At 44.2% G+C, this 57,671-nt stretch carries 52 protein-coding genes (2 of these 52 cut by a window edge); 20 read left to right on the top strand and 32 right to left on the bottom strand.

Translation table 11 applies throughout. The features are described from left to right. Nucleotides 1–401 carry the start of a glucose-6-phosphate dehydrogenase gene (gene zwf / locus FGT79_RS01060; protein WP_138750942.1) on the bottom strand. Its footprint begins 1,129 nt before the window's first position, so 401 of the gene's 1,530 nt are visible here — the first part of the coding sequence; the start codon lies at nucleotides 399–401; the stop codon falls past the left edge of the window. Nucleotides 402–547: 146 nt separating this feature from the next. On the opposite strand from zwf, the gene FGT79_RS01055 reads away from it, so the two are divergent. Further along, nucleotides 548–1,429 carry a LysR family transcriptional regulator gene (locus FGT79_RS01055; RefSeq protein WP_138750941.1) on the top strand — a complete coding sequence of 294 codons (882 nt, stop codon included), beginning with the start codon at nucleotides 548–550 and terminating at the stop codon, nucleotides 1,427–1,429. A 98-nt stretch (nucleotides 1,430–1,527) separates the two neighbouring features. Then, nucleotides 1,528–2,139 carry a class I SAM-dependent methyltransferase gene (locus FGT79_RS01050; protein WP_138750940.1) on the top strand — a complete coding sequence of 204 codons (612 nt, stop codon included), beginning with the start codon at nucleotides 1,528–1,530 and terminating at the stop codon, nucleotides 2,137–2,139. A 66-nt stretch (nucleotides 2,140–2,205) separates the two neighbouring features. Here the strand turns inward: FGT79_RS01050 and FGT79_RS01045 are convergent, their stop codons facing one another. The 3 genes from FGT79_RS01045 to FGT79_RS01035 all read right to left on the bottom strand — a co-directional run bounded on the left by FGT79_RS01045 (nucleotide 2,206) and on the right by FGT79_RS01035 (nucleotide 5,541). After that, nucleotides 2,206–3,675 carry a protein adenylyltransferase SelO gene (locus FGT79_RS01045; protein ID WP_138750939.1) on the bottom strand — a complete coding sequence of 490 codons (1,470 nt, stop codon included), beginning with the start codon at nucleotides 3,673–3,675 and terminating at the stop codon, nucleotides 2,206–2,208. A gap of 196 nt (nucleotides 3,676–3,871) precedes the next feature. Next, a complete protein-coding gene (locus FGT79_RS01040) occupies nucleotides 3,872–4,870 on the bottom strand; it encodes a DMT family transporter (protein WP_246096075.1) in 999 nt (332 codons plus the stop codon). 83 nt (nucleotides 4,871–4,953) lie between these two features. Next, nucleotides 4,954–5,541 (bottom strand): TetR/AcrR family transcriptional regulator, encoded by a 588-nt coding sequence (locus FGT79_RS01035; RefSeq protein ID WP_138750938.1) that lies wholly within the window; start codon nucleotides 5,539–5,541, stop codon nucleotides 4,954–4,956. A 188-nt stretch (nucleotides 5,542–5,729) separates the two neighbouring features. On the opposite strand from FGT79_RS01035, the gene FGT79_RS01030 reads away from it, so the two are divergent. Then, nucleotides 5,730–6,713 carry an HD-GYP domain-containing protein gene (locus FGT79_RS01030; protein WP_138750937.1) on the top strand — a complete coding sequence of 328 codons (984 nt, stop codon included), beginning with the start codon at nucleotides 5,730–5,732 and terminating at the stop codon, nucleotides 6,711–6,713. A gap of 70 nt (nucleotides 6,714–6,783) precedes the next feature. Here the strand turns inward: FGT79_RS01030 and FGT79_RS01025 are convergent, their stop codons facing one another. The 3 genes from FGT79_RS01025 to FGT79_RS01015 are packed head-to-tail and all read right to left on the bottom strand — an operon-like array spanning nucleotide 6,784 to nucleotide 8,634. Then, nucleotides 6,784–7,086: a putative quinol monooxygenase gene (locus FGT79_RS01025; RefSeq protein WP_138750936.1), complete on the bottom strand. Its 303-nt coding sequence runs from the start codon at nucleotides 7,084–7,086 to the stop codon at nucleotides 6,784–6,786. Beyond that, nucleotides 7,079–8,080, bottom strand: a complete 1,002-nt coding sequence (locus FGT79_RS01020) for a helix-turn-helix transcriptional regulator (RefSeq protein WP_138750935.1) — start codon at nucleotides 8,078–8,080, stop codon at nucleotides 7,079–7,081. The genes FGT79_RS01025 and FGT79_RS01020 overlap by 8 nt, the downstream gene beginning before the upstream one ends. A gap of 50 nt (nucleotides 8,081–8,130) precedes the next feature. Beyond that, nucleotides 8,131–8,634, bottom strand: coding sequence for a DinB family protein (locus FGT79_RS01015; protein WP_342778450.1), 504 nt, complete (start codon nucleotides 8,632–8,634; stop codon nucleotides 8,131–8,133). Between the two features lie 174 nt (nucleotides 8,635–8,808). On the opposite strand from FGT79_RS01015, the gene FGT79_RS01010 reads away from it, so the two are divergent. From FGT79_RS01010 to FGT79_RS00985, 6 genes are all read left to right on the top strand, one after another. After that, entirely contained in the window at nucleotides 8,809–9,468 is a 660-nt protein-coding gene (locus tag FGT79_RS01010; protein WP_138750934.1) for a hypothetical protein, read from the top strand. Beyond that, nucleotides 9,461–11,188: a GMC family oxidoreductase N-terminal domain-containing protein gene (locus FGT79_RS01005; protein ID WP_138750933.1), complete on the top strand. Its 1,728-nt coding sequence runs from the start codon at nucleotides 9,461–9,463 to the stop codon at nucleotides 11,186–11,188. Before FGT79_RS01010 ends, FGT79_RS01005 begins: the two co-directional genes overlap by 8 nt. Before the next feature lie 235 nt (nucleotides 11,189–11,423). Beyond that, the gene (locus FGT79_RS01000; protein WP_138750932.1) at nucleotides 11,424–12,953 is read left to right on the top strand and encodes a spore germination protein; all 1,530 of its coding nucleotides are present in this window, start codon (nucleotides 11,424–11,426) and stop codon (nucleotides 12,951–12,953) included. Further along, entirely contained in the window at nucleotides 12,950–14,125 is a 1,176-nt protein-coding gene (locus tag FGT79_RS00995) for a Ger(x)C family spore germination protein (RefSeq protein WP_138750931.1), read from the top strand. The genes FGT79_RS01000 and FGT79_RS00995 overlap by 4 nt, the downstream gene beginning before the upstream one ends. A 23-nt stretch (nucleotides 14,126–14,148) precedes the next feature. Continuing rightward, the gene (locus FGT79_RS00990) at nucleotides 14,149–15,246 is read left to right on the top strand and encodes a GerAB/ArcD/ProY family transporter (RefSeq protein ID WP_246096073.1); all 1,098 of its coding nucleotides are present in this window, start codon (nucleotides 14,149–14,151) and stop codon (nucleotides 15,244–15,246) included. A gap of 118 nt (nucleotides 15,247–15,364) precedes the next feature. After that, on the top strand, nucleotides 15,365–17,347 hold the full coding sequence (locus tag FGT79_RS00985) for an AraC family transcriptional regulator (protein WP_138750929.1): 1,983 nt from the start codon (nucleotides 15,365–15,367) through the stop codon (nucleotides 17,345–17,347). A 507-nt stretch (nucleotides 17,348–17,854) separates the two neighbouring features. Here FGT79_RS00985 and FGT79_RS00980 read toward each other — a convergent pair. Next, nucleotides 17,855–18,739, bottom strand: a complete 885-nt coding sequence (locus FGT79_RS00980; RefSeq protein WP_171056032.1) for a TetR/AcrR family transcriptional regulator — start codon at nucleotides 18,737–18,739, stop codon at nucleotides 17,855–17,857. A gap of 187 nt (nucleotides 18,740–18,926) precedes the next feature. On the opposite strand from FGT79_RS00980, the gene FGT79_RS00975 reads away from it, so the two are divergent. Next, nucleotides 18,927–19,646, top strand: a complete 720-nt coding sequence (locus FGT79_RS00975) for an MBL fold metallo-hydrolase (RefSeq protein ID WP_246096071.1) — start codon at nucleotides 18,927–18,929, stop codon at nucleotides 19,644–19,646. Between the two features lie 103 nt (nucleotides 19,647–19,749). Here FGT79_RS00975 and FGT79_RS00970 read toward each other — a convergent pair whose 3' ends face one another. The 3 genes from FGT79_RS00970 to FGT79_RS00960 form a co-directional block, all read right to left on the bottom strand. Continuing rightward, entirely contained in the window at nucleotides 19,750–21,483 is a 1,734-nt protein-coding gene (locus FGT79_RS00970) for an ABC transporter ATP-binding protein (RefSeq protein ID WP_138752874.1), read from the bottom strand. A gap of 43 nt (nucleotides 21,484–21,526) precedes the next feature. After that, the gene (locus tag FGT79_RS00965; protein ID WP_138750927.1) at nucleotides 21,527–23,290 is read right to left on the bottom strand and encodes an ABC transporter ATP-binding protein; all 1,764 of its coding nucleotides are present in this window, start codon (nucleotides 23,288–23,290) and stop codon (nucleotides 21,527–21,529) included. A gap of 97 nt (nucleotides 23,291–23,387) precedes the next feature. Further along, a complete protein-coding gene (locus tag FGT79_RS00960) occupies nucleotides 23,388–23,825 on the bottom strand; it encodes a MarR family winged helix-turn-helix transcriptional regulator (RefSeq protein WP_138750926.1) in 438 nt (145 codons plus the stop codon). Nucleotides 23,826–24,143: 318 nt separating this feature from the next. Here FGT79_RS00960 and FGT79_RS00955 point away from each other — a divergent pair, with 318 nt between their 5' ends. Together FGT79_RS00955 and FGT79_RS00950 are read left to right on the top strand one after the other, a co-directional pair. Further along, nucleotides 24,144–24,761: a TetR/AcrR family transcriptional regulator gene (locus FGT79_RS00955; RefSeq protein ID WP_246096069.1), complete on the top strand. Its 618-nt coding sequence runs from the start codon at nucleotides 24,144–24,146 to the stop codon at nucleotides 24,759–24,761. A 40-nt stretch (nucleotides 24,762–24,801) separates the two neighbouring features. Further along, nucleotides 24,802–27,153 carry an MMPL family transporter gene (locus FGT79_RS00950; RefSeq protein ID WP_138750925.1) on the top strand — a complete coding sequence of 784 codons (2,352 nt, stop codon included), beginning with the start codon at nucleotides 24,802–24,804 and terminating at the stop codon, nucleotides 27,151–27,153. A gap of 267 nt (nucleotides 27,154–27,420) precedes the next feature. Here the strand turns inward: FGT79_RS00950 and FGT79_RS00945 are convergent, their stop codons facing one another. From FGT79_RS00945 to FGT79_RS00920, 6 genes are all read right to left on the bottom strand, one after another. Further along, nucleotides 27,421–28,110, bottom strand: coding sequence for a collagen-like protein (locus tag FGT79_RS00945; RefSeq protein ID WP_246096067.1), 690 nt, complete (start codon nucleotides 28,108–28,110; stop codon nucleotides 27,421–27,423). 417 nt (nucleotides 28,111–28,527) lie between these two features. Beyond that, entirely contained in the window at nucleotides 28,528–29,175 is a 648-nt protein-coding gene (locus tag FGT79_RS00940) for an ABC transporter ATP-binding protein (protein WP_138750923.1), read from the bottom strand. After that, nucleotides 29,172–30,827, bottom strand: a complete 1,656-nt coding sequence (locus FGT79_RS00935; protein WP_138750922.1) for an ABC transporter permease — start codon at nucleotides 30,825–30,827, stop codon at nucleotides 29,172–29,174. The genes FGT79_RS00940 and FGT79_RS00935 overlap by 4 nt, the downstream gene beginning before the upstream one ends. 2 nt (nucleotides 30,828–30,829) lie before the next feature. Further along, entirely contained in the window at nucleotides 30,830–31,969 is a 1,140-nt protein-coding gene (locus FGT79_RS00930) for a Fe(3+) ABC transporter substrate-binding protein (protein WP_138750921.1), read from the bottom strand. Between the two features lie 171 nt (nucleotides 31,970–32,140). Beyond that, nucleotides 32,141–33,571 carry a HAMP domain-containing histidine kinase gene (locus FGT79_RS00925; RefSeq protein ID WP_138750920.1) on the bottom strand — a complete coding sequence of 477 codons (1,431 nt, stop codon included), beginning with the start codon at nucleotides 33,569–33,571 and terminating at the stop codon, nucleotides 32,141–32,143. Beyond that, entirely contained in the window at nucleotides 33,568–34,245 is a 678-nt protein-coding gene (locus FGT79_RS00920) for a response regulator transcription factor (protein WP_138750919.1), read from the bottom strand. Before FGT79_RS00920 ends, FGT79_RS00925 begins: the two co-directional genes overlap by 4 nt. A 153-nt stretch (nucleotides 34,246–34,398) precedes the next feature. Here FGT79_RS00920 and FGT79_RS00915 point away from each other — a divergent pair, with 153 nt between their 5' ends. From FGT79_RS00915 to FGT79_RS00905, 3 genes are read left to right on the top strand one after another with little or no spacing between them, the layout of a single operon-like run. Then, nucleotides 34,399–35,838 (top strand): spore germination protein, encoded by a 1,440-nt coding sequence (locus tag FGT79_RS00915; protein WP_138750918.1) that lies wholly within the window; start codon nucleotides 34,399–34,401, stop codon nucleotides 35,836–35,838. 26 nt (nucleotides 35,839–35,864) lie between these two features. Next, entirely contained in the window at nucleotides 35,865–37,034 is a 1,170-nt protein-coding gene (locus tag FGT79_RS00910; RefSeq protein WP_171056031.1) for a Ger(x)C family spore germination protein, read from the top strand. Then, nucleotides 37,027–38,118 (top strand): GerAB/ArcD/ProY family transporter, encoded by a 1,092-nt coding sequence (locus tag FGT79_RS00905; protein ID WP_138750916.1) that lies wholly within the window; start codon nucleotides 37,027–37,029, stop codon nucleotides 38,116–38,118. Before FGT79_RS00910 ends, FGT79_RS00905 begins: the two co-directional genes overlap by 8 nt. A gap of 108 nt (nucleotides 38,119–38,226) precedes the next feature. Here FGT79_RS00905 and FGT79_RS00900 read toward each other — a convergent pair whose 3' ends face one another. The 4 genes from FGT79_RS00900 to FGT79_RS00885 all read right to left on the bottom strand — a co-directional run bounded on the left by FGT79_RS00900 (nucleotide 38,227) and on the right by FGT79_RS00885 (nucleotide 44,427). Next, entirely contained in the window at nucleotides 38,227–39,354 is a 1,128-nt protein-coding gene (locus tag FGT79_RS00900) for an NAD(P)/FAD-dependent oxidoreductase (protein WP_138750915.1), read from the bottom strand. A gap of 356 nt (nucleotides 39,355–39,710) precedes the next feature. Next, nucleotides 39,711–42,251: a winged helix-turn-helix domain-containing protein gene (locus FGT79_RS00895; RefSeq protein ID WP_138750914.1), complete on the bottom strand. Its 2,541-nt coding sequence runs from the start codon at nucleotides 42,249–42,251 to the stop codon at nucleotides 39,711–39,713. Between the two features lie 312 nt (nucleotides 42,252–42,563). After that, the gene (locus FGT79_RS00890; RefSeq protein WP_138750913.1) at nucleotides 42,564–43,697 is read right to left on the bottom strand and encodes an NADH-dependent flavin oxidoreductase; all 1,134 of its coding nucleotides are present in this window, start codon (nucleotides 43,695–43,697) and stop codon (nucleotides 42,564–42,566) included. Nucleotides 43,698–44,013: 316 nt separating this feature from the next. Further along, nucleotides 44,014–44,427 (bottom strand): TetR family transcriptional regulator C-terminal domain-containing protein, encoded by a 414-nt coding sequence (locus FGT79_RS00885; protein ID WP_246096290.1) that lies wholly within the window; start codon nucleotides 44,425–44,427, stop codon nucleotides 44,014–44,016. A 316-nt stretch (nucleotides 44,428–44,743) separates the two neighbouring features. Here FGT79_RS00885 and FGT79_RS00880 point away from each other — a divergent pair, with 316 nt between their 5' ends. From FGT79_RS00880 to FGT79_RS00870, 3 genes are all read left to right on the top strand, one after another. Further along, entirely contained in the window at nucleotides 44,744–45,661 is a 918-nt protein-coding gene (locus FGT79_RS00880) for a helix-turn-helix transcriptional regulator (protein WP_138750912.1), read from the top strand. Nucleotides 45,662–45,741: 80 nt separating this feature from the next. After that, a complete protein-coding gene (locus tag FGT79_RS00875) occupies nucleotides 45,742–46,245 on the top strand; it encodes a DinB family protein (RefSeq protein ID WP_138750911.1) in 504 nt (167 codons plus the stop codon). A gap of 129 nt (nucleotides 46,246–46,374) precedes the next feature. After that, on the top strand, nucleotides 46,375–46,944 hold the full coding sequence (locus tag FGT79_RS00870; RefSeq protein WP_138750910.1) for a YdeI/OmpD-associated family protein: 570 nt from the start codon (nucleotides 46,375–46,377) through the stop codon (nucleotides 46,942–46,944). Nucleotides 46,945–46,960: 16 nt separating this feature from the next. On the opposite strand, the gene FGT79_RS00865 is transcribed toward FGT79_RS00870, so the two are convergent. From FGT79_RS00865 to FGT79_RS00835, 7 genes are all read right to left on the bottom strand, one after another. Continuing rightward, nucleotides 46,961–48,151, bottom strand: a complete 1,191-nt coding sequence (locus FGT79_RS00865; protein ID WP_138750909.1) for a Ger(x)C family spore germination protein — start codon at nucleotides 48,149–48,151, stop codon at nucleotides 46,961–46,963. Further along, entirely contained in the window at nucleotides 48,144–49,247 is a 1,104-nt protein-coding gene (locus tag FGT79_RS00860; RefSeq protein ID WP_138750908.1) for a GerAB/ArcD/ProY family transporter, read from the bottom strand. The genes FGT79_RS00865 and FGT79_RS00860 overlap by 8 nt, the downstream gene beginning before the upstream one ends. Nucleotides 49,248–49,270: 23 nt before the next feature. Continuing rightward, nucleotides 49,271–50,914, bottom strand: a complete 1,644-nt coding sequence (locus FGT79_RS00855; protein ID WP_138750907.1) for a spore germination protein — start codon at nucleotides 50,912–50,914, stop codon at nucleotides 49,271–49,273. Between the two features lie 198 nt (nucleotides 50,915–51,112). Continuing rightward, on the bottom strand, nucleotides 51,113–51,886 hold the full coding sequence (locus FGT79_RS00850) for a TatD family hydrolase (protein ID WP_138750906.1): 774 nt from the start codon (nucleotides 51,884–51,886) through the stop codon (nucleotides 51,113–51,115). Between the two features lie 13 nt (nucleotides 51,887–51,899). Then, nucleotides 51,900–52,460, bottom strand: coding sequence for an RNA 2'-phosphotransferase (locus tag FGT79_RS00845; RefSeq protein ID WP_138752871.1), 561 nt, complete (start codon nucleotides 52,458–52,460; stop codon nucleotides 51,900–51,902). 38 nt (nucleotides 52,461–52,498) lie between these two features. Next, the gene (locus FGT79_RS32455; RefSeq protein WP_246096065.1) at nucleotides 52,499–52,627 is read right to left on the bottom strand and encodes a hypothetical protein; all 129 of its coding nucleotides are present in this window, start codon (nucleotides 52,625–52,627) and stop codon (nucleotides 52,499–52,501) included. Between the two features lie 165 nt (nucleotides 52,628–52,792). Next, on the bottom strand, nucleotides 52,793–53,347 hold the full coding sequence (locus tag FGT79_RS00835; RefSeq protein ID WP_171056030.1) for a TetR/AcrR family transcriptional regulator: 555 nt from the start codon (nucleotides 53,345–53,347) through the stop codon (nucleotides 52,793–52,795). Nucleotides 53,348–53,783: 436 nt separating this feature from the next. On the opposite strand from FGT79_RS00835, the gene FGT79_RS00830 reads away from it, so the two are divergent. Beyond that, nucleotides 53,784–54,005, top strand: a complete 222-nt coding sequence (locus FGT79_RS00830) for a helix-turn-helix domain-containing protein (protein WP_138750904.1) — start codon at nucleotides 53,784–53,786, stop codon at nucleotides 54,003–54,005. Further along, on the top strand, nucleotides 54,002–54,514 hold the full coding sequence (gene def / locus FGT79_RS00825; protein WP_138750903.1) for a peptide deformylase: 513 nt from the start codon (nucleotides 54,002–54,004) through the stop codon (nucleotides 54,512–54,514). The genes FGT79_RS00830 and def overlap by 4 nt, the downstream gene beginning before the upstream one ends. Nucleotides 54,515–54,585: 71 nt before the next feature. On the opposite strand, the gene FGT79_RS00820 is transcribed toward def, so the two are convergent. The 4 genes from FGT79_RS00820 to FGT79_RS00805 all read right to left on the bottom strand — a co-directional run. Then, nucleotides 54,586–55,911, bottom strand: a complete 1,326-nt coding sequence (locus FGT79_RS00820) for an LLM class flavin-dependent oxidoreductase (RefSeq protein WP_138750902.1) — start codon at nucleotides 55,909–55,911, stop codon at nucleotides 54,586–54,588. 64 nt (nucleotides 55,912–55,975) lie between these two features. Beyond that, a complete protein-coding gene (locus tag FGT79_RS00815; protein ID WP_138750901.1) occupies nucleotides 55,976–56,755 on the bottom strand; it encodes an amino acid ABC transporter ATP-binding protein in 780 nt (259 codons plus the stop codon). A 29-nt stretch (nucleotides 56,756–56,784) separates the two neighbouring features. Then, nucleotides 56,785–57,462 (bottom strand): amino acid ABC transporter permease, encoded by a 678-nt coding sequence (locus tag FGT79_RS00810; protein WP_138750900.1) that lies wholly within the window; start codon nucleotides 57,460–57,462, stop codon nucleotides 56,785–56,787. A 21-nt stretch (nucleotides 57,463–57,483) separates the two neighbouring features. Then, nucleotides 57,484–57,671, bottom strand: the final stretch of a protein-coding gene (locus FGT79_RS00805) for a transporter substrate-binding domain-containing protein (protein WP_138750899.1). Its footprint extends 643 nt past the window's final position; the window shows 188 of its 831 coding nt (coding positions 644–831); its start codon lies off the right edge, out of view — the gene reads right to left on this strand; the stop codon is at nucleotides 57,484–57,486.

Raw genomic sequence — 57,671 nt, 5'->3', positions numbered from 1 at the left:
TCTTTAATGTTGGTTGCAATCGTTTCGAAAAATTCAGGACCAACGGATAGATAGAACATCCGATTAGGTGCAAGGTTCAATGCGTTCTCACGCTGTTCAATAATGTCCAGCAGTTTCTTGTAATCCTCTTTATGTCCAACATCCAGTACGCTGTATTGGAATCCGCTTAAGAAGCTGTTCAATTGTTCTTCATTATTTATTTCACGTCTAGAGAAAGTTCGAAGTGAATGTTCAACACTTGATCGGAATGCTTCATCCGTTACTTCTCTTCTACCGAGCCCAATAACGGAAAATGATTGCGGCAGTTTTTGATCAATAAACAAATTATAAAGAGCAGGGTATATTTTCCTTTTAGCCAAATCCCCTGTCGCTCCAAACAAAACAAACGTGGTTGCCTCCATCTTCCTATCTCCCTCCAGTATGTCCCTATGCTTGCACCGTGAGCATTTCAATTTGTCAGAATGCTCTGGCTTCTTTTTCTTAGTTCCACTATAATACGAAATACAGCCATACAAGTAATTAATATATTTCACAGGAGCTATAGACCATGTCTATGAACAATTATGAATTATACAAAGTATTTTATTGGTCTGCGAAGACCGGAAGCTTAACGCAAGCCGCAAAAGCACTATATATTACACAGCCTAGCGTCAGTCACGCTATCAAGCAGCTGGAGGACAGCTTTGGTATTACTTTATTTTATAGAAACTCCAAAGGAGTCTCCTTAACGCAAGAGGGAACCATTCTCTACTCCTATATTGAACAGTCACAAATCTTGATTTCGCTTGCTGAAGAGAAGCTAGGCGCACTCAAAAACCTGGACAGCGGAGAGCTTAGAATCGGCGGAAGCGATTCCTTGTTTAAACATTACTTGCTTCCCTATATAGAAACCTTCCACCGCAACTATCCCGGCATTAAGCTCCAATTAATTCATGGCACGACTCCCGAAATTATTTCATTCCTGAAAGAAGGTCGGATTGATCTTGGTGTCGTCCGCATGCCAATTGTAGATCCCCAGCTTGAAGTAAGGCAAGGGATTCAACTTCAGGATTGTTTTGTCGCAGGAGCCCATTATGCGGATCTTAAGAATGAGGTCATTTCACTGGACAGGCTGCTCCAGCACCCGGTTATTCTATTCTCCCGGAATAGCCGGGCACGAATGGCCATTACAGAATTATTCCAGGACTATGGCTATGAGTTGAAACCTGAGATCGAGGTAGGCAGTGTAGGTCTACTCATTGAATTTGCACGAAAGGGACTTGGCATTTCTTATGTGACTAGGGAATTCGTCTCCAAGGAGCTTGAAGAAGGATCGCTCTTTGAGATTCAATTGGATGTGAAGCTGCCGCCTTCGCAAGTAGGTTTGATGATTATGCGGAATATGCCTCTATCCAGCGCGGCAAAACGGTTTATAGAGCTTATAAAATAGGCTTATCTGCCTCTTTATCTCTGGTTCTCGGCTTCGTTCAGCCTACATATAATGGGAGTTGACGAGGAAAGAAAACAGCAGAGAAGGCAGGCGACCAAATGTCTGAACATGTAACAACGCCTTTCGATTACAAGGCCTATTGGGAAAATAACTATGCGCAAGGCGGCACCTCAGGCAGCGGTTCATACGGCGTGCTAGCGGATTTCAAAGCAGAGGTCATTAATACATTTATGAAGGATAACAGCATTCAAAGCGTCATCGAATTCGGCTGCGGGGATGGGAATCAGCTTTCCCTAATGCATTACAAACAATATTTAGGGCTGGACGTTGCCAGTTCATCTATAGACCTGTGTGCACAACGATTTGAAACGGATCACACCAAAAGCTTTCTAACCTACAACCCGAGGCATTTTATGAATAAAGCCTTCTTTACTTCCGATCTAGTTGTGTGTCTGGACGTTCTTTATCATATTACAGACCCATATGACTTCCGCAAAACGTTAGACGATATTTTCTCCTGTAATGCCAAGTATGTCTTGCTCTATACACGTATTACCGGTTCTGACGAGCCGAGTATTGTGCCGACGATTCGCGACCGTGATATTTTGCAGCATCTGGAGGCATACCAAGCCTATCGCATCGTGCAGACGATCGAGCAGAAGCATAAGGAATTATCGTCTGCCAGCTTTATCATCTTGCAGAAGTTCTGAAGAAAATAGCGAGGAGCTTCCTTTCACACCAAAAAACCACCCATGGGTGGTTTTTTGGTGAAAGCATTAGGTACCGCAGTAGGTTTGATACGGCGTCTTATCAGGCACGACAGCGTATATCTCTTGTTCGACTGTGTAAGCAAACGGGTTCGCCAACGCGTCAAGAAGCTTATGCATGACCGCATAATCGTCATTTACCACTGCCGCTTGCAGCGCTTCTTCTACGCGGTGGTTGCGAGGAATAATAGCAGGATTGCTGCTGCGCATTAGCTGTTTGGAATCATCTAAAGACTGCTGCTGCCGATCCAGCCTCGCATGCCACCTCTCTTGCCACACTAGATATTGATCGGTACCAAATAATGCTATCCCATCCAGGTTATTTAATGTTAGTGCACGGAAACTATTCGTATAATCCGCTTGATGCTCTTTCATTAGTTGAAGCAAGTCATTAGCAAGACTCTCATCCTCTGCTTCCTCGTTAAAGATGCCCAGTTTCGCCCTCATTCCCGCCAGCCAATGGCTCTTGAATAATACGACAAATTCCTCTAATGTTTCTTCTGCCAATTGAACGGCTTCTTCCCCATCCTCATGCAGCAGCGGCAGCAGCGCTTCTGCAAATCTTGTAAGATTCCATCCGCCAATTTGTGGTTGATTCCCATAAGCGTAGCGCCCATTCACATCAATGGAGCTAAATACGGTTGCCGGATCATATTCATCCAGAAAAGCACATGGACCATAATCAATCGTTTCACCGCTAAGTACCATATTATCTGTGTTCATGACACCATGAATAAAACCAACGAGCTGCCATTTTGCAATGAGCGCAGCTTGCCGCTTAATAACTTCCTGAAGCAGTACGAGATAGCGATTAGTGTGACTCAATGCCTCTGGATAATGTCTTTGCAGCGTATAATCCGCAAGCAGTCTCAGCTCTTCCTTTGTTCCCCAATTCGCTGCGAATTGGAAGGTTCCAACACGGATGTGACTGGCTGCCACTCGGGTTAGAATGGCACCTGTCAGCTGTGTTTCACGGAAGATGGACTCCCCTGTTGTCACGACAGCTAAGCTGCGCGTCGTCGGAATGCCTAGTGCCTCCATTGCCTCGCTCATTATATACTCTCGAAGCATAGGACCAAGCGCAGCGCGGCCATCGCCTGATCTGGAATATGGCGTCCTGCCTGAGCCCTTATACTGAATATCAACACGTTCACCTTGTGGTGTTATTTGTTCGCCAAGCAATAATGCACGTCCATCTCCGAGACGGTTCAAATGTCCGAATTGATGTCCAGCATACGCTTGAGCAAGCGGCGCGGCACCCTCTGGGATCAAGTTCCCAGCTAGCATCGCAGCGCCTTCAGTGCTTCTAAGCTCCTCAGCATTCAGCCCTAATGAAGCAGCCAAACGGTCGTTTAACACGATGATCTTAGGTGAGCTTACAGGAGGTGGGGACATTCGCGTAAACAAGGTTTCTGGCAGCAGCGAATAGCTGTTGTCGAAATTCCAACCTGCATTAATGTTTGCTTTCTGCTCTGTCATAGGGCCTCCTTTTCTCGATAAAAGATTAATATTGCTGCTTCTTTAACGTATAGGAAAGTATATGAGTTTACTCATACTTTCTCTATACGTTTCGCAGAAACGATGGCGTCTATAGATAAGACGCCGTCAGGCGTTTCTTCTTATTATACCCTTTTCTTGGATAGTCGTCTCATTTTTAGATACACCATTCTATTCTTCACAAAGCTTCTGCATGGTTATAAGCATCTTTCTTCTGAGAGAATCGTCTCCTGCCAAGTACATTTGCACCGATTACCCCTGCAATAATGAGCAAGGAGCCCACAATATGATACCCATGCAGGTCTTCTCCCAATACGAAGGTTCCCCCAACAATAGAAACGACCGTCGACAGATTAATGAAGACAACAGCTTTTGATGATTCGATTCGGGAAAGCACATAATTACCCATTAATGCCGTACATAGCTGAATCACACCAAGACTAATCATAAGAATGACAAAGCTAAGGTTCGTAAGTGGTTCTGCGAGACTGTTCAGTGTCCCCACAGCCGCATGTGTGACGATTGAAATGAGCAAAGTTATCACGAATCCAGCTCCTACCATGAAAAAACTGATTTCCGACGTACTAAACTGCTTCGAGATGGAACGGACCATCACGCTATATCCAGCAAAAACCATGCTTGATGCTAGTAGAAGTACAACTCCTGTTAACTCAGAAACATCAAAGCTGCTTCCTTTCATCAGAAAAATAAATGCAACACCAGCTACGGATACAAGAGTAAAGCATTTCTGTATTAAAGTCGTTGCTTCTTTCAGAAAAACAGCTGCAAACAGCATCGTTATAACTGGCGTAATCGCATTTATTATTCCGCCTTCACCCGAAGTTGCATGCTCAAGCCCAGTCGTTTGGAACATAAAGAAGGCGATGGGATACATGCTCGCAAGCAGCAGCAATTTGTATATTGGCTTGCCTCGATAATTCACTTTGACTAACCTTAAGGATACCGGAATCAGAATGATTAAAAATGCAGCAGAAAACCGAAACATCAGCGTATCAAATGGATTGGCGTAGTCCAATGATTTTTTTGCAACTAAAAACGACACGCCGATTACAATGGCATTGATTACCGCAAGAAAATAAGCAAGTCTTATGCCCTGCTTCACTTTCTTCTCTTTCATCTCTATCGCTTTCGTTTGCTCGTTCTCTTCTATAGGCATCTTAATCATCTCCAAAGGATTATAGTAAATAAGTTCAATTCATCTGACTGTCAGTGCTTACTGACATTGCAATTATAAAAAAACTAGGGAGTCAGGGCCCTAGCGAACAACTTCACACTCTCTTGCATAAACGGCTCCAGTGAGATCTCTGGATAGTAATTCCCCGTTTCCAAATCATTAAGAAACGCTCCAAAATGCGCCATCATGAACGTAAATGCGTGCAGCTTTGGATTCGTACCAATCATCTTGCCTCTCTTGCTCATCTCTTCGAAATAGTTCGTCAATATTTCCAATAGCTGAAGCGGGTGCTGATGCGTACGCTCACGAAAGCCAGGCAGCTGCCCTTCGTCCTTAATGCTAATTTGAATCATTTTCCGATTGCGATTCATGATCTTATGATATGTCCGGCAAACTGTGAGCAAATCTTCCTCCAGCTCCCACACCAGCTTCTCATCGAATAGCTTTCGCATCTCCTCAGCGTAATGAAAGCGATCAAAGGCTGCTTCAAGCAGTCTCTGTTTACTCCCGAAATGCCTAAACAACGTTTTCTCACTTAAGCCGGCAGCTGTCGCAATCTCTTGTGTCGTTACTCCATTGTAACCTCTCTCTGAGATCAGATTAATAGCTGCTAACAATAATCTGTCACCGCTGCTCGCATGACCCAATTCCATAATCCACCACCTGTTTCCGTACACTGTATGTCAGTACTAACTGACATTATAATAGTACAACTTAAAATAACAGTCAAGGAAAGCGTGGAATTCGCTTGTTCCACACCCAACGCTGTGATACGATATGAATTAAAATAGATACATAATTTAGTAAATAAATCATTTATATTGTAGGAGTATTCGAACACATGAAAAAACACCTGGGCAATTACGCCGAAAGCATCATTAATAATCGATTATTAAACGGTTCCATCGTGTTATTGGCATTTCTAGCTGTTATTGTGACAGATATCTATATCGACAACTTCCCACTGTTTCAAATTGCGTATTTGATGCTTTCCCTTATGCTTGGACTCGCTTTTTGGAAGGAAACATGGATACGCAGCTTGTTAGTTGCCATCATGGTCTATTCCAAAATATCTTTGGAGCAAACCGAAGTTTTTCAAGTTCATGATATTCTATCGATTCGAATTATTACATTATTTATTTCTTATTTCCTAACCGCTTCCTCCATTTCGTTCATGATCTTGTCTTACATCAAACAGAAGAAGAACACCTTGCAGCTTACCTTCACTCTAGCAAAAGCACTAGATTCCAGGGATCATTATACGGCCGACCACTCTGATCATGTAGCCTATTACTCCAAGAAGATCGCGGAGGAAATGAATCTATCAAAAATGGCATGCGAGAGGATATTTATAGGCGGAATCCTGCATGACATTGGAAAAATCGGAGTACCTGAACATATATTGGGAAAACCGTCACGATTGACGGAAGAAGAGTTTAGCATTATTAAAGAGCATCCCATTACCGGCTACGATATGCTCAGTCATATTTCACATCTCAAACGTGCAGGCATACTCGATATGATTCTTCACCATCATGAACGATTCGATGGGCGCGGGTACCCTAGCGGTATAGCCGAAAAAAGAATTCCAGTCGCAGCCAGAATTATGGCAGTAGCGGACACCTTCGATGCGATGACTTCCAAACGAGTTTACCGAGGCGAATTAAATATTGATTTTGCTATAGAAGAAATTCAGAAAAATGCTGGAACGCAATTCGATCCTGAAGTAGTGAAAGCTTTCATGTCTATTTGGAATCGTGAAGGAGAAAAGCTGCTTCCCAAATACAGCCCCGTTGCCAAAACGAGCTCAAACGCCTTTTCTTAAGGGGTTTTGAGCTCGTTTTTAGTCTGATCGCTAACTCTTTAGCTGTAATGGAAAAATTCACTTGTTAACACTAAAACCCCTTTCCACCGATCGGTCGAACCTTCACCGCATCTCCGCCTGCGATCAAATGCTGACAACTCCCAATGAGTGCACGCACTTTTTCATTCTTCAACGAAGCAGCATGCGCCTCTTTACTCACCCACAGTTCTGTAATCCAAAGGACGTCAGGATCATCCTCCGCTTCATGCAGAATGTAATAAATGCAGCCCTCCATGCTGTTCAACGTCTCATTAGATGCCAGCATCTTATTCGCAAGCTCATCCCGCTTTCCTTCGTGTGCTGTCAATTTACCGAACATGGCGTATTTACTCATCGTGTTTCTCCCCTTCCCCTTTAAGATCCGTTAACATCGCTTCATAGTGAGCAAGCATACGAGAACTCGCCTTTATCATTTGTCGAATTAGCAATTCCGAATCCACTTGCAAACCCGTACTATATGGCATCAGAAAATAAGGAACATACGTCAGCAGCGTCGATTGCTTGAGCCGAAATACAGCCGAACCAGGTGCGCGTTCCATGAGTGCATGACCGAACAGCCAATGCTTGCAAAGCTCATCAAGCACCTGCTCCTTCCCCTTAATCGTAACCATCTCAAACTCCGTAGGTCCTTCAGGATCAGGAAGCAGATTTCGGAGCAGATGCTCCTTAGCAGAGAATGTCAGCGGACGCTCAAATCGTCTATCCGTCTGCGTCAAGCTCTGAATACGATCGACGCGAAAATTCCTCGTCTCACCACGATAACCGCAATACCCGACCGTATACCAACTCCCCTTCCAATAGACGATACCATAAGAGTCAAACAATCTAGAAGGTGACTGCTCGCCTTTGCCGCTATCATATACCATTTCGAGCGTCCGGCTTTGCCCAGCAGCCTCTTCAAGCATCTGTAAATATCCTTGATATGAACCGTCTGTGGGCGGATAGATGACCGATAAACCGCCGCTATGCCGTTCTAATTGATCAAGCTGCTTCTCATTTGCGTAACGCTTCAGCTTGTCCATCGCTCTTGCCAATGCATGAGAGTATGGATACCCTGCTTCTCTCGCAAATATCGATGCGTGGATGAGTCCCTTCTGTTCTTCTGCATCAAAAACGAGCGGAGAATCGGCGAAATGACTGAGTATACTATAGCCGCCATTCGGTCCTGAATCCGCAACGATCGGCACACCGCTCGCACATAACGAATCGATACAACGATAGACCGTTCTTACATGAATTTCTAGATCATCAGCCAGCTGCTGGGCGGTTATCCGCTTGCCAGAACGAAGCAGCCATAGAATCGAGAGCATATTGTCTGCTTTCGTCATCAACCAAACCTACTTTCTCATAAGCGCCCGAAATCAATCACATCTGACTTTTATTTCAAAGGTACTTTTCCCTGTTCAATCCACGTCTCATAAGTCGGGCCGTATAACGGAGGAGTCTTCAATCCTGCTTGCCTCATCAACACCGTCATTTGACCTCGATGATGAGCTTGATGCATGAGGGAATACCTTAAAGATTCGTCATTTCGCCATTCCTCTCCTGCAATCGCGTGAAACACATGTAGGCTTTCATCCGTCCACTGCTGCCTTACTGCTTGTAGGAACGCTTGATTAAGGCGGCGGTACTCCTCTGCAATCCCTATTGCTGAATTGGTTAATTCTGACCGATCGTCTATATGATCGAAATCAAGTCCCAAACCACGCATGAAATGTATCGATGTCACCAGATGCCAAGCTAAATCTCCTAATGTACGCCGCTCAGCATCGATTTGCTGCTGCAATGACTCGTCGGTCAGCGCAATTAATACCCGTTCGGTTAATTCAGCCTCTTTCATCCACTCTGCCGCAAATGTCTCAATTGTCATTGTCATTTCCATTCCCATGCCTCCATATCTTCTTTCTTCCTTACATGAGTATACGCCACCATCACTGACAGAAACGGTCAGTCATTTCCACACTTGCCGAATAATAGGCAATATCGCGGAATAGATTCACAATAATGCGAAATTCACAGGTACTTCAAATTGGTTTAACAAAGAGGTGCATGCCACATGCAAGAAGCAGAAAACTGCCAGCTGCCAGCTGATAATCAGACACTTGTAACGTTTCGAGCGCTTGTGGAAGCTATAGTTCCACATACGCCGGAACTAGCTGGATTCGGGGAACTGCAAACATTAGGTGCAGCCGATCTAGGTGTTCACTACTATTTAGCGTGGGAACTAGACCATACCTTAGCGCTCTTTTTCGGCATACATCTGACTAACTTCCCACTCGCTGCCTCCACTGCTAGATTACTTAATGTAGGCGCTGTCCAGTTCGCAGCTGCAAGTCAACTCATACAGCCAATCAACTGCTCGCATTGGGTAATCAGCCCTTTCTCAGCACTTGCGCCGCTGGATCGCATTCGTGTGCTAGCGATGCTGGAACAGCTCAGAGTCGACCTCGGCACGCTTCCTCCTCCCTACCAGAACAATGGCGGAAACGTGAAATTTATAATCGACTATCTCAATAGAGCAACGCTATTTGGTACTTATTCAGAATGGTCCGCGTACGGGTCGACACGGCTTTGCACCCCAACCGAGCGAGTCTTGCAGTCTTTCCCGATTGGCTGGGAACAAAGTGGTTATCCCGGCGTTTCATTAGGCTACCGAGCTCTTCGTGGTTTTTTATTAACGATTGTACGCGATAAGGGGGTGTCAACCATTGTATGATGCAGATGTCATTGTCATCGGTTCAGGGGGAGGCGGTGCAGTTGCCGCCAAAGAACTTGGAGAGAAAGGGTTGAAGGTGCTCGTTCTGGAAGCAGGCCCATTCTACGGAAACAAACAATGGCAGAATCCGAATAGCGAGCGCGGCGGTGAATGGAGCTCCAGCTATCATGATTTGGACATTGGACTATATAAAAAAACGTACAATTTATATGAGAACAATATGAATGATGTCGTATCAGGTGCTATACGGTTCGGACCTGCCGACCGCAGGCGAGATCCATGGCACCGGAAGATGCCGCAGCAAGGTGATATTTGGCAGGCATCAGGCGTAGGCGGGACAACGCAGCATTATTGGGCGCAATCTCCGCGTGCTTTTCCCAGTGCTGTAGACCATATATGGCCAATCAGCTACAGAGAGTTGATCCCTTACTATGAGAAGGTTGAAGCTACCTTACCTGTCCAATTCTCTCCTATCACACCTAAGGAAGAACTCTTTTATTATGGTGCCAAAAAAGCAGGCTGGACGCTTAATCCAACCCTAAACGTAGTAACACCTGGTTATCGCCCAAATCCCAACGCCATTCTTCCTCCGAACAAGCATTTGATGGATCCTAACTATTCAATGGAACAGTTAAACCATATGGAAGGCTGTACCTTGCAGGGACATTGCGTCAATGGCTGCACCTCCGGCCCTTCGGTTGACAGAATTGCGAAGCGCGGTACGCTAGTCAGCTATATCCCACTTGCCCTGAAGACGGGGAATGTTTCGATTCGACCGAATTCTTTCACCATTAACATTCTCACTGAACAGGACCCAAAGGAAGGCTTGAGAGCCTGCGGTGTTCAATTCCGGGATACTTGGACAGGAGAAGTCGGTGAGCTTAAAGCGAAAACAATCGTGATGGCTGCTGGCTGCATCGAGTCGCCCAGGCTTTGGCTGAATGCTGGACTGCCCTACAATGCGTGGGTTGGCAGAGGCTTGACCAATCATTATTTCGACTGGGTTGGCGGTGTTTTCGACGAAAAAGATTTGTTAAGCATACTGGGAACTACTTCCGTATTCCCTTATGCCGGCCACACATCCGGGGCTCGAGTTGATATTCCGGGTATTGGTATCTTTCAAGTTTCTTGCCTTAGTCCCGGCTTGATGTCCTTCTTAACCTATGGCTTCAGTGAAGCTGGCTATAATGCCCTTCGTCCGCCCGAGCCGGGTGAGCCTTGGAACATGCGCGGCAGAGTCGTTGGCCCAGAATTGAAAGAGTTAATGAAGCACTATAGTCAAACGATGACGATGCTTCTCCTGACAGACGATGAAGTTCGCTACAGCAACCGAGTAGAAGTCGATCCCCTGCTGAAAGATGAGAACGGGCCGATCCCTGTCATTCATTATTCACCCAGTGCCAAAACCTTGCAGAGACGTGATAAACTCGCTCGCTATGCTTGCGAGACGCTGCAGCATGCAGGAGCCAAAAAAATAATCCGATCGGACTTGCCGACAGGGTTCCTGCTTCATATAGAAAGTACGATGCGCATGGGGCATGTCGTAGATTCCAACTGTGAGGCCTACCAAGTGAAGCGATTGTATATTGCAGACAACAGTGTGCATTTCAACGGTATTGGCGGGCCTAATCCAACGCTTACTACGCAGGCATTAGCTACGCGAACCGCTGATAAACTGGCTCACAAATACTTCGGTCACTCCATTGAAACAGACAAATAAAGGACTGCACCGGATAAAGCAACAATGAATAAAAATGCGATGATCTTGCCAAAAGACTTCAAACTCACTCCTCCATTCCCATATCACCTTATTATCCAGCATGCTCGAAAGCGTGAATGTACATACGGGAAGGGCAGCCTATGATGGCTGCCCTTCCCGTTTGTGTATATGTCTTTGAATAATAAGGTAAATGACAGGGTAAATTAACAAACAAATATTCAGGAGGAACCCCACAATGAAAAAAACAAAAAATGCTGCGGGAACTTTTGATAAACAGGTGAACGGGCTAGGTTTTCATCTTGATGAGCCGATATCTACAAATCTAGATGACAACGAATCGATGCTCCAGCGCGTTTTTTCGAACTGCACCGATCTCATTATACGAAAACTTTCTTTGTTCGACTCAAAGCCAGGTTTAGTCGTTTATCTTGATGTATTAGTTGATGAGATGTTATGGAATGATGGATTACTTGATCCATTAATGGAGCAAACAGACGAAGGAAGTGAAACGGCAGAGCAGCTGATTGAGCAGGTTAAGTATAGATTAAGCTCTGTTACCAAGCCGGAGATCATCACGAACGGGAAACATGTCGTGCAGCGCATTGTGAAAGGCGACGTTGTTCTATTCATTGAATCCGCTAGTGAGGCAATCTCCTTTTGCATCAAAAACCAATTACACCGCCCATTAGAGGAACCGAGTACAGAAGCTGTCATACGCGGCCCGAGAATCGGTTTTATCGAGAAATTACCGATTAACATGGCATTAATTCGGCAGCAATTGCGGACGCCGCTGCTCAAGATGGAGAAGTTCAGCTTGGGGACGATTTCTCATACCGATTTGACCATTGCTTATATTGAAAACAAGGCTTCGCAACAAGTCATTCAGGACATCAAGCTGCGTTTGTCAAAAATTGATATGGACAGCATTATGGAATCGGGTTACCTCGAAGAACTTGTAAGCGACCATCCATACTCGCCATTCCCGGTCATCCAATCTACACAAAGACCTGATTTGGTATCTGCTTCCCTTATAGAGGGTAAGGTTGTCATGCTTATAGATGGTTCTCCTTTTGCGTTGATTATGCCGATCACGCTCTGGCATGGCTTCCAAACGGTAGAAGACTACTATATGAATTTCATCTTTGCAACGATGCTGCGCTGGTTAAGATTTTTATTTGCCTATTTGGCATTAACGCTCCCTTCCTTCTATGTTGCCATTACAACCTTTCACCATGAAATGATTCCTACAAGTTTAGCTTTAAGTCTAGCTGCTGCTAGAGAAATCGTTCCTTTTCCTGCAATGGTGGAAACCTTGATTATGGAAATCACATTCGAAGCGCTGCGCGAAGCAGGAGTACGTCTGCCACGTCCAGTCGGCCAAACGGTCAGCATCGTAGGTGCGTTAGTTATTGGACAAGCTGCTGTACAGGCTGGAATTATCTCCGCACCTGTCATCATTATCGTCTCCTTAACAGGAATCGCTTCGTTTCTCATTCCTAATCCGACCATGAGCCAAGCGATAAGTATTTTACGATTTCCGATCGTGGTTTGCGCTGGTACGTTCGGTCTTTATGGCATTATCGCTGCCCTGCTCGCAATCTTAATTCATCTAACCAATCTGCATTCCTTTGGCGTTCCTTATTTGTCTCCTATTGCACCGCTGCGTCCATCCGGCTTATTGGATGTGTTAATTAGAGCGCCTTGGCAGATTATGCATAAACGCAAACGGCATGCTCAGCAGAAAATGGAGTTGGAGGAACAATGAAGCAAAACCGTAGTTTGTTTTGTATAGCGGCTCTGATTACTTGTTTATGTCTTCTGACCGGCTGCTGGGATCGAAAGGAAATGGATGATCTCGCGTTGGTGATGGCAAGTGGCGTTGATCTTGCAGAGGATGGGCAGCTTGAAGTAACCTTGCAAATTGCCCTGCCGAGCGGCATCTCCAGCTCATCAATGTCTATAGCCAATGGAGGTAAGCCAGTATTCGTTGTATCTGCCAAAGGAAAAGATGGTATTGAAGCTTTTGGCCGGCTGCAGCAGCAATTATCACGACGCATCAATCTGGGACACAGAGGCGTTATCGTGATTGGTGAGAACTACGCAAAGCATGGCATTAATCAAGTTTTGGATACTTTGCTGCGTTCGCCAGACAGCCGCTACAACAGTTATATTGTGACCTCATACGGAATGACAGCGAAAGAAATATTAAATTCACCTTATTCTTTGGAGCTCATTCCGGCAATCGGCATCAACAAGGTTCAAAATAATAACTTCAGTATTTCGGTCAAATCTGACGAATTTATTAATGATCTCACCTCAAATGGAAAAACTTCGATTACCGGAGCTATTCGAATCATCAATAAAGATTCCAAACAAAAAACTTTCCTGATTGACAAAGCGGCAGTGTACCAAAAAAATACATTGGTAGGCTTTTTTTCAGGATCGGAATTACAAGTCTTCCGCATATTGAAGGGACATTTCAAAAGTGCTAATTTAACCGAGCAAATGACTGCTCCGAGCAAGCTCTTTAAAGGAACGGTCAGCTTGCAATTCACGAAAGCTAAAACGAAAATAATTGCCACAATCTCAGATGGCAAGCCTGCGCTCACGATTTCCTTGAATGTTACTGCAAATGTATTGGCAAACGACACAAGTCTGGATCTAAGCAAGGCTGCCAATCTCAAGCTTATTGAGGCCAGCTTTTCGAATATCATGAAAAAAACGATTATGACCATGGTGGAACGTTCTCAAAAAAAATTTAAATCCGATGTGCTCGATATGGGCAATATTATACATATCCAGCATCCATACTATTGGAAAACCATTAAGCACAAATGGGAAACGATATACACTAGTGTCCCTGTTACCATTAAAACGAAAATCCAAATCGAGCGGATCGGCCGAACGCAAGCTCCACCCTATCAACAGCGGAATTAACCATTGAAATGAGGATCGTCATAATGAAAATAACCGGCTTACAAATTTTCTGGATGATTACCATTATGGATCTCGGTATGACATTAATTATGACCCTCACGCCAAGCTTGCAAGCAGCTAAGCAGGATATTTGGATTTCAATTCTAGTTGCAGGCGGCATCACGTTAATCATCACATGGCTCGTAACGAAGACTGTTCAGCTATATCCAGAGCAAAACTTGATCCAATTCTGCCAAACGATATTAGGAAAATGGATGGGGAAGCTTGTTATCATTATTTATCTCGTTCAGTGGTACACCATATTGCCAATTGTTCTACGCCAATTTACCGATGTGATCCACATAATGATTCTTCCATCAACACCGAAAGCGGCGGTAATGATTATTATGTTGGCACTGATCATCTATGCAACCTATTCGGGAGGAATCGTATCCATCGCAAGGTGCAGCGAAGTTCTGGGACCAATCGTCATTCTGATGGTCATATTAACACTGCTTGCAAGCATAAACAACGTAGATTTGAAAAATCTGCTTCCCATTTTTGCCGACAGCGGCATATCAGGCATTTTCAATGGCTCGCTGCCCCTCGCCTCTTATCTTGGGCATTCAATTGAATATCTCATGCTCGCCTCCTTTCTCTATAAACCGAGGAAAGGAGCACCGTATGCCTATTGGGCAGTTATTACGACTACTTTCTTCACATTAATCGCAATGGTTATGACTGCTGCAACAATAGGACCTAATCTTGCATCTGAGATGTGGTATCCCTTTTTCGAAATGTCCCGGAAAATATCACTTTTCGGCTTTATCGAAAACTCGGATCCGCTCATGATTGTCATTTGGGTGGCGAGCGTGTTTATTAAATTAACGATTTATTTATTCATTTCAAGCTATGGAACGGCACAGTTGCTGAAGGTTAAAAATTGGCGAACCTTGATCTGGTTCATCGCCCCAGTCCTTTTAATATTCGCATTTTTCCCAAAAAACGTTGCCGAGGCTGGCCCTCACTATTTAACCAACTATTGGATTCCTTTTGTTCTGCCTGTTAATATGATCGGTCTGCCTCTTCTATTGCTAGTCATTGGGAAAATGAAACAAAGGAAGAAAATGGCGATCGAGTGATCGGTATTCCTTGATCGCTGCAAAATCCAGTCCTTTCATTGCACATCCGAGTGATGATCAGTAATATGTAGAATGAAGTAGGAAAAGGATTAACTTATCGTTAACAGGTGGTGACGAAGTGAAACTGAAAGAGCATATGTTAATATGGACATCTGCTTCTATTAAATTAATGGACATAAGATATACCAGAGTATCAAGTCGCGATGCGCTAAAAGCTTATCGACTGCCCGCGAACATGTTTCTATTTGCCATACGCGGCTCCGCACAGATTAAGCTGGATGAAGTGGAATATATCGTGGACAGCATGTTCGTCCTGCATGGCGGCAAAGGCATGTGTCTAGATATTCAGCCTACGAATGAAAGATTCGACTATTATTTGGTTCTCTATAAGGCTTGGCTGCCACTGCTAACAGAAGCGAAAGCTCGCAACAGCTTATCTGGGGACAATCCCTTGCAGATCCAATACGGCTACGCTCCATTGTATCCCTTATCGCTGTATGAGAAGCTCGAGTTAACAGCAAGCGAATGGCTTACCCCAGGCGATCTTGAACTGCTTCATGCGAAGACCTTGTTCTACCAATTTGTATATGAGCTTATTCGCCAGCTGCGTGAGCAGGATATTCGGATCATTCCCGCTGATCCCGCTGAGCAATTGCTCAGCTATTTGCATGAGCATTATGCCGAGCCGCTTACTCTCGAATTGCTGGCTTCCATGCTCGACTGCAGCCCAAGCCATCTATCGCGAACATTCAAGCAGCGCACGTCCTGCAGCCCCATTGATTATATGATTCGCTTGCGTATCAGCAGGGCCAGAAGCCTGTTAGAGAACACAGATGCATCACTGCAAGAAGTATCCTTGAGCATCGGCTATACGGATGTGTATTATTTTAGCCGAATATTTAAGAAACAAACGGGATATTCTCCTCTTCACTATCGTCAATTTTGTCTAGATTCGAATAGAAAGCAGCATAATCCATTCCTCATGCTAAGATCATCCATTGTTCCACGCAAACTTAGACGTTATATTAATAGTCGCAGTGATAATGATTATCAATATACGGATAAAGGAGCTTTTGCATTGATCAGACACAGAAAACAATCAACCGCATTAACACTTTTGCTAAGCCTTACTCTTCTACTTAGCGCATGCTCAGGAGCAGTAAGCAGCAACAACAATGTTGCCAATACAGGGACAGCCACCAACGCCGCTGCCAGCGGAAACAATGCACAAACCGATACTAACCAGGCGCAGCCTGCAACTGCAACGGTTATGTATACAGGTGCTGACGGCGAAGTTGAGATTCCCAGAAATCCGCAACGAATTGTCGTTTTGACTCATGCTTATGTTGGGTATTTCATGGCACTTGGTATTAATCCAGTAGGAGCTCCATCGATGACAATGGGAAACCCATATTATACTGGAATGATCGATGATATAGCGGATATTGGATCACCTGGCGGCTTCGAGATTGAGAAGATTGTCACATTAAACCCGGATCTTATTATTGCTCTTAAAGGTACCGAAATGCTCGAGGAAATAAGCAAAATCGCTCCAGTGGTAACGATAAACTATGGCGAGAAAAACTATAAAGAGCAATTGATTGAATTCGGAAAGATAGCAAATCGCGTCGATAAGGCTCAGCAATGGGTGGATGCGTGGAATACGAAAATTGCTGAATTCAAGCCACAGGTTCTAAAGGTTGTCGGTGACCAAACGGTATCCGTGTTAAGTCAGTATGATAAAGGCGTATATGCGTATGGCGAAGGGTACGGACGAGGAACGGAGATTTTGTTCGATGAATTCGGATTAAAATCCCCTCCAGCCTTCGACCTGAAGCTCGGCTGGGCAGAATTCTCACTTGAGAAGCTTCCCGAGTTTGCAGGCGACTATATCTTCACATCACCGGAAGCAACCGGCACAGAGGATACAAGCCCCATGTATGAAAGTGTGCTATGGAATGGGCTTCCTGCTGTTAAGAATAATCGGGTATTCTTTCTCGATAAAAACGCTTCAGCGTTCAACGATCCCATCACACTAGATGCCTTGCTGCCTATTATCGTAGATAGCTTCTTGAAACCGGCTGAAGTCAAAAACAATTGACTGCAGATAGAATAGATCCAACCCAAAAACATGGCGGTGCAGAGATTGCTTCTGCACCGTCATGTTTTTGGGTTATCTATCGTTTAATTAGTGTTTTGGACCGACTCGAATGAGTTGGACACTCACCTTAGTGGTAGTATCTGAACTAAAAGTGCATAATTTCCTATTTGAATAGTGGACTTAATAATCTAGATACAAATCATAGCTCATTACACTTGACCAGCTATTATCTCCTTTTGAAACGTCTTTGCTTTATTGCGATGCAGATTATCGTTCCTATTTCGCCCTCTGCGGCCAGAAATGGGGATACCTTCAAGTAAGCTGGAAGCCAGTGTACAAAGCTATTTGCATTTCATTGACCATCATTAATCGGCCTATTTCCTTCTCCCCACTTGCACATCATATTTAAAAATAGTATGAGCGAAAGACCACGGTCAGATAATGAATATTACCTTTCCGTATAGAGCATAAATGTCACTGCAATATCGTTGATTATTTGTCGGCGCTCTATGTCAGAAGCAGCCTTAACTGGCGCAAGTAGGAGCGCAGCTCTGGTACAGCTTCCAGATGACCCTTCAACACTCGCAGCAGGGTGAGATCGGGCTTCTCGGACTGTATTTCTCTCCGCAGAAGGCCGACAACCTCTATTAATTCGGTACGAGAAGTCGCTGACAAAGGAAGCGTATGAATCCGCTCCACCATAGCAGTAAGGAATTCATTAATAGTTCCTTTCCGTGCTGCTGGATCATTGTGGCCGCTGAGCCCCCCTTCAATAATCCATTCACCAGCTATGGATTGAGGTGCAGTTTGAATCAAATCGTGAACAACTGCTTCCATTCGATCGACGATATAGACTGCAAGTGCCGGAATCGGCTGAGAAATGACCTTCAGCAGTACACCTTTCATATATTCATGGAGAATCCCTTGAAAGAGCATGACTGCATCCCATATGTACGGCTCAAGCTGCTCACTGAATGCTTCGATTAACATCTCTTTCCGCCAGATAAGCAGAGCTGCCTGCATTTTCTTCCGCGCCTCAATGAAACTCTCATTCTCTGTAATAGGCAGCTCGCTGAATTCGACCATAAACAAGTGATTCTCGAGAATATAGTACAGATAGAATTCGATTTGGCGGCTTAGCTTGTCCTTGGAGAATAGCCCAAACGCCATTCCAGAACGCTCAAGTTCAGCTGCTTGCTCCAATAACGTCTGATGACAAGCTACGAACGCTGCTGTAAACAAATCCTCTTTGGATGTGAAACATTTATATATACTAGCTTTGGCTACTTCGCAAGCTTCAGCGATGTCTTGCATTGATGTAGCACTGTAGCCCTTACTACGAAACAAATCTATAGCCGTATCGAGAATTTGGGCCTTCTTTATATCCTTCATATAACTACCACCCCACCTTATATTGACATGAGTTGCGATTGAGGTCAACGTTTCGGCATTGACAATAAAACTCATTAGTTCTATATTGAACTTATTAGTTTTATTCTATACATCAAAAGGAGGTGTGCCGACGCTTGTCCGTTGTACAAGCTCGGCAGTAATTATGCGCATTGCAGAAGGATTAGATATGTTGGATTTCGAAATGAAAATTAGTGGACGATCCATGCCTATACACCCAACCATTATCTATGACAATGATTGTTGGACGTTAATCGATACTGGGATGCCAGGATCAGCCCGTGTCATTCAAGACTACGTCAAGCAAGCTGGTATTTCTGAGACACCACTTCAAGCGATTATTTTGACTCATCAGGATATCGATCACATCGGCGGTCTCCCCCAATTCCTTGAGGATTCAGCGATATCACCATTCGACGTATATGCTCATGAGGCGGATAGAGACACGATCGACGGAAAAGCTCCACTTCTGAAATTTCCACTTGATCTACTAAACGCCGAGCTTGAATCTTTGCCTGCAGAGGTGCGTCATTCGTACGATAAAGTTTTCTCCCAACCTTCCAAACCTAATGTAACGCGATTGTTGGCAGATGGTGATATTCTTCCCATTGGCGGCGGTCTAACGGTTATTCATACACCTGGTCACACGCCTGGTCACGTCAGTCTATACCATCATGCGAGCAAAACATTAATAGCTGGCGATGCCTTAGTTGTTCACAACGGGGAGCTGTTAGGATCTTCACCGTACTCCACTTATAATATGGAAGACGCTACTCACTCATTGGAGAAATTCAAGTCATTCGATATCGAAGCGGTCGTCTGCTATCATGGCGGGCTGCTGCGAGACGACATAAACAAGCGAATTGCACACTTAACTGCACGGTCGTAATGGATTCACAAACAAAAAACGACCACTTTTCCCCATTTTTTCAAGGGAGAGTGGTCGTTTTCTGTTTTTAGCTTTTCAACAAGTAATTAGCCATTCTATCTCACTAAGCAGATTCTGATACCTCAAACTGACTGTTGTACAAGTCTGCATAGAAGCCTTTCGCCGCCAGCAGCTGCTCGTGATTGCCGCTCTCGATAATATCGCCATCCTTCATAACGAGAATAATATCGGCATTCTTAATCGTTGACAGCCTATGCGCAATAACGAATGAGGTTCGACCCGCCATCAGTCGATCCATCGCTTCCTGAATAAGAAGCTCAGTTCTTGTATCGACGGAGCTGGTTGCTTCATCAAGAATGAGCAGCGGTGCATTCGCAATAAGTGCTCTTGCAATCGTAATAAGCTGCTTCTGCCCTGCAGAAAGATTCACTTGCTCATTCAATACCGTATCGTAGCCATTCGTTAAAGTTCGGATGAAATGATCGATACCGACGGCCTTGCAGACATTCTTCACGTCAGCATCGGTAACACCTTGTTTATTGAAGACGATATTCTCTTTAATCGATCCCTCGAATAACCACGTATCCTGAAGCACCATACAAAACTGTTCATGCACGTTTTCCCTTTGGAGCTCTTGAATGGGTACGCCATCGATGGCAATTTCTCCGCCATTCAGCTCATAGAAACGCATCAGTAAGTTAACGATAGTCGTCTTCCCGGCACCTGTCGGCCCAACAATTGCAATCTTTTGGCCGGGTAAAGCACTTGCTGAGAAATGGTTTATGACCAACTTATTCGGATCATAGCCGAAGGAAACGTTTCTGAACTCAACATGCCCCTTAACGTCTTTGAGCACCTTTGTTTTATGTTTCTCGTCTTCGAGCTCCTTTTCTTCCAAAAATTCAAAAACGCGTGCAGCTGCTGCCGCAGTTGATTGCAGACTTGTCGCAGCTTGTGCGATTTGTCCCAAGGGCTGCGTGAACAAACGGACATAGAGCATAAAGGCGACAATGACACCAAATGAAATATGACCATTCATCGCTAATGCTCCGCCGACGATACATACTGCCACATAGCCGAAGTTCCCAACAAACATCATAAGCGGCATAGTCAAGCCAGATAAAAATTGCGACTTCCATGAGCTTTCATACAATTTTTCGTTGATTTCGTTAAAGGTTTCCTTCGCTTTCCGTTCACCATTATAAACTTTCACGACATCATAGCCTGTGAATATTTCCTCAACATGGCCATTCATTGCACCAAGGTTCGCCTGCTGGTGAACGAAATGCGTTTGTGATTTTTTGATCATCACGGTCATAAAGCCAAATCCTAGAAAGGTAGAGATAATCGCTGTCAATGTCATCCATACGTTGGTATAGAACATCATAACCAAAGAGCCGGCCAGCATCGTGACGGAAGTGACAAGCATTCCGACGCTCTGATTCATTGTTTGTCCAATTGTATCGATGTCATTCGTGACGCGGCTTAGCACGTCGCCGTTGCTGGTTGAATCGAAATATTTTAACGGAAGCTTGTTAATCTTCTTCGAGATACGCGTTCGTAAGCTTCTCGTAACCTTCTGCGTTACCGTTGCCATAATGTAGCCTTGGAAGAACGAGAAGATGACGCTTAATCCGTAGAGTACGACCAGCAGTATGCCAATACGACTAACCGCGTCCATGTCGATTTCGCCCATTAACCCCTTCGTAATATGATCCGTCATGTCTTTAAGCTTACTTGGCCCGATAATCGTAAATATCGTACCGACGACGGACAGCAGCAGCGCCAAAATAACAAGTGGCATGTGTGGCTTGCAATACGCGACGAGCTTGCCCATTGTGCCTTTGAAATCGATGCTGTCTTTGTTTGCGACATGTTGTTTAGCCAATTTCAAGCTCCTCCTTCGATAACTGAGAGTTCGCGATCTGACGATATACTTCACAGGTCTGAAGCAGCTCTTGATGCGTGCCTCTTCCTACGATCTTGCCTTCGTCTAGAACGAGTATGAGATCGGCTTCCTTAATCGTTCCGATTCGCTGTCCTACAATCAGGTTGGTAGCGCCTGACGTTTCCTGATTCAGCATGGAGCGCAGTTGACGGTCGGTCTTGTAATCAAGCGCTGAGAAAGAATCATCAAACATATAAATGTCTGGCTTGCGATATACCGCTCTAGCGATGGATAAGCGTTGCTTCTGCCCGCCGGATAAGTTCGTTCCTCCTTGCGAAACGCTGCCTTCATAGCCGCCTTCCAGCTTCTCGACGAATTCTTGACCTTTGGCGATCGCTACTGCTTTCTTCACATCGTCTGGTGAGCCTGCTGCTCGCCCGTTATCACCATAGGCAACGTTGGACGTCACAGTGCCGCTGAACAATACCGTTTTCTGAGGAACATATCCGAGCTTGTTATGCAGATCCCGCAGGGTATATGCCTTCACGTTCAAGCCCTGAACGAGCACCTCACCTTCAGAAACATCATAAAACCTCGGAATTAAATTCAGCAGCGTACTCTTACCGCTGCCCGTTGAACCGATGAATGCAACCGTCTCACCTCTACGCGCAACGAAGCTAATGTCTCTAAGGACGTATTCATCCGAATCCTCATACTTAAAGCTGACATTCCGGAATTCAATCTCTCCTACTTTCGCAGCATTCGTCGCATTCGAACGGCCATCCTTAATGCTTGGCTCCGTATTTAGTACTTCCAAGACGCGCTTAGCAGCAACTGAAGCCCTCGGCAGCATGAAGAACACCATTGATAACATCATAAAGGCCATTACAATTTGCATCGCATAAGAAGAGAAGATGACCATGTCGCTGAACAGACCGAGCCTTGCTGCTGTATCGGCACCATTAATTAAAAAAGCACCGATCCAATAAATAGCCAAGCTTAACCCACTCATGATAAGACTCATGACCGGCATCATTAATGCCATTAAACGGGTGGTGTACAGATTCGCATCTGTTAACTGCTGATTCGCGTGACCGAACTTCGCTTCTTGATTTTCTCCTGCATTATAAGCACGAATGACTCGCAGACCATGGAGTCCTTCTCTTGTTACTCGGTTCAATTGATCCGTAAGTCCTTGAATCATTCTGAACTTCGGCATCGCGAACAAAATAACGATAGCGATCATGAGAAGCAGCAGTGCAACTGAAACACCAGACGAGAGCGTCCATTGCCAGCTTTTACTGGAGATTTTCACAATGGCCCAGCCTACGAGAATAGGTGCCTTAATCATAACTTGGAGCCCCATCGCTACGATCGTTTGCACTTGTGTAATATCGTTCGTGGAACGGGTGATCAGGCTTGATGTTGAGAATTTGTTCATCTCGGCCATCGAGAATGATTCAACCTTGTCGAATAGCAGGCTCCTAAGCCTCTTGGCAAGCGACGCTGCGCTCTGAGCGACCAAATAGACGACGATAAAAGAGGCGATTAAGCTTCCAATCGCACATAGCATCATATAAGCGCCTGGTTCCCATACCTCGCTTAATGAGTTGCCTTCCGTCTGCACTAGCTTTGTAATTTCTGCCAAATAGTCAGGAAGCTTGAGATCGAGCCATACCTGAAGCACGATAAATGCAGTACTGATCACGATAAACCAAACATTTTTGGGATTAAAATACTTCAAAATCTTTAGCATCTACCGAACGCTCCTTCTCCATGTTGTTAGCTGTAGAACTGTAAGCCTACTAACAATATTACAATAATAAATCCCGCCATTTCAACTGGGATGACCGCTACTCTAAATTGCTTTTAATTTTATCCAATACGGAGAAGAATATATCCATCTCATCCTTTGACAGACCCTTTCTTAATTCGAGCTCCAATTGTGCATATTTCCCTACTATCGATTCATAATACTCGTGTGCAGTCGGCGTAAGTATGATCTGCTTCAATCGAGCGTCGTAGGGAACAGACTGCCTGGTGATAAGATTATTCTTCTCCATCAATTGCAAAATCTTACTCGCCGTCGAACGCCGAATTGTGAACTGGTTCTCGAAATCGCGTTGAAAGATCTCCTTGTCCTGGTTATCTACAAAATACTTCAGCACCCAGCCATGCATACCGGTTAATGTATCGCCATATTTCTCATTCATAAATCCGTCAACCTGTCTATGCAGCAAATTCCTTAACGTCCTAAGTTCAAGTGCAACCGATTTGTTGTCTGCGTTCATTTCGCCCTCCTCTATCCATATTCCATTTCAGCTTTTTCTCATTGTATCACAATATTTGTTAGTCAGCTAACATTATTGCGACAACCTGTTGGCACTTTTCCGACTTTTTTAATGTGTGGCAAACCTGTGATTATAGGTGCCACAATTCTGTCACAGCTTGCTCATTGTGCATTGTTGCCCATTGGGCAATAATATAGTTAGGGTATATTTTAAGAAGAAACGTCTAACGGCGCCCTTACTTTAGACGCCTTCGTTTCAGCGAAACGTATAGAGAAAGCTGTCATTCAATTTGAAAAGAGGTGAGCGCTGAAGCGTTACATGATGAACAAACAAAGTCTACGCGATATGAAAAGGGAAGCAACCGCGTTTGCGCTTGCTGATGCAGCGTTCGCTCTTGCTATGGAGCATGGGATGGATGGCTTCGTCGTCGAAGATGTTGTACATCTCGCCGGCTACTCCAGAAGAACGTTCGCCAACCACTACTCCTGCAAGGAGGAAGCAGTAGCGTCAGCGGCTCTCATCTTCAAAGGTGCCGATGAAATCGCGATTTGGATTGCAGGCTTAGATGAGGATATTTCCCCGCTTGAGATGCTGTACCATTTGATGAAGATGCAGTTGACAGCAGAGCATTTCGTAAAGTTACAAGAGCTTGTAACGCTATCGAAGCAGTACCCGTCTCTTGCGCCATTTATTCTTAGCGGACTGCACCGTTTGCAATTAACTGCCCAAGAAACTTTAAACGGACTATCCTTTGGACGTTTTCCCGAAGGATATATCCACCTGCTCGTCGGAGCTGTTTATGGGGCTGTACTGCCCATGCTTGACGGCAGCCTGAACGTGCTGCTTCCAGGACAACCCGCTTCTGAGGCTCATGAGTCGGTTACGTTCGATCATTATTTAGATACCATGTTCAATTACTTACGGAACGGATTCTAGTTCACGAAAACACGTTATTAAAAAGGAGATTAACTAAAGCATGTCAACTTTTCTATACAGACTAGGCAAATCAGCCTATACCAAACCCTGGTATTTCATTGTAAGTTGGATTGCGATTCTCGGAATTGTTCTTGCTCTATTGGGGGTTAATGGCATCCACGTCACCTCCGAGATGAAAATCGAGGGCACGGAATCGCAAAAGGTATTAGATCAGCTGACCGCAGAGCTTCCGGAAGCATCAGGCGGTCAAGCCAGCATCGTTTTCACAGCACCTGAGGGTGAACGTCTTGATACAGCAGAGCGATTGAGCTCAATTACTGAAGCCGTTAATAAGGTATATCAGCTTGATTATGTCATTAATCCGATTGAACTGGCTGCACAAGCTGGAGCATCGATGACAGACGCGGCTGCACAAGGCAGTCAGGCAGCGCAAGGAGAAGCTGCAGCAGGTACCGTACAAGAAAACGCAGGTGAATTGCCTCCTTATGGACCATTGATGGTCGATGGCGCTCCAGTTCCAGGTGTCATGCTTGCGTCGGATGGCCGCGTGGCCATGTTCCAATTCCAATTCACCGTTCAACAAATGTCTCTGCCCGAAACCGTACCCGGTTTGGTCATTGATGCCGTAATGCCAGTCGAGCAAGCCGGAATTACTGTATTGCCAAGTGATTCACTATCCACTAAACCTGCAATCGGCTCAACGGAAGCCATCGGCATTGCCGTCGCTGCCGTTGTACTCTTCATGACACTGGGCTCAGTTGTTGCAGCAGGCTTGCCGCTATTAACCGCTCTCATGGGAGTAGGAATAAGCGTAGGTGGAGCTTTTGCCTTCTCGAATGTGTTCCACATGACCGATCTTACGCCTGTTTTGGCGCTGATGGTCGGACTTGCAGTCGGTATTGACTATTCGCTATTTATCGTTAACCGGCAGCGCCGCATGATTCTCGAACAAGGTCTTAGCGCTCGAGAAGCTGCAAGCAGAGCAGTCGGTACCGCAGGCAGCGCTGTGTTTTTTGCCGGCCTGACCGTTATTATTGCATTGTGTGGCATGGTTATTATTGGTATTGGCTTCTTATCTGCAATGGCGCTTGTTGCCGCTCTTGCTGTTCTTATCAATGTACTGGTCGCTCTAACTCTACTGCCGGCGTTGCTCGGACTTGTCGGTGAACGGATCTGCTCGACCAAAGCACGCACGAAGAACAGCAGCCAACCCCCTAATAATCCAAATGGCTTTGCACACCGCTGGGTATCAGGAGTCGTAAAAGGCCGCTGGACAATCGTGGTTGCTGTCATCGTCATTCTCGGTGCAGCTGCAATTCCTGCAGCAAAGATGGAAATGGGCATCCCTTCCGGTGCGACAGCCAACTTGGATACATCAGTAAGACAAAGCTATGATGCCATATCAGACGGCTTCGGCGAGGGTTTCAACGGTCCTCTGATCATAGTAGCAGAGCCTCAGGGCTCCACAGAAGCTATAACGATGGAAATGCTGGGCGGGCTCGTTCAGGAGCTTCAACAGCATGACAATGTTTCAGTCGTAACGCCTATGGGTGTTAACAAAACGGGTAATATGGCCATTATTAGCCTCATTCCAAAAACAGGGCCAACAGACATCGAGACAAAAAATTTAGTACAAGAGCTTCGTGCCAGCGACTCCAACATCGTGCAGTCGTTTAACGTAAAACTTGGTGTTACTGGATTTACCGCCATCAACATCGATATGTCGTCGAAGCTGGCTGAAGTATTCCCGCTTTACGTCGTCATTATCGTAATTCTCTCGATCATTATCTTGCTGCTCGTATTCCGGTCAATCATCGTGCCGATCAAAGCAACGCTCGGTTTCCTACTCAGCATTCTTGCCACATTCGGTATTACGACAGCTGTGTTCCAGTGGGGCTGGGTACATGACCTATTCGGCTTCGACACGGGAGGTCCCCTGCTCAGCTTCATGCCGATTATGGTTACCGGCATCCTATATGGTCTCGCAATGGATTATCAAGTGTTCCTCGTTAGCTCTATGCGCGAGTCATTCGTCCACGGGCATCATGGCAAGGAGAGCGTCATTCATGGCTACGATCAAGCCAGCCGTGTCGTCGTAGCTGCAGCGATCATCATGGTTTCTGTGTTCGCGGGCTTTATCTTTGCTCATGATATTATGATCAAACAGATCGGCTTCGCGCTAGCGATCGGCATTCTGATTGACGCATTCTTCGTCCGTATGGCACTTGTTCCTGCAGTCATGGCTATCTTCGGAGATAAAGCTTGGTGGCTGCCGAAATGGTTAGACCGCATGCTTCCGAACCTAGATGTCGAGGGCGATAAGCTGCTTGCAGTGCTGAAGGCTCAAGAAGTCGGAGCAAGCCATAAAGGCGAGTCACGTAAGGCTCACTAATTTTGATATAAACACATTTAATCGCTTCATTTATGTAAAGGTATCACTACAGCCGACAGCTGCAGTGATACCTTTTTTTCGGCTAAGGTCATTAATCATCTCACAACTAGAATAAACAACAAATAGGCTTCCTCTGAGTAAAACACAGAGGAAGCCTATTTATGCTCTACCTATTCTTTTAATAAAATGAATAGAATTAGGACAAGCCATGTTTAACTATACTAAACCAATCAAAAATCATATATTCGTGAGTGTATTGCAAGCTCATTAAGTTAATTTCTGAATGACAACCGAAGCGCTAATCGTTGGAGTACCTCCGCCAATCTCATTTTGCAAAGTCTGTGCGCCCGTGTTGTCAATTCGATTCAATGTGAGAACGCCACCAGCCGATAGCTGAGTAACGACTTGGCCTTGGTAAGGCTGGTTGCCTGAACCTGAACCATAATTGCTGCAAAGAACCAATGCTGCAGGCGCAGCACCAGCAGGATCAAAGAACAAACCAAATGCGCTGTTACCCGCTGTTGGGAATACTTCCCAGCTAATATTATAAATACCCGCCTCATTGATAATAATGTTAGTTGTAGGAGCGAAAGAAAGAGCCGTACCATTAAGGAGAGAGTTGTTAAATGTTACCGCTCCGCCTTGCCCACCTGGCGCAGGTGCTGCTTCTACCGTTTGTTCTTCATCGCTGCACAAGAAAGCAAAGTCAGATATTCCTCCAGCAGGTCCTTGTGGTCCCGTTGCTCCTTGCGCTCCCGCTGGGCCTTGTGGTCCTGCTACGCCTTGAGCTCCCGTTACGCCTTGAGGTCCTGCTACGCCTTGAGCACCTGCTACACCTTGAAGACCCGTTGATCCTTGCGGTCCTTGTGGTCCTTGTGGACCCGCAGGTCCTGCTACTGGTCTAACATTAATGATTGGACGAGGGCAGGTAACTTTTACGATCTTCTTTTTAACCACTACATTTTTCTTTTTATGACACTTTGGCTTACACACCACAACAGTCTTTTTATGACATCTTTTCTTCGTTTTATCAGCTGAACAACTCAACTCAACACCTCCTACGGATTTGAGACATTGTACGCGAAGATGCTTCTAGTTGAATGCATTCCAGCCTACTAACCTATTAGTCTCATAACCATTTTTCGTAAAAGGGGTCTCTGCGGAGGGTCATATGTTTAGAGAATATAGACTCTTTGAAATTTCACCTAATCATTTTAGCGATCATTTTCATAGATTAATAGATTGTGCACTAATTTGATCCATTCATGAGGAATTATTCGAACAAAGCGACTATCATCACTCGCTGGCGAAGCTGCATGGATAGATCTCTTAAAATGAATAAGGAGGAGGCTGATAGCCCCCTCCTTATTCATTTTATGTCGGGCTTGCCATCTGCACGATACGATCGCAGATCACAGCCGCATCTTCTTGATCATGCGTCACGAGCAGGCATGTTATATGAGCCGCACGCAGCAATTGCTTCAGCTCTTCCCGAATTTCTTGTTTCAAATGAGCATCCAAACTGCTGAATGGCTCATCCATTAATAGCAGCTCCGGCGAAGGCGCCAGCGCCCTTGCGAAAGCAACACGCTGCTGCTGCCCTCCGCTAAGCTCATGCGGATAACGTTTCACCAGATGCTGAAGTTTTATAAACTCCAGCATCTCCTCTAAGCGAAGCAGCCTGTCTTTTTTGGAGAGCTGATGCAGTCCGAATAATATATTTTGTCCAACCGTCAGATGAGGAAATAATGCATAATCTTGAAATACCATTCCGATGCCTCGCCGCTCAGGCTCGATAAAGTGCTGCTGGTCGAGCAGCGTTCTGTCATTAATGACGATACGTCCCGAATATGGCGATTCTAATCCGGCAATGATCCGCAGCAACGTGCTTTTGCCGCAGCCGCTTTGTCCAAGCAGTCCGACCACTTCCCCTTTTTCCACCTGCATGGAGAATTGCTTCAGAACGGGAGCATCCCGCTTCGCATATCCGAATGTGATGTCTGTCAGTTCAAAGTATGTCATGATGATTTCTTCTCCCCCAACCAATGATAGAAAAAGACAGATAGTGTTCCGACTGCAATAATGAATAATGAGGGAAGCGATGCTTGATGGATTTGTTCGTCGCTCGCGTATTGATAGGCTTTTGTTGCTAGTGTTTCAAAATTAAAGGGACGCAGCAGCAAAGTAAGCGGCAGCTCCTTGACCATTTCCATAAACGTTAATAGGAAACCGGCCAGAATCGAGCCTTTAATTAAAGGCAAATCCACCTTAAAGAAGGTTCTGGTCATACCCATGCCGAGCGTACGGGACGCTTCCGAATATCGGTTGCCTATTTTATCAAAGCCCGATTCGACCGCATTAAAACCTACCGCCAGAAAACGAATCACATAGGCGAAAACGAGCATAACCAGCGACATGCTAAGCACCAGTTTGCCAGAACCCCATCCAAGCTTACTGTATAAACCGCTTAACTGATGATCAAGGGATATGAATACCGCCAGCACGCCAATCGACAACACCGCTCCCGGAATGGAATACCCCATCGAAATCAGCTTTGTAATTGCAAGCGAGAAGGTCGAATGCTTATACAAGCGGCTCACATTAGCGACAATAATAGCAAGCAGCATCAGCAGTCCAATTGAAACCATGGATACGACTAACGTATTGCGAATGAGCTGAACAAACTTTGCGTTGAATACTTCCGCATAGGTCCATGTCGCCCATACCATAAGCTGAATAACCGGGATTGCGAATGATAGCGCAAAAATAATCGTGCAGCAAGCAACAGCTGCTGTGGCTCCCAGCTTCTTCAGTCTTCTTCTTCTAAGCGGGCTCGTCCGACTTGTCGGCGAATGAAACCTTCTTCGTCTGCGCAGCATTCGCTCTACTATAAACAACCCAATAATGACGCTCATTAGCAATGCTGCAAGACGCAGCGCAGAATCCACATCATACATCCCGAACCAGGTTTTAAATATAGTCGTGGTGAACGAAGAAATACCGTAGTGCTTCGAGACGCCGAAATCATTCAGAACCTCAAATGCGACCAAGCTTGCTCCGCCAACGATTGCCGCTTGCGACAAAGGCAGTACGATGCGAAAAAATACATGAAGCTGTCCTTTCCCAAGCAGTCTTGCATTTTCGATAAATGCAGCGCTTTGCTTCTCCAGAAAGGTTTTTGTGATCAAATAAATATATGGAAATAAAAAAAGAGTGAATACAAAAATAGCGCCCTTCATAGACAAAATATCGAAATAAGCCTGGTTAGGCTTCACGCCGAGTGTATTACGCATAAAGGCTTGTATACTCCCTGTATAGCTAAGCATTGACCCATATGTATAAGCCGCAATGTAGGGAGGAATCGCCAGTGGCAGCAGAAACGCAAAATGAAAAAATCCGCGCAGCGGAAAGTCATGTGCAGCCATCAGCCACGCAAGCGACACCCCGATGATAACGGAAAAGAAGACGGTGCCAAGCACTAGCCACATGGACTGCATAATTGAATCAAGCAGCATATAGTCTTTAATTTGCTGCCAATTTTCATTCGGTCTGCGGAATAAGCCAAATAAAATATAAAGAGACGGGACAAGGGCCGTTATGGCCCCTATCACGCTCAAGATTACCCAGCCGTTTAGCTTTCTCTTCAAGTTTCGCAGCAAGGTAGAGACGAACATTTCTATTTCCAGCCTACCTTCGCTAGAAGCTCAACTGCTTTTTTATTATGATCGCCTAGCTTGGAGAAGTTAAGCTGCTGTGTTTTGAAATCTCCCCAGTTCTTTAGAAGTTCAGGCTTCTCTGCTGCTACATTGACTGGGAACTCAAAGCTTCCTTGTGTCAGCAGCGTTTGACCATCCTTACATGTCATATACTCGATCAGCTTAACTGCGTTATCTTTGTTCTTCGCATACTTGGTAAGACCAACGCCACTAATATTCAAGTGTGCTCCTGTCGTTTCTTGGTTCGGGAAGAACACGCCAATTTGCTCTGCTACTTTAACCTCTTCCGCATCCTTTGAGTGAAGCATTTGCCCTACATAATAAGTATTCATAATAGCCACATCGCCAAGTCCTGCTACAACTGCCTTCGCTTGATCACGGTCTCCACCTTCTGGATCACGGGCGAAATTCGCAACGATCCCTCTGGCCCAAGCCTCTGCTGCCGGTTCCCCGTTCAGTTCGATAAAGGAAGCTAGAAGTGATTGGTTATACAGGCTTGATGAAGAGCGAGCTAATACTTTGCCTTTCCACTTATCACTTGCCAGATCCTCGTATGTGGACAATTGCTCAGGCTTCACACGGTCCTTAGCATAGACGATAACCCGCGCTCGCGTTGCAATCCCTACCCAATTGTTTTCAGTATCGCGCCACTCTGCCGGCACATTGCTATCAACAACTGTCGATTGAATCGGCTGAAGCACCTCATTTTGCTTCGCATAATTCAACACTCCTCCATCAACGGTAATGAACAAATCGGCTTCAGAGCTCTCTCCTTCACGCTTCAATCGTTCAACCAGTTCCTCTGCCGTACCCTTGATCTCATTAACCTTAATGCCTGTTGCCTTTGTAAAAGCATCAAAAAGCTGGCTGTCCACATCATAGTGTCTTGCAGTAAATACGTTTACGATTTGATCCTTGCCATCATCCTTGACCGCATCATTCTTATTACCTTCGGTATTAGCAGCCTGCTCGCTTGCCTCAGGAGATGGAGACGATGCTGCTGACTTATTATTCGCTGTATGATTAGCTCCACAGCCTGCTAGTACGAGCACTGTCAGCATCGTTAGCATGATGATTCCTACAATATTTTTCTTTTTCATCGGGGTAGTACCTCACATTCTTTTATTTTTATTTGATAATGAATATCATTACCACAACTCAACAGTTCTTATTGTAACGAACGAAAATGAGAAAATGCTGTGAAAATAAAAAAAGTTGTCCGAATTTTAATTCCGGGCAACTTTTTCTATATTTCTACCCGAAACGTGAGCTTATCCGCCCGAGGACGGCTTCAGCCGTTTCTTCTGCAGGACAAGGGTAACGATCGTACCTTCCCCCACCTTGCTAGCCATGAGCAAACGACCGTCATAACGCTGAACGAGCCGCGTCGCGATCGATAATCCTAGACCGTGCCCACCACTAGCGCCGCTCCTAGACCTGTCTGCCCGGTAGAAGCGATTTGTTACAAGCGGTAAATCTGTTTCCGATATGCCTATACCAAAGTCTATCACAGACAAGAGCACCTTATCCTCTTGAAGAATGCCCAACACCTTGATCAACTTGCTCTCACCTGAATAACGGATCGCATTATTAAGCAAGATGAGCAGTATTTGCTCCAAATGCTGTTCCGAAACAAACAGAATCGTATTTGAAATCGGTTCAAGCTCCACTTCAAATTGAAAATCCGGATAGAGCAGCTTCATATTCACAATAAGCTTCCTTACGGTTTTAACGGAATGCGGCCATTGCTCGTCTGTCGCGGGAAGCTCCTTCTCTGCGCGAGAAAGGGCAAGCAGCTCCTGAACCAGCCCTTTCAAACGTGCAAGCTCTTGTATGGATACGTCTAATGATTCCTCAAGTATCACAGGATCATCCTTGCCCCACCGTTTCAGCAGCTTCATATGCCCTTCCATAATCGCGACAGGTGTTCGAAGCTCATGGGAGGCATCCTCAACAAATTGCTTCTGCTGATCAAAGGATCGCTCGAGTTGATCCATCATTTCGTTAAACAGCTTCATTAACGATGCAATCTCATCATTTTTGTTCTCATTCAGCTGTACACGTTCCTTAACACCTTTATTCTTCACGCCAACCATCGCATCGTTCATTGTTTGAATTGGTTTCAGCAGTTGACGTGCAAGCAGGCCGCCGCCAATGCCGCTTATAATGACCGCCCCAAAGCAGCAGATGAGCATGATCCGAAAAAAATCAGTACTGAGCTTCTCGAATTCCTTATTGTTTTTCACAATTTCCACCGTGCCATTAAAAGAGAATATCGTAAGCGGGCTCCTCATAAGCAGCAAATTATCGTCTAGAAACCACGTCCCTTTGGCAGCAAGCTCCCCAACTGGGTAGACCGTCATCCAACGCTCAGGTATATTTTCTGAGACGACAAGTAATTGATCGCCATCCTCATCTAACAGCCGAATCAGCTGATTGCGTTCATTCACCTTCTCGAGGAAGCTGCGTATGGAAGCCATCTCGGATTCCTCGAAGGTGAACTCCTTCTCCAATAAATAATTCAGTATCTCACGCATATCCTCTTTCGTATTCGTTTCCGCTTGCTTCACCATCCAACTCTCCACAAACACATATTGAACAGCGTTATACGCAGCAAACAGCAGAAACAGCAGCAAAGCTGACCATAAGGTCAGCTTCCACTTAATCGGAAAACGGGAGAACCATAGGCGCAAACTTTTCATTTCCGCATCACATATCCTACACCGCGCTGCGTTTGAATACAGCTCTCTTGCTCCGGCGAATCTATTTTATTACGCAAATATCGTACATAGACGTCGACAACATTCGTATCTACAGCTGCATCGAAGCCCCATACCTTATCAAGAAGCGTTTCACGCGAAAGCACACGGTTCGGATTCTGCATGAAAGCGAGCAATAACTCGAATTCCCGCTTCGTTAATCCTATCGTTTCCGTTCCTTTGCTCACGATTCTTGCGTCTAAATCAATGCTGAGTTCGCCAAAAATTAATGTCGAACGCTTCTCCTCGGCAGCTTTCTCCTGTCTTCTGAACACAACACGAAGCCGCGCCAGAAGCTCCTCAATCGCGAACGGCTTTGGAATATAGTCGTCCGCTCCGCTGTCAAGACCTGAGACGCGATCCGAAATGCTATCTCTAGCAGTCAGCATTAGAATAGGCGTAGTTTTTGATACGCGAATCCGGCGGCATACCTCCAAGCCGTCAAGCCCTGGTAGCATCAGATCAAGCAAGATAGCATCCCATTCCTCACGCAGGGCAAGCTCCAAGCCGCTATTCCCATCCGTTTCAACAACAATTTCAAACGATTCATGCCGCAGCTCCAGCTCAATAAACCTTGCTAAATTTCTCTCATCTTCGATGAGCAACACTCTTTTCATTCCGTGACCCGCCTTTTTATGCAGCATGCTCGTCTAACGCATTATTTCCATCATTGTATTTGATAATGTTTCTCAACGTCAATCCTTCCGCATAAATTAGCCAATTTCAGCCATACTATCCAAAGTGACATACCCTCTTCCAAGGAGAACGACATGAGAAACTTCACTGGTACATTGAAAGCCGCCTTTGAATATATCGATCAAGAGCTCGGACATAGTTCGGATCTCTCTTTTAGACAGTGTCAAATTGGAAGTGATAACACCCCTGCTCTGATCATGTGGGTAGATGGATTGATTAACAAACAAAGCTTAAACAATGATATTATTTCACCGCTTATGAGCGGAAGCAGATCCATCAATCGTGTTGATTCAGATGAAACTACAATAAATTTCATTAGTCATTCTTTAATAACCACAACCGAAGTCATACAAGTAACAAGCTATGAATCGTTAATCCCTTTACTCATAAATGGCTGGTCCGTTGTCATTATCGAGGGAATTGACATCATGATTGCAGCGAATACGCAAGGTTTGGAAACACGGAGCATTGATGAACCCGCTTCAACAAGCGTCATACGAGGGCCGAGAGATGGCTTCGTAGAATCCATCGATACCAACATTTCGCTTATTCGTCGTCGCGTGAAAAACAAATTGGTTCGCGTTGAGAATCATTGGATAGGCAATATGTCACATACAAAAATTGCAATGATGTACATTTTCGACCGGGCCAATCCGGATACCGTTTCAGAAGTCCGTACTCGGCTCGATCATATAGACATTGATGCCATATTAGAATCGCAATATATTGAGGATCTGATTAAAGACAGTCCCAGTTCTTTTTTCCCAACCGTATATAGCACAGAGCGGCCTGATGATGTTGCAGGAGCCATTCTTGAAGGACGCGTAGCCATCATTGTAGATGGAACCCCGTTTGCATTAGTGCTTCCCTGCACGCTATTTCATCTGCTGAAAACAACGGAAGATTTGTATTTATCTTATCCAATCGCAACGTTCATCCGTTGGATTCGATTTATAGGCTTTTTTATTACATTGTTATTGCCTGCGTCTTATTTGGGAGTACTCACTTATCATCCAGAAATGGTGCCTCCACAGCTGTTAAGCAGCATTTTGTCTGCTCGGGACGGCGTACCCTTTCCACTACTCATGGAAACCTTGCTTATGGAATTAACCTTCGAAGGGTTAAGGGAAGCGAGCATACGAATGCCCAAATCGATTGGCTCTGCAATCAGCATTGTCGGGGCATTGGTCATTGGTGAATCCGCGGTCAAAGCAGGCATTATTTCATCGCCATCCGTCATTATTGTGGCAGGTACTGCAATTGCTTCATTCACCATCCCATCGATCTCGTTATCGGCAACCATTCGCTTATTGCGTTTTGTTATGATTATTCTGGCCTCGTTCCTAGGTTTGTATGGGATTATGATCGGTTTGTTCCTATTGGGCATTCACCTCTCATCCATCAAATCAGTGGGCATGCCATACCTCGCTCCCTTTGCGCCATTCAGGCCAAAAGAAGCTGAGCGAGCACTCGTGCGGGTACCATGGTTCACTCTTCGAAAAAGACAAAAATAGCACGGCAGCTCAGGGAGGGTTCAACTGTGGTCATTCGTTATTTGAAATGCATAGTTGCGGCTTCTATGATCATGATGATTAGCGGTTGTTGGAGTCAAATTAACTTCGATCAATTAACAGTCGTTTCTGCTATTGGCTTGGATTTGGATGAAGACCAGAAATTACAGGTTTCTCTTCAGTTAGTGAATCCTACGCTGCCTGTTGCTGCTGGTGGAGCTACTCAGCAGCGCAGGGCCGTTGCGATTTATACGGCAACTGGACACACCATTCACGAAGCCATTGAGATAATCAAAAAACAATCGAAAAAAAACTTATTTTTTTCCCAAACACGTGCCATTCTAATTAGCGAAAAACTAGCTAAAAACGGGCTGTCAAATATTGTTGATTATTTTTGGCGTGAGCCGAACCAAAATTTCAATAGCTGGGTTCTTATCTCTAATTCGACTGCGAAGGACGCACTAAGCCGCTCTAAGGAACTCCTTGCCGTTTCCTCAGATGAATGGAAAGCTTATTTAAAGGACAAAACGAACAATACAGCACGAGGCGGCATTGAATTGTACCAATTTCTATCCCGTTTAAATCAATCCAGCTATGAGGCTGCTGTCCCAGGCATATCGCCTTTTGCATCTGAATCCAAACAAATCATCATGGAAATCGGAAAGCTTGCTGTATTTAATGGCGACAAAATGTCGGGCTGGTTATCGTTAGATGAAAGTCGAATCGTTAATTGGCTGTCTCGCTCCTCAAAAACAGGTGTCATTCAAGTCAAAATCAAAAATGATGAATTTATTGATTTCGATTTGACAAATATTCACATTAAAACTACAGCACAATTCAAAAACAATCAATTGGTCATGTCTATTCTAATGAAATGTGACGCCCATATCAAAACGTCAACAGAAGCGCTTGATCTAGCCTCTCAACAAGTGTCTCATACGATTGAAACCAAATTAAACCAATATTTGAACACGGGCATTAAGCATACCTTGCATAAAACCTTTGATACCTATCAGAGTGATGCCGTTGGTTTTGGAGATGTCGTTCATCGTACTTATCCTGAAAAGTGGAAATCGATCGAAGCGAATTGGGGGGCCACGCTGAAAACGATTGAGCTCGCTGTGGATACAGATGTTCGTTTAGTGAAATCAGGATTACTCATTAACAGAAGTATAAAAAAGGACGATAAAGATGATTAAAAATAAAATTTCAAATGGACAATTTTTTTTCATCATATTCGTCGCCATAGCATCCCTAACTTTCTTTTCTGTACCCAGTCAGCTTGTAGGAAAAGTAAAACAAGACCTTTGGTTCTCGATGGTTTTAGGCACGCTCATAGATGTTTATGTTGCCTCTCTGCTCTATTGGTTAGGGCTGAAATACCGCGAACAATCTCTCATTCAATATACAAATGAGATTATGGGCTTCCTCGGAAGGGTCATCAATGTCATCTATCTTATTTTTTTTCTTGGTGCGATCATTACATCGATGTGGATTTTTTGCGATTTTCTATCCCGATCCTTCATGCCTGAAACGCCTCGGATTGTATTCTCGATAACCATGACGATTTGTGCAGGCTTCGCCGCAGGGAAAGGCATTGAGACGATAGCCCGCCTAAGTCAGATTATAGGCGTATTAATACTGCTAACATCGCTGATCTTGTTTGCCAGTGCGCTTCCTTATGTTCACATTGGACTATTGTTTCCTCAATTCGAGAATGGATTCCTACCTTCAACGTTAGGAGCCATATATCCAGGAAGCTGGTTTGGCATTTGTGTCATAATGGGTATGCTTATGCCACATATGAAGGCTCCGAAAAAAACATTAAAGGTGAAAGTATCAGCTGTTATTCTAGGTTCTTTTATTATGACACTTTTCCTTCTGTACAGCATTGCAACAATGGGCAGTAATATGGCTGGTCAATTCGAGAATCCCATCTATATTCTGACGAGAATATCACACTTTATCATTTTTGAACGAATAGAAGTTTTACTCCTGCTTATTTTCATTTCTGGCTCGTTTATTACGATATCAACCTTATTTTATTCTGTTACCGTCGGCACTGCGCAGTTGTTTAAAAATCGCACACACACCATATGGGTTTATATTTTTGGATCTATCATCATTTTCAGCCCCGTGTTCCCCTATAGTCAGAATAGTTACATCGTAGAAGAATATTTGAGCCATTGGTTTCCTTATGTCGCATTATCTATTGAAGGTGGGTTAACCACCTTAATTTTCTTGGTAGCATTAATAAAAACATCGGTCAAAAATAAATCATGAGGGATGGTTTATTCCAAAATATAAGGATTTATAAGTTTGTTAGCTTATAAAGAGCTTATATTTCACCGACAAAGCTACTTCAGCGTCTTAAGGACGCAGAAGGCGGTTTTACTTGCTTATTGCTTTGCTAATGTCATAATCTTGAAGATCAATATCTAACTCCATTCCTAGCGCTAGCTTAGCCAGCTGTACGCCAATATAAGGACCCATCGTTAGTCCTGAAGCCCCGAGTCCGTTAACCGCAAGCAGTCCGTCCCACTCTGGAATGGCGCCAATGACCGGGAGAAAATCAGCTGTAAATGGGCGGAAGCCCACTCTAACCTCCTCGAACGTACTAGTGGCCAGCTCAGGTGCGAATGCAAGGCATTTTGTTAAAATCTCATTTATACCGCCAGGTGTGATTCTGGTATCGTAGCTTTCAATATCATTTTCATGTGTCGCCCCAATTACGATCTTCTGCTGTTCAAACGCGAGCATGTATTGATCGGAAGGAGGCATAACGACAGGCCAATTCCCAATGTTTTGATTGGCGTCTGGAACCTGCAGGTGCATGATCTGTGCTTTCTGATAGCTCACCTTGAAATCAATGCCCAAAGGTTGTAGCAGCGGCTGCGCCCAAGCACCTGCACACACGATCACTTTATCAGCTTGATAGCGATTCGTACCAACGATTGCGCCTGTTGCACGTTTGGATTGAAATTCCACCTTAGCATCCCCATAGATTAGCTCTGCTCCGTTCCTTTGTGCAGATCGAAGCAATGCATCACGCAGTGCTCGACCATCGACGCGAGCGGCCCCGCTAATATGAAGGGAGGAATATCCTTCCTCAAGCAGTGGGAAGAGTTCGCGGGTACTGTACTCATCAAGCCGAGTAATCTTGCCTATCTCTGGCGCATCTTCAATTCGTTTAAATGCTCGCTGTTCCATCTTGTCAATCTTCTCCGAATCCGTATGTATACTGAGGGCTCCGACCATGGCATAGCCGGTTTCAGTTTCTCCCTCCCTTTCAAGCTCGTCAATAAGCTCTGGATAATAACTCGCTCCAGCCTTCGCAAGCCGGTACCACGCCTTATTCCGCCGCTGCGACAGCCATGGACAAATAATGCCGGCAGCTGCATCCGTAGCTTGACCTGCGTCTTTTCGATCCACGATGAGGATCTCTACCCCCTGCTTAGCCAATTGGTAGGCTGTCGATGCACCGGCGATTCCCGCTCCAATGACAATTACCTTCATGATGATTCCACTTCCTTCTGTAATCTAACTATTCGAACCAGCGTCAAAACTAGCAGCCAAACCTACACCAATCGGATAGTAGACCTTATCATGTTCGACATACAAGCAATCCCATTCCCTATATGTCGGTCGATCGAACATCATTACAATTTTACTCATTCCACTATGTATTTCGATAATCTTGATCTCTTGGTTGATGTTTATTCGTGTTTGTACATCTTGAAATAATTGGAAACACTCATCCTCTGTTAAGTTCTCGGCATACATGCCCAGTCGCTTCTCTGATATTGCTTCAATCGTATAAGTTGTATCACTTTCAGGTGAATAAACTTTGGATCCGTAAATCACCCTATTCGTGTTCAAGTAATGATTCGCAATTCTTTGGCTCGCTGTAGAACTCGAATACGGTTATTAGCATCAAGCTTCCGATAAATATTTTTGATATGGTACTTAACCGTTTCAATCGTAATGTGGAGGCGAAGAGCGATTTCTTTGTTCTGCAAACCGTCCGCAACCAAGAGCAGCACCTTCATTTCCTGATCGGTCAAGCGTTCGATTGGCTGCTGCTCGTCTAAGGACCAATCACCAGATGCTTGCAAGAGGCGTATAACGTAATCCTTAGAGACCGTAACATCCGCTTCTAGAACATGCTGCTGTCTTTTTGCAAATTGCTTGATCATCTCGACCATCATTGGACCTTCGTCAATAAAGCTGCGTATGTACCCTACCGGCTCAGCAATTTCCATAGCATACTGCAGCTTTTCAAGCGAAGCTTCTAACTGATCAGACATCCCATATACGACACATTGAACGATCAGTAATTTGATGCGATCCCTAAGTCTGGTATTTTTATCCATTAATTGCTGCATCTTATCAAGTAGCTCCATTGCAGCCGCTGTACGTTCAGAACCCGCAAGTATTCTCGCAACAATCAAATATTCGGAGATACGATGCAGCGATATTTCTTCTGAGCGAAATAACCCGCTGCGTTCGAGCCATTCCAGCGCCTGCTTGTGCGCTCCTTGATGCAAAGACAAGTTTGCTTCTTCAGCCTCTATGTGTCGAACGAATAAATCATAATCGGGAGAATCAACGTTAGACTTCAGCTGTTTCAGTACATCTTTCGCCAGCGTTTCGTTGCCCATTATCTGCTGCAGCCAAGCAAACATAATACTCAACTGTACCCATACCCACGTATTGGAGCGTAAATCAGATCTTCCCAATGCCTGACGCAAATACAATTCCGCTTCTTCTAGCCTATTCTGCTCTAACAATAGCATGCAATAGGTAACGTATTGGTAGCCAACGAATGGATAATTTTTTTTATGCTCCCACGCTTTAATCCACTTGAGCTGAAACTGTTCCACAACCTGCAGATCATTGTTCAAGGATAGAAGATCGGTAAATTGATCGTACCCTTGATACCGTTTGCTACCCATGCTCTGAAAGCTGCTTCCATTCGGTAAATGCTGTTCCATCTTTTCGTAATAATAGGATGCCTGAGGCAGATTCAGCTGCAGGTATGAGATGATCCCGCAGTAAAAATACAAATTGCCCATAAGCTCCATCCATTCCGATTCATCTAAAACATCACTTAATGCAGCAAATCTCAATTCCACTTGACTGGCTCGCTGCAGCGCATGATCCCATTGTCCATCCGTTACAAGTTTGGATATATAATATAATTCAAACATTGGTTTCTCTTCGTAACTGCTTTGTGGTAAAGCTGTAATCCATCTCATTATTTGCGAGTATTCAAGCATGGACCGATCGATATTTCTCACAGCTTCCGAAGCCTGTTGTCCCTCAATGTAATGATCTACAGCCTCTTCGTAATTTTCTTGGCTTTCCCACCACTTCGCAGCACGTCTGTGATACTGCATCCACTTCTCCTCATCCTCAGCCGAACCGATTCTTTTCAAGAAATCGGACAGCAAATGATGGTACCGATACCACTTGCGACTATCGTCGAGCGGAACGATAAATAAGTTCATCTTTTCTAGTCGTTCAAGCTGATCTTGACTATCAGCTTGACCTGTAACGGCCTCGCACAATGATGCATTCATTCGATTTAAGATGGACGTCGCTAATAAAAATTCACGCATGGAATCCGATTGACGATTAAACACCTCTTCCAGCAAATAATCTGATATTTGTCGCTGTTGTCCGTTGAAGTGGCGAATCGAATCGGCAACGTTAACGCTGCGCTTTAATGAAATAGCTGCAAGCTGAAGCCCGCTGACCCAGCCTTCCGTCTGGCGGAACAGCATATGCATCTGTTCTTGCGTTAACATTAAATCCATTAACTCTCTGAGAAAAACAATGCCCTCCTCCAAATCGAAACGCAAATCCTGCGTTTGAATGAAATTAATTTCCCCTTTGGCTAGCAGCCTGGTGGTCGGAATCAACAACTCCACACGGCTTGCCATATAAAGGTGAATATGATGAGGGAGATACTCCAGCAAATAACTGAGTGACTTATTTATAATTCCATGATCAATAACATGAAAATCGTCTAACACAATTACGAGTGGAGCTGTTATCGTTATTAGTTCATTGATAAAAGCCGTGATAACCGTCTCGAACGAAACCTCTGCCTCTTGCTCAAGAAGAAGCATAACGGGTAACCCGAAGTCTGGAGCTATCTCCCTAACGGCCGCGATGACGCAGCTCCAGAAGGGGCTCCAGTCATTATCCAGCTTATCGAGCGATACCCATGCGACTGGTGTGCCGCACCGCTTTGCCCATTCACTGAGGGCTGTTGTTTTCCCGTAACCGGCTTGAGCAGATAATACCGTCAGCTTGGTGTTTAGTCCCTCGTCTAGCTTATTTATCAAATTAGGGCGATGAACTAACGATTTATATAAATAAGGAATACTTACCTTGGTTTGCATGAACATGATTTACCCTCCGACATGACACTTACTTGTAGGGAATAGTTCGACATTTTTTTGGATTTATCCTGCATAATGTGACTTATATTCCAAGATCCGCAGAGTGTATTTTTAAAAACCAGGTGTATAGTAACCGTCAAATAACCCTCATCAATAGTTAGATGAGGGCTGAGAAAAACTAGATTAAACCTAAACACGCGATAAATTGACTAAAGTGATGCTAACCTCAGAACGAAATGGCTGGACGAACAATAATCTCACTCTTACCTTGAATATGAGACATTTGACTTCTATAATTAATCTATTTTTGATTGATTGTTATTCCTTGATCTTAAACCAAGAGCCTGAAGCTTGAATGACCTGCCAAAGTTTTTCGGGGAGTTCAAGCTCACTTACTTTTGAAGTTTGAATGACTGTTTCCATATCCGTTTCTTTTCCATTCTGAACCTTTTCTATCCAGTCAGGGTTCATGATTAACGTGTGCCCAATCGCGGCTAATGTCAGTCCTTTATCTAATACCGTTGCAACCTCATCTGGAGTTGCCAGTGAACCTGCTGCCATTACAGGTACTCTGTCGCTTACATGTTCAACCACTAATTCAACGTATGTTTTTTCATCTTGACTATCGACTGGCTTGGATGACAGGGCAGCCGCCAATGAAACGTGAACATAATCTACTCCCTCTCCAATCAAGCAATCAATCAAGGCATAGGAATCTTTCAATCTAAGTCCACCTTCTTCTGTTTCCTCAGGAGAAATTCTATAGCCGAGAATAAACGGTTGAGTTGCATGTTTCTTAATGACATTGTTCATTTCCTGAAGGACTGCCAGTGGAAAACGCAAGCGATTTTCAAGAGAACCTCCCCACTCATCCTCACGTTTGTTAAAGTAGGGCGAAACGAAGTTTTGAAGAAGAAATCCATGCGCTCCATGAATTTCAACGCCATCAAACCCTGCCTCAATAGCTCTTCTCGTCGTTTCACCAAACGCATGAATGACTTCCGATATTTCTTCTTTTGAAAGTGCTCTAGGTGTTGCTGATGGAGCGAATGCGGTAGCTTCGGTTTCTACAGCACTGGAGCTAACTACTTCGCCATTTGGGGTCAAGGAAGGCAGCGCTTTGTTACCTGCATGAAAAATTTGAAGAACCGCAGGAGCTCCCCCGCTTTTCGCTGCATTCGCCAGTTTACGTAAACTTGGAATGAAGGAATCGTCATATGCTGCGAATTCATGTGTGAAACCAATGCCGTTTGCTTGAACATGTGTACATCCTGTTATAACTAGACCTACGCCATTCACTCTTTTTTTGTAATAATTGACTTCTTCGTCTGAGATCATGTAATCATCCTCACTCGCCCATGTTGTCATAGGTGACATTACGACCCGATTTCTAAGATTCATTCCATTTTTGAATGTGAAAGATTCAAATAAGTGGTTATATTTTGAGTTCATTTTCCAGCCTCTTTCTATTGTTTTAGAACATCGTCCATTGCATTCTTCTATTACTTCATTTTTATAGGCTATCGTTAATTTATCGAATTATGAAGTTCTTATTCACCTCCCATGCAAGAGTTGATTTTTACATATATAACAATAAGCAAGCTATACGCTTCAAAATCGAACGTTCGTTTATTTTAAATAAAAATAAAACGACCACTTCCGTTCGTCCCTCGTCCACAATAATAAACGATCATTCGATTAAAATCAACTATTGTTTCAGATAGATTCGTGAATCCTTCTGAAACATTGGTACTTTTGACTTTTTACATTAAGCTTTTAAAGCATCCCAGGTCATTTGAATTAATTCATCCAAACTCGACTGTTTCAATTCTATTCGACCTCCGAAATATTCCTTCACATATTGCATGGACGGATTAAACATAAACATATGGAGCAGCCCGGTGTCCACCTGTTTAAACACATTTTGGTTCTTGCCTTTTTCAAGCAAGTTAAAAATAGGTTCAAACAAATCTATTCCTTCTTTTCGAGATAACTTATGAAGAAGAGGCGAGTTTGAGAATTGCTCAATAAATAGAAATTCATCTTTATTGGACAATATAAAGTTTAAGTACTTTTTCAAGGCATGCTCAAAAGCCGATTGTATGGAGATAGAATCATCATAATTGTGAAACACGGCCAGACTCATCTTTGTTTTGACACTCAAATACAATTTATTCAGCATATCCTCCTTGTTTTCAAAATAAACGTAAATCGTTGATGCAGATACACCTGCTTTTTTGGCGATCTTGGACATCGAGGTTTCCGACAAACCATGCTCATTTATGAGCTGGATTGATGCATTAAAAATACTTTCACTTTTATTTTCGTCTTTATGTCTCATACGGCAACAATAAATGATCGTTCGTTTAATGTCAACTTTGTATGGAGCCTTCATTCCACGTCAATACCCTAATAGCGCTCTTCCCCAGATTAGCTAAAACATATTGTGCTATAATAATGCCCGTTAGTATGAAATCGATTAACGGGCGGGGATACTTTTGAAATTGGAACGATTAGTCTCGATGATTTATAAGCTGCTTAACCACGAAGTTTTGTCTGCCTCCGTACTAGCTGAAGAGTTCCAAGTTTCTCAACGAACCATCTATCGGGATATTGATGTTCTATGTGCAGCGGGCTTCCCTGTCATATCCCATCAGGGACATAAAGGCGGCTATGGCATTATGGATGGGTATAAAATGGATAAATCCCTACTCGGTTCTTACGATGTCGATTCCCTTATCACTGTGCTAAGCAGCCTCTCCAGCGTGTTCAAAGACTCGCGTGCACAGGGAACCATTGAACGACTACAAACAATCGGACCCGAACATCAGACCACAAATCTCTCTGTGAACTTGGAAACACACCGGACGGATCCGGACGCCCTTCATCAACTACGCACGGCCATTACGAAGTGTTTGATCGTCCGCTTTGATTATATCAATACAAATAATGAACGTACGACCCGCGACGTGGAACCCATGTGGCTTCACTTCAAATATGGCAATTGGTACGTTTATGGATACTGCCGAACAAGACATGATTATCGGGAGTTTCGACTATCACGAATAATGAATTTACTGTTAACACAGGGAAAATTCCAGCCTCATCAAGTCGCTCCGAAAGAAGCTGGATGTTCAGAAGAAGAATGGCAGAATCAACTCATTGACGTAGTCATCCGAGTGAGGCCGACAGCTTTGGCAGAAGTAATGGATCAATTTCATCAATCTGAAAAGCAATTTCATGGCGATGGCAGCATGACCATACGAATTCCTGTGTATAAGCCGTTAGAAGCACGCTGGTTATGGTCCATTCTTCTAAGCTTCGGCAGTGGCGCTGAAGTGCTTGAGCCCATTGCACTGCGTACAATTTTAATAGATCAGCTGCAAAATACACTTAGACTCTATGAAGAAGTATGACAGACTGTTGTCATACTTCTTTTATTATGATTACAACAGAAACAACATCAACTATATGAAAACCAAAGGAGACAATACAAATGTCAAAGCATCCACTGCAAATGTTTGAATATCACACATGGGCTAACCAAACGATTCTAGGGAGAATTAAAGAACTCCCGTCCCCCGTTCTGAGTCAAGACGTGAACAGCTCGTTTCCTACCATCGCACATGCGTTTAGTCATCTCTATGCGGTTGATAAAATGTGGTATCTCGTATTAACAGGTACTAGTATGCCAGATGCGCTGCAAGCAACCCGACCACTAAATGAGACGATTCTTCACACTGTGACGGAATACGACCAGAACTTTGATCAATTAGTGGAACAATACAGAGCATGGTTCAGAAACAGCGACTTTAATCTGGAGCAAACGATTCTACTTAACAATCCATATGCTGGCATTCGTCAAACTAGCTATGCGGAAATTGTACTGCATCTCGTCAATCACGGTACGTATCATAGGGGCAATGTTTCTACCATGCTGCGTCAGTTAGGTCACGCATCCATCATGAACGATTATTGCCTTTACTGGTATCAAAAGTAAACAATAAAAGCAGCCCAGTCCTCTTGAGATGACTGGGCTTTATCGCTAAGATGAGGTATATGCCGATTAGTGGTTCTTCTGGATTAGAATTGTTATCGCGCTGCCAAGAAAGGAGACTGTAATTCAATTATGGAAACTGAAAATCTACTGACAGTAAAAACGAGTGAGGATTTGAGAGCTTGGCTGCAGAGAAATTGTACATCTGAAAAAGCTTGTTGGGTCATCGTTAGTATGACGCCAACCCCTGACAAATTGCTATATTTGGACGCGGTCGAACAATCTTTGTGTTTTGGATGGATTGATGGAGTCAAAAAGAAAATATCCGAAACGGAGCTCGCCCAAAGACTGTCTCCCAGAAGCAAAAAAAGTTCGTGGACTGAATTAAACAAAGAACGTGTCCGACGCCTCGAAAAGTTAGGTTTAATGACTGATGCTGGAAGACATGTGCTCCCTGATATGGACATCCATTCGTTTACAATAGACGAGGTTATTGAGCTAAGGCTCAAACAGGAAAGCGAAGTATATGAGCATTTTTTGGCATTCCCTGCTCTTTATCAACGAGTTAGAATCGACACGATACAAAGCAATAAAAGTCAGCCGCAACTATTTCAGAGCAGATTGGACAAATTTATAATAAACACGAAAGACAATAAAATATACGGTCAATGGCATGATAATGGTCGTCTACTCGATTATTGAAATGCGCTACGCGCATTTATTTTGTAGAAGATCCGAAATCAGTAATTTTAAATGTAATATCGAATGTAACGGGAACCTGGCTGAAAACTTCATCCCAATTGCCCTTAACCTCTTTCCATTTATGAGGATACTTAATGGAGAGATGTTTCCCGAACCCAGCTACATCCACCTTATATTTCGTCTGCATTTTCCACATCAGATTATCAATCATTTTTTTCAATCGTTCTTCAAAAACCTTCTCTGCTCTTTCTAAATAGGCCATTTCCGATGGGTTTTCTTCGGGGTCCCAATTCTCAATTAATCTCCCGGTTGATTCAATAGCAACGTGAAAGGACAGAGCATCACCTTTTAATTTTACAGTCGTTTTACTCTTCATGGATTTAATTTCATAAGAAATCGTCTCATTTCTCCAATCATAGCTTTTAATGACACCACCTTGACCCGTACCTTTAACCCAAGATACACTTTCTACATTTTCTTGATTGAGATCGCCAATCCACTTGCCTTTATCCCCCTTAATAATACCGGCACCTGCGAATTCGATTTGACCATTTGAAGTTACGATATTTTGCAGCAAGAAGCTTTGCTTGGAATGAATCAATCCATCCAATTGAGTTAGATTAACCTCCTGCAAGACCTTATTTGTTCTATAACTATTTTGAATTAAAGAGTTAATCCTAAAAGATGGAACCTCTTCTGGTTGGTCGCTAAGAAACGTATCATAAGCTCTACCTTTACTGAAGAACACTCTGCAGCTGGGACGTATATCATTATCACGAAGCACAAAGTCCATTAATTGATCCATATTTTGCTGCTGTGCTAATTTCGTTGATACAACAATAACTTTAAGATGATGTCCAATGACTGGACGATCACGACGTGTGGAGTATTGGCGCATAATTTCAAATACAGAATCTCCCGTTAATCTCAAATTTGAATACTTCAACACCTGCTTTTCTTTTGATTTCTCTTGACGCTCGAACGATTTAATCGGAACGATTTGTACGGTAGCTGTAACCAGGTCTCTTTTATAATACTTTGCTCCTTGACTCTCTAGATCCCGTTCCATTGCAGTCCGTTCACCTACATCTAGAGCTAAGCCTGCATATACACTTAAATCTTCAATTTCTTTACTGCTCCAGCATCCCTGTATGACAACAAGCGAGGACAAGAGACCGATAATAAGCACGTATTTATGTCTATACATTCTGCTTTAAAACCTTCTTTCTAAATATGAAAATGAACGAAAGCAAAACTGGCACGAGAAAAAATAGTGCTATTCCCATCTTTCCAATCGAATCTCCTAGCTTGAAAACTTCATTTATTCGCTCTGGTAGCAGTGTCGTAATAAAAATAGCGGGTATTAATCCAAAAATCACTGTTTGAATTTTAAAGCCAAATACCTGAGATATACCTAGTGATGCATTAAAATAAAAGCTGGTGAAGTTGCAAAACAATTGCATCATCCAGATGACCAGAAACGGGAATTCGAAACGTTCAAAAATTAACCCTGTAATTTCAAAGCTTCGTAGAAGATCAATTGTCGGCCATGTGCTATTCAAAACCGAATCTACAGACATGCCTCCTATAACAACGATTACGGTCATGAGATATAGTACAAAAGGGATGCCTATACCAGTAAAAGTAGCTTTCACTGCCTTCTCAGGATGCTGCATGTGTGCAACAAGATTCATGATGACTTCAAATCCTGTAAAAATAAGCACAGTCGACTTCAATCCTTTGAATACCGGCACTAAGCCTTCACTTAAGACAGGTCGTAAATTATCAATTTCAAATATTCGAATACTGAGGAAATAAGAAAGTACCAGAATAAAGATACTGATCGGGAAAATAATCTGGAACACTCTTGCAATCGAATTAATTCCTCCTGAGCTAATATAGGCGCCTACCCAAATAAAGGGAATGACAATGGCCCAAATCGGAGTTCCTTCCAGCAGATAATACATCGTAACCTCTGCAAATACTCTTACCTCAAAACCAGCAATCACGATGAAATAAATAATCAAGCACACACTTAACATGCCTCCAGGTACAGTGCCCACGATTCGCTTAGCATATTGATACACCGTATGATTAGGAAACTGCTGGCTTAATTTCACCATAACAAGCGCAACGAGTATGACGATAAAACCACCTACGATAACAGATAACCAAACATCAGGCGTTTGTGCGGCTTCGATTACACTTCGGGGTAAGGTTAAGATACCAGCCCCAAGTACTGAATCTGTTATAAAAATCGATGTTTGTGTGGTGGTGATTTTATCATCTGTACGTATAAACATGGTTGTCCCTCCAATCGCTGCAGCTATGACATTCGTTTCTTATCCTGTGTCTTCATCATTTTCGGTCGCTTTTTCATTAAGGGTAGTGGGGCACGTATAAACAAATCCTTCCAATCACTGAAGCGAAAAGGTGAGATCGGTGTAACATATGGAACACCAAAGCTTTTCAGCTTGCTTAAATGGCCGCATAATATCAAAAAAAATAAAATGGTCCCAAACATCCCTAGCACTGAAGCACATAACATGCCGCCGAATCGTAGAATTCGCAATGTAATTCCAGCGCTATATACAGGTATGGAGAACGAAGAAATAGCCGTTACAGCAACTACGATTACCAAAAAGGGACTTACAATACCTGCCTGAACAGCAGCCTCGCCGATGATCAAACCGCCAACGATACCCATTGCGGGTCCAATCGGCTTGGGTAACCGAATACCCGCTTCACGTAATATTTCGATTGATATTTCTAGAATCAATACTTCTATCAAGGAAGGAAAGGGTACACCTTGCCTTGTTTCTATAATCGTGACCGCCAGCTCTGTCGGAATTAAACCGGGATGAAAGGAAATAAAGGATATGTATAATGCTGGTGCCATCAGTGCTAAGAATGCTGCAAAAAAACGAAGCAAACGCAAAAAAGTACCAGGAAGCCAGCGGTCATAATAATCCTCAGGTGATTGCAGCAGCATACTGAACGTTACTGGAACAATTAGAGCAAACGGAGTGCCATCCAACAAAATGGCTATCCTCCCTTCTAATAAACCGCTAATGACGCGATCGGGACGCTCCGTATTATGAGCCTGCTGAAACGGGCTAAGGTAATCATCCTCTATGAGTTGTTCAATATAACCAGATTCAGCAATGAAATCCATATGGATGGTTTCAATACGATCTCTTACTTCCTGTAGCAAGTCTGGATTAACAATATCCTTTATGTATGCAATAACCAATTTTCTTTTTATTCGAGCCCCTACCTCATAACTATTGATTTCCAAGCTTTCATTGCAGCCTTGTCTGCGCAGCATCGATGTATTCTCGCTCAATACTTCCGTGAAACCGATACGAGGGCCGCGAAGCAATGCTTCAGAGCTGGGTTCGTTAATCTCCCTGTTCTTCATACTGGACGAGTGTATGAGCAGTGCACTGGGCATACCTTCAATAAGCAAGGCTGTACACCCCATCAGAATGGATTGATTTAGATCATGAAGTTCCTTAGCTTCATAAGCCTCACATACAGGCAGTACCTTATCTAGAAGATACGTAGATAACCCCAGTGGACTTATGTCTGTTAGATTTGCCCCCGTATCTGACATTAAAATTCTCATCATACAACCGTTGATTTGCTCGCCATTCTGCAGTCCATCTATAAAAATGAGCACTGCACGAGCACGAAGCTTAGTTGCTTCAAATTCACGAAAATGAACATCACTATTACTACCTATGACTTGTTTGATTGCATTCAAATTGTCTTCATAATCTACCGTCAAATTTGAATGATCTGCCTGTTGTTTTCCATCATTTTCTCTCTGAGCTGGAGTCCCTTTATTTATAACTAACGATCGTAGAAATTTGTTCACATAATAAATACCTATGGCGATAAACATACTTAGGAAAGCCTGTGTGAACATTTTCCAATCGGGTAACTTAGATAGTATTGCAGCCCACAAGGTAATCATTCCTTTCCAAAATACCTTTCATTTAACTTGTCCCTTTAATTTCATTTAATCCACCATTTTTTATAAAACACAAAAAACCTCCTTAGATTAAAGTCATCTAAGTGAGGCTGGCGCTCATTCCAAATATAATATTGCAATCCATGCTGATCCTAAACATAGCGTATGAATATTGACTGCTCATTAAATCCATCAAATACTGAAAAACTCCGCTGCAGTTGCCGTTGTGGCCTGAGCTACCACTTCTTCTGGCTTCCCGATACACCGAGCAACTGCTTGAAGAATATGTGGCAGAAATGCAGGTTCATTCCGACCTTCAGCCGGCTTCTCCTTCAAATCCCTTGGCGTCAAGAAGGGAGCATCAGTCTCAATCATGAGCCGGTCGAGCGGAATCATTCGTACAAGCTCCCTCAGATGCTTGCCTCTTCGTTCGTCACAAATCCAGCCTGTAATACCGATATGGAACCCCATTTCCAGATACACTTTAAGCTCTGATTGTGTCCCAGTAAAACAGTGGACAACCGCTTTTTTGACCTCATGCTTTTTGAGAATTGCCGTGAAATCGACAAATGCTTCCCGTTCATGCAGAAACAAAGGCATATTCAAATCTAACGCTAACTGGACTTGTTCGGTGAACCATTTGCGCTGCACGTCACGCGGTGAGAAATCCCGATTATAGTCCAGACCACATTCTCCGATTGCAACAACCTGCGGCATTGCTGCTAACTCTCTTAGCTGGGCTATTGTATCATCGTTACAGCTCTTTGCATCGTGGGGATGGACTCCCGCCGTACTATATAGCTTCCCCGAATAACGTGCTGCTTCCATGCTGTTTCTGAGACTCGTTCCTGTAACGACAAGTGGAAAAACATTGTTTGCGACTGCCCTTTGGACAATCTGATCCCGATCATGCTGGAACGAACGATGCATCAAATTAACACCGATATCAATGATTGTATGACTCATGTATGTAATCCTCCTATTCCTCTGGGCTCCATATCGAGCAGCATTCCGGTGGAACATAATCAGCCAGCCAAACCTCATTGCCCGCATAATAAAAAGTGATCCCTAACTGCTTCGCTCGTAATGTATCTACCTTCAAAATGACCAGTTCTCCCCTCCTGCTTCCAGCCAAAGTAGCAAAATGGGTGCCTTCCGACAAATGTACATACTGTCTACTCATCGGACTTAGCCCTTCCTTCAGAATCGATGGGAGAGCCTTTTTATTCGTTCCATGATACAAAACAGCTGGCTGTTCACCAGGTACATAGGTAATTTTATCGTGGCTGTGCCCATATCTTGCTCTTATGCGCCCACTCTTCAGCTCGAACCGTTGCTTCTCTGAATTCCGGATGACCTGCTCTATATCTTTCTGCTGAACCCAAGACCATCTAGGTTGACCTTGAATAACTTCGAGCAAAGAATTCATCGTACATGAACCATCTTCTGGACTGAGGACAAGTCCAAACTCATCTGGTGTATGTCGTAGCAGCTTGGTCATCCATTTACTCAAGCTGCTTTCCATGGATTGATTTAACATCACTTTCACTTCGCTTCCTAATCTCACTCGCATCTACTTCACTTGTTTGCATTATAACCCATTTGAACCTTCTGGGCTGGTACTATTTGATTAAAATCAAACGTTACTAGCGGAACCTCGGCATATACCTCTCGTCTCACCAAACCGTCTTCTTCAAGCTCACGCAATTGCCTTAACAATGTTCGATGAGTAATATGTTAAGCACTTTATTCCGTTCATTGAATCTCTTTACCTCATCTATCGATAACTGATATAAAATAACAATTCCCCATCTTCCACCGATCAGATTTACTGCTTCTTCTACCGGTCAGATTAACTTATATCAATGCCATTCACATTTGTTCAGGTTTAAAGGAAGAAATGATTTGCGCAATATCGTGTGGACTTTCCTGCCCATTCGATTCCAACCATTGGTTAATAACACCCATAGAGCCGTGAACCATAAAAGTATAAGAATAGTCCATTTCGGATGGGTCCTTTTGGTCTGGATCATCTCCCCTTCTATGCAAATAATCTTTATAAACCTCAAGCAACACTTCTGTTAAAAAGTTATTTTCTCCCCTCTTCGAAATCATAATCCGATAGATCTGTTTCTTCTCCTGAATAATGTTTAATAGCTTGATTAACGATCCATCTGCTGTACATGGACTCTGATCCTTATGTAACGTCTCCAATATTTCTTGATTAACTTCCTTCTGCAACACTTCATATAAGTCATACGGATCCTTGTAGTGCAAATAGAAGGTTCCGCGGTTAATATCTGCTTGTTTGCATATTTCGGTAACTGTAACTTGAAGCAAATTTCTCGTTTCTAACAATGAAAGAAAGCTCTTCTTGATGAGGTCTGTCGTATACTTAGTTCTTCGATTGTTCTTTACGCCGACCATACGGACCTCCTCTATTTCCATCTTTCTAAACTAATGCAAGTCGATATGTTGCATTCATAACATTAGCTCCTAGATTGATTATTGTGTTTCTAGATATGAATAAATTATACTTTCACTGTGATATTAGATCAACAGGTGTTCATATTCTGGAGCGTAAATGATATTGTCAACTAACAGGAACAAACCCAGTGATTTCGTTATTGGTGCGGGGCTGTAGGGCTCTCTATCGGATACCACCTCAGTTTGTCTGGTACTGACATGACCTTCTTTGTGCGGGCAAACCATCCCAGTCATCATCATAACGCTTGATGGATATGCCAGCTGAGCGATCGAAAGTATAAACATGTTGCGCAAATTCGGCGAAGAGGTACGAGCTTCTGAAGCAATCGTCATTATGTGCGGTGCCGGCATTGGCCTTCGCTAGCATTATCTAGAGATGGTCATGGCTGAAAGACGAATTTGGTCAGGTGTCACGTTAGCACGACTTTTAAAAGAAAAGGCGAATTATAGTTTGTCTGCACCATCGATTAGTGCTTTGATGACAAGTAATCCGAAACAAATGAAAGCTGCTACTCTGGATGCTTTGTGTACCGCATTAGAGTGCACACCTAATGATTTGTGGGTACATACATCCAAAGCGAATGGAGCTTATACATGACCATAAGAGATGTGCTCCCGTTCGGAGACCCGCTTCTGAGAAAAAAGGCTAGACCCGTCGAGGGAATAAATTCACGTATTGTGAAGCTCCTAGATGATATGATTGAAACACTCTATTCACAGAATGGTGCTGGCTTAGCAGCTCCTCAAATTGCGGTACTCAGAAGAGTCATTGTTATGGATTGTGGGGAAGGATTAATTGAATTAATTAATCCTGAAATTGTCGAATCAACTGGGGAACAGCTTGGACTAGAAGCTTGTTTATCCTATCCTGGCTTTGCAGGAGAAGTAAAGCGAGCACAAACGGTAACAGTCCAAGCCTTAGACAGAACGGGAGAACCCTTTATACTAAAAGGCGAAGGATTTGTAGCGCGCTGTATTCAGCATGAGATCGATCATTTGAATGGCATACTTTTTGTTGATCATGTACAAGCTGGTTTTTTATACCGCGAGGATACTCGCCAAGAAGTGAATGTATTTGATGTAAGAAGATCAACGTACGGTCAATGACAGGGTTGACTTGACCTCATTCTGCACGCCATCATACTCGCTGATCTTCATTCTAATTTTACTTAAAGTTATTATTCACGCGCGTACCGATGCTTCGGGATCTTCAGACCAAGATGGCCTCTCAGCGTATCGCTCTCGTAATCGAGACGGAACAAATTGCGCTTTTGGAGCACTGGCACCAGCAGTTCTGTCACATCGGACAAAGTACCTGGTACTTCGCTATGCAATATAAATCCATCCGCTGCGCCTGTTTCAAACCATTCCTGCATGAGATCCGCGACTTCATCCGGTGTTCCGAAAAAAGTCGGCTTAGGCTCGGCATATGCCAGCACAGTCTGTCGCAGGGTCAATCCCCTCTCGCGCGCCTCACGCTTGATGCGATCCGTAAAGCTTTGGAAACTCTTGTGACCAAGTGTTCCTACATCTGGAAAAGGCTCGTCCAATGGATAAACAGTGAAATCGTGAAAATCAAAAAACTGGGCGAAATACCGAAGCGACTGTTCGAATGATATGAACGAAGCCGTCTTGGCATACTTCTCCTCGGCTTCCTCTCTCGTTCGACCAATAACGATATTGGCGCTCGGCATAATGATCAAATCCCCAGGGTCACGTCCTGCTTCTCCGACCTTTTGCTTCAGTTCTTTATAATAGCGCCTCGCTTCCTCCAAATCGGTAATGCCAGTCATAACCGCATCAGAGTGAATCGCAGAGAAATCCTGCCCGTCCCTTGAAGAGCCTGCTTGAAAAATAACTGGGTGTCCCTGACGGGATCGAGCCATATTCAGCGGCCCTCTTACAGCGTAAAATTCACCACGGTGATCCAGCGTATGCAGCTTGCTCGGATCAAAAAAGGTACCGCTCGTTTTGTCACGAACAAATGCATCATCTTCCCAAGAATCCCATAGGCCGCGAGCTACAGATAAGTATTCGTTAGCCATTCGATACCGCGTATCATGCTGAGGGTGATCATCCTCTGATTTGCCGAAGTTGAGCGCAGCCGCTTGTATGCCGGTCGTCACCACATTCCAACCTGCTCGCCCGCCGCTAATATGGTCTATTGACGCAAGCTGCCTTGCACTTGTATAGGGATCACTGTATGTCGTGGATAATGTGCCCACCAAACCAATCCGCGAGGTAGCGTAACCTAGCGCCGACAACAAAGTTAATGGTTCCAAATGATTCGCATAGTGCGGAGTTGCTTTTCCATTTATATATAGAACGTCAGGAATAAAAACAAGATCCAGCTTCCCTCTCTCCGCGATTAGCGCCTCTTCACGATAGAAATCGAACGCAATGCTCGCATCCGGTCGAACATCGGGATGACGCCATGCGCTTACACTTGATCCAACACCGTGTATCATCGCACCTAGTTTGATTTGTCTGTGGTTTGCCGTCATGGCGAACACCAACCTTTCACTTCATATTATTTAATGCTGAGTAGTACACTTGCCGGATAAACGATCAATTTGCAGAGATCCGAGTAGAAGCTAACTCGTTGCCTGTTTCAAAGCGGCTTAAAAACTGCCTTACTCGCTCGTTGCGGCTTTCACCAAAAATATAATTCGGATTCCCATCATCAGAAATGACTCCTTTTTCCATAAAGATGACACGATCCCCGACCTCTCTGGCAAATTTCATCTCATGTGTCGCCACGACTAGCGTCATGCCTTCACGGGTCAGCTCCTTCATGACGAGCAGCACCTCTCCTACCAATTCGGGATCGAGCGCTGACGTCGGCTCATCGAACAATAAGATGGCAGGCTCCATTGCAAGAGCGCGTGCAATGCCGACCCGCTGCTGTTGTCCTCCTGATAGCTGCGCGGGAAAACGATCTATGAACTCGCCTAAACCGACCTTTTCCAGCAGTGCTTTACCGCGCTTTGTGGCATCAATCCGATTCCATCGTTTAACAACGACTAGTCCTTCGATTACGTTTTCCAGCGCTGTACGATGGGGGAACAAATGATGGCTTTGAAACACCATGCCCGTTTTTTGCCGGTAACTGATCAGTTCACGAATCCGCTTATTCTCGCCTTCCCCGAATGTCATTCGCAATCCGTCCAGCTCGATCGTACCGGCTTCAGGAATTTCCAGCAAGTTCAGACAATTGAGCAGAGTTGATTTCCCTGATCCGGAAGGACCGATTACGATCGTTGTCTGTCCCTTGGCGACATGCAAGTCGATGCCTCTGAGCACCTCCGTCTGTCCGAAGCTTTTATGAAGCTCTGAGATCTTTAACATGAGCGCCTCCTCCTTCTCCTTCCATTTAACTAAAGAGAATATCTTCCGAATTTGTTCTCCAGTCGATGCTGCAGTACCGTGAGTACAGAGCAGATTGCCAGATAGTATCCGGCAGCCACAATATAGAGCAGCATCGGCTCGAACGTAGACGCAGCAATTTGCTTGGCTACGCCAAACAAATCCGGCAAGGTAACGAGTGCAGCAAGTGATGATGTCTTGAACAAGCTGATAAACTGGCTGCCGAGCGGCGGGATACTGATCCGTGCCGCTTGTGGCAGAATAACTCGCCTTAGCACTTGGAAGGGTGACATCCCAAGAGAATATCCTGCTTTCCATTGCCCCTGTGGCAGCGACTTAATCGTCGATCGCATAATTTCGGAGCAATAGGCAGCTTCAGATACGGTAAGAGCAATGACGACCGTGGGAAAGGCAGGAAGCACGATACCTAAACTCGGCAATCCATAGAAGATAATGAATAACTGAACGAGTATCGGCGTTCCACGTACAATCCACACATAAAACCGTGAAGGCAATCGCAAATAGGGTTGATGAGACAAGCCCGCTAATGCGATCAGTAAGGCAAAAATCAACGAGAGTCCAAACGAAATTATGGACAGTGGTATCGTATATTTAAGCATTCCCTGCAGCAGCGGCCACAGCGAGTGGAGGAAAATTTCCCACAATCTTTCCGCGCGCTCCTGACTCATGTCGTTGCTCCTTTCTCCATCTTATTTCAGTACATTTTCTCCGAACCATTTGACCGAAAGCTTCTCATAAGTACCATCCGCCTGCACACTTTTCAGCGCCTCGTTGAAAGCCACAATCACAGTTCCGTCTCCGCCCTTAACAAGTGGCAGCGCAACAAGCTCCTCTGTGTCCGCCTCGTCTGCTGCTCTCAGATTCAAATCAGTACGAC

It is taken from the genome of Paenibacillus sinopodophylli (assembly GCF_005930355.1).
Lineage (GTDB): Bacteria > Bacillota > Bacilli > Paenibacillales > Paenibacillaceae > Pristimantibacillus > Pristimantibacillus sinopodophylli.
This window is presented reverse-complemented; position numbering and strand designations above follow the sequence as displayed.

Coding starts and splice junctions, on each gene's coding strand:
- FGT79_RS01055 (WP_138750941.1), top strand. CDS start 548: ATGTCTATGAACAATTATGAATTATACAAAGTATTTTATTGGTCTGCG.
- FGT79_RS01050 (WP_138750940.1), top strand. CDS start 1,528: ATGTCTGAACATGTAACAACGCCTTTCGATTACAAGGCCTATTGGGAA.
- FGT79_RS01045 (WP_138750939.1), bottom strand. CDS start 3,675: ATGACAGAGCAGAAAGCAAACATTAATGCAGGTTGGAATTTCGACAAC.
- FGT79_RS01040 (WP_246096075.1), bottom strand. CDS start 4,870: ATGCCTATAGAAGAGAACGAGCAAACGAAAGCGATAGAGATGAAAGAG.
- FGT79_RS01035 (WP_138750938.1), bottom strand. CDS start 5,541: ATGGAATTGGGTCATGCGAGCAGCGGTGACAGATTATTGTTAGCAGCT.
- FGT79_RS01030 (WP_138750937.1), top strand. CDS start 5,730: ATGAAAAAACACCTGGGCAATTACGCCGAAAGCATCATTAATAATCGA.
- FGT79_RS01025 (WP_138750936.1), bottom strand. CDS start 7,086: ATGAGTAAATACGCCATGTTCGGTAAATTGACAGCACACGAAGGAAAG.
- FGT79_RS01020 (WP_138750935.1), bottom strand. CDS start 8,080: ATGACGAAAGCAGACAATATGCTCTCGATTCTATGGCTGCTTCGTTCT.
- FGT79_RS01015 (WP_342778450.1), bottom strand. CDS start 8,634: ATGGAAATGACAATGACAATTGAGACATTTGCGGCAGAGTGGATGAAA.
- FGT79_RS01010 (WP_138750934.1), top strand. CDS start 8,809: ATGCAAGAAGCAGAAAACTGCCAGCTGCCAGCTGATAATCAGACACTT.
- FGT79_RS01000 (WP_138750932.1), top strand. CDS start 11,424: ATGAAAAAAACAAAAAATGCTGCGGGAACTTTTGATAAACAGGTGAAC.
- FGT79_RS00995 (WP_138750931.1), top strand. CDS start 12,950: ATGAAGCAAAACCGTAGTTTGTTTTGTATAGCGGCTCTGATTACTTGT.
- FGT79_RS00990 (WP_246096073.1), top strand. CDS start 14,149: ATGAAAATAACCGGCTTACAAATTTTCTGGATGATTACCATTATGGAT.
- FGT79_RS00980 (WP_171056032.1), bottom strand. CDS start 18,739: ATGAAGGATATAAAGAAGGCCCAAATTCTCGATACGGCTATAGATTTG.
- FGT79_RS00975 (WP_246096071.1), top strand. CDS start 18,927: ATGTTGGATTTCGAAATGAAAATTAGTGGACGATCCATGCCTATACAC.
- FGT79_RS00970 (WP_138752874.1), bottom strand. CDS start 21,483: ATGGGCAAGCTCGTCGCGTATTGCAAGCCACACATGCCACTTGTTATT.
- FGT79_RS00965 (WP_138750927.1), bottom strand. CDS start 23,290: ATGCTAAAGATTTTGAAGTATTTTAATCCCAAAAATGTTTGGTTTATC.
- FGT79_RS00960 (WP_138750926.1), bottom strand. CDS start 23,825: ATGAACGCAGACAACAAATCGGTTGCACTTGAACTTAGGACGTTAAGG.
- FGT79_RS00955 (WP_246096069.1), top strand. CDS start 24,144: ATGATGAACAAACAAAGTCTACGCGATATGAAAAGGGAAGCAACCGCG.
- FGT79_RS00950 (WP_138750925.1), top strand. CDS start 24,802: ATGTCAACTTTTCTATACAGACTAGGCAAATCAGCCTATACCAAACCC.
- FGT79_RS00940 (WP_138750923.1), bottom strand. CDS start 29,175: ATGACATACTTTGAACTGACAGACATCACATTCGGATATGCGAAGCGG.
- FGT79_RS00935 (WP_138750922.1), bottom strand. CDS start 30,827: ATGTTCGTCTCTACCTTGCTGCGAAACTTGAAGAGAAAGCTAAACGGC.
- FGT79_RS00930 (WP_138750921.1), bottom strand. CDS start 31,969: ATGAAAAAGAAAAATATTGTAGGAATCATCATGCTAACGATGCTGACA.
- FGT79_RS00925 (WP_138750920.1), bottom strand. CDS start 33,571: ATGAAAAGTTTGCGCCTATGGTTCTCCCGTTTTCCGATTAAGTGGAAG.
- FGT79_RS00920 (WP_138750919.1), bottom strand. CDS start 34,245: ATGAAAAGAGTGTTGCTCATCGAAGATGAGAGAAATTTAGCAAGGTTT.
- FGT79_RS00915 (WP_138750918.1), top strand. CDS start 34,399: ATGAGAAACTTCACTGGTACATTGAAAGCCGCCTTTGAATATATCGAT.
- FGT79_RS00905 (WP_138750916.1), top strand. CDS start 37,027: ATGATTAAAAATAAAATTTCAAATGGACAATTTTTTTTCATCATATTC.
- FGT79_RS00895 (WP_138750914.1), bottom strand. CDS start 42,251: ATGTTCATGCAAACCAAGGTAAGTATTCCTTATTTATATAAATCGTTA.
- FGT79_RS00890 (WP_138750913.1), bottom strand. CDS start 43,697: ATGAACTCAAAATATAACCACTTATTTGAATCTTTCACATTCAAAAAT.
- FGT79_RS00885 (WP_246096290.1), bottom strand. CDS start 44,427: ATGCTGAATAAATTGTATTTGAGTGTCAAAACAAAGATGAGTCTGGCC.
- FGT79_RS00875 (WP_138750911.1), top strand. CDS start 45,742: ATGTCAAAGCATCCACTGCAAATGTTTGAATATCACACATGGGCTAAC.
- FGT79_RS00870 (WP_138750910.1), top strand. CDS start 46,375: ATGGAAACTGAAAATCTACTGACAGTAAAAACGAGTGAGGATTTGAGA.
- FGT79_RS00865 (WP_138750909.1), bottom strand. CDS start 48,151: ATGTATAGACATAAATACGTGCTTATTATCGGTCTCTTGTCCTCGCTT.
- FGT79_RS00860 (WP_138750908.1), bottom strand. CDS start 49,247: ATGTTTATACGTACAGATGATAAAATCACCACCACACAAACATCGATT.
- FGT79_RS00850 (WP_138750906.1), bottom strand. CDS start 51,886: ATGAGTCATACAATCATTGATATCGGTGTTAATTTGATGCATCGTTCG.
- FGT79_RS00845 (WP_138752871.1), bottom strand. CDS start 52,460: ATGTTAAATCAATCCATGGAAAGCAGCTTGAGTAAATGGATGACCAAG.
- FGT79_RS00835 (WP_171056030.1), bottom strand. CDS start 53,347: ATGGTCGGCGTAAAGAACAATCGAAGAACTAAGTATACGACAGACCTC.
- FGT79_RS00830 (WP_138750904.1), top strand. CDS start 53,784: ATGGTCATGGCTGAAAGACGAATTTGGTCAGGTGTCACGTTAGCACGA.
- def (WP_138750903.1), top strand. CDS start 54,002: ATGACCATAAGAGATGTGCTCCCGTTCGGAGACCCGCTTCTGAGAAAA.
- FGT79_RS00820 (WP_138750902.1), bottom strand. CDS start 55,911: ATGACGGCAAACCACAGACAAATCAAACTAGGTGCGATGATACACGGT.
- FGT79_RS00815 (WP_138750901.1), bottom strand. CDS start 56,755: ATGTTAAAGATCTCAGAGCTTCATAAAAGCTTCGGACAGACGGAGGTG.
- FGT79_RS00810 (WP_138750900.1), bottom strand. CDS start 57,462: ATGAGTCAGGAGCGCGCGGAAAGATTGTGGGAAATTTTCCTCCACTCG.